The sequence below is a fragment of the Acidovorax sp. GW823-FHT01C06 genome (assembly GCF_058798375.1).
Genome location: NZ_JBXAKN010000003.1, coordinates 391,229 through 448,899, shown reverse-complemented (window position 1 = coordinate 448,899; position 57,671 = coordinate 391,229). Strand labels below are relative to the sequence as shown.

The window sequence follows — 57,671 nt, the reverse complement described above, 5'->3', positions numbered from 1 at the left end:
TCAAGGACGGAATGCAGGCCACCGTCTTCGCAGGCCTTGACCTTGTTGCGCACGTACACCTGGCTGGCGGGGTTGTCGCCCACCAGGACCACCGCCAGCCCGGGCGTGGTGCCCCGGGCCTTCAGGGCGGCGGCGCGTTGCGCCACGTCGGCGCGCAGTTGGCGGGAAAGGGCGTTGCCGTCGATGAGTTGGGCGGTCATGTCAAAAAATATCCGTCAAATCGGGCTCTGGCGCTTTATTGGAAAGCGCAAGCAGCTATCAAAAAAATAAGTATTACGCCTTGGGCGCGTTCTGGCCCAGCGCGATCTTGAGCAGGTCCGCCACGGTGTTGGCGTTGAGCTTTTCCATGATGTTGGCGCGGTGCGCCTCCACCGTCTTGATGCTGATGCCCAGGTCGTCCGCGATCTGCTTGTTCAGGCGGCCGGCGACGATGCGCTCCAGAACCTGCGCTTCGCGGCTGGTGAGCTTGGACAGCAGGGCATCGCGGCTGGCGGCCTGCTGGTAGCCCGCGAAGGCCTCGCGGGCGTGGTCCAGCATGCGCTCGACCAATCCGACCAGTTCTTCCTCGTCAAAGGGCTTCTGGATGAAGTCGAGCGCGCCCTTCTTCATGGTGTTCACCGCCATCGGCACGTCGCCGTGGCCGGTGATGAACACGATGGGCAGGGGCGACTTGCGCTCGATGAGGCGGTCCTGCAGCTCCAGGCCCGTCATGCCGCCCATGCGGATGTCCACGATCAGGCAGGCCACCTCGCGCGGGTCGTAGCGCGACAGAAACGTTTCGGCCGAATCAAAGCAACGCACCCGGTAGTCCTTGCCTTCCAGCAGCCACTGCAGGGAATCGCGAACTGCTTCGTCGTCGTCTACAACGTAAACAGTGCCTTTTTTCGGAATCAAGCTCATGCAATTGTCCTTGGGTTTCGTACGTGTGCTACAGAATTTGTAGTGGCATCAGCAGGCTTGGCAAGCGGCAGCCAGAAGGAGAACCTGCAGCCTGTGACCTCCGATCCATTGTAGAGGTTCTCCGCCTGCATCCGGCCCTGGTGCGACTCGACGATGCTGCGGCACAGATTGAGGCCCATGCCCATGCCTTCTTCCTTGGTGGAGAAGAAGGCTTCGAACAGCCGTTCGAGCACCTCGGGCGCCAGGCCCTTGCCGGTGTCCTGCACGGAGAACTCCACCACCTCGCGGTCCTCGATGTGCTTGGGCACGACGCGCAGCTCCACGCTGCGCCCGGACGGGGGGCGGCTGGCGTGCTGGATGGCTTCGGCGCCGTTTTTCATGAGGTTGACCAGCACCTGTTCGATCAGGATGGTGTCGGCCATCACGGGCGGCAGGCGGGCGGCTACGTAATGCGTGAGGCGCACGTTGTGGCGGCGCAGCTCGATGTCGGCCAGCTCCACGGCTTCGTTGACCATCGAGTGCACGTCGGCCAGGGTGCGGTTGGGCTCGCTCTTCTTCACGAAGGCGCGGATGCGCTGGATGATCTGGCCCGCGCGCTGCGCCTGGTGGGCCGTCTTCTGCAGCGCCGTGAGGAGCGCCTCCTCGGTAAGCTGGCCGCTCTGGATGCGCGAGACCATGCCGCTGCAGTAGTTGTTGATGGCCGTGAGCGGCTGGTTGAGCTCGTGCGCCACGCTGGAGGCCATTTCGCCCATGGTGATGAGGCGGCTGACCGACTGCGCGCGCTCGGCCTGGCGCGCCGCCTGCTCCTCGGCCTGGCGGCGGGGGGTGATGTCGGTGGCGATCACCATCTGGGCCAGGCGCCCGTCCACCCAGTTGAGGTAGCGCGAGCGCACTTCCAGCCACTTGCCCAGGTCGGGCAGGTAAATCTCGGCGTTCTCGGTGCGGGCGCTGGTCAGCGGGTCGGTCGGCAGGCCCATGAGGCCGTCCTCGTCGTCCATGCCCCGGTGGTCGGTGCCCGCCACGGGCACCACGCCGGCCTGGGCGACCAGCTGCAGGTGCCCGCCGGTCTGCGAGCCGAACCATTGGCGGTAGAGCTTGTTGGCGAACAGCAGCTCTTCGCTGCCCAGCGGGGCCACCGACACCGACGCGTCCAGCGATTCGAGCACGATGGTGAAGCGTTCGTGCGATGCCGAGAGCTGCTCGCGGATGCGGTTGGGCTCGGTGATGTCGGTCATCGACGTCATCCAGCCCGTTTGCTGGCCGTGCGCATCGATCAGAGGCGAGACATACAGGCGGGCATCGAACAAGGTGCCGCTCTTGCGCCGCACCCGCACCTGAAAGCCGCCCACGATGGTCTTGCCGGACAGCTCGTCGCGCAGCTTGGCGTGCAGGGCTTCGTGGTCGGAGTCGGGCCAGTAAGGGAAGGGCGCCTTCAGGCCCACGAGTTCCGCCTCGCTCCAGCCTGTCATCTGGCAGAAGGCGGCGTTCACATAGGTGATGCGGCCTTCCATGTCCAGCGCACGCATGCCGGTGAGGATGGAGTTCTCCATCGCGCGGCGGAAATTCGTCTCGGCCACCAGGGCCTGTTGTGCCTGCATGCGGCGGCGGGTGTGGCGCCAGGTGGCGATCAGCATCCATGCCGTCATGGCGGAAAGCGTGCCCACCAGCCAGAAAAGCCCGCTGCCGACCACGCCCAGCGAGGTGCGGTAGGCCTGGGCCTTGAGCACCAGCCCGTTGCCCACGGGCGACACGGGCACCTCGTATTCATTGGCGCGGGGCGTCCAGGGCAGGAGCTGGGTGGCGGTGTTGCGCGGGCCCAGGGGGGTGCCCGCCAGAACCTGGTTCTTGCCGTCCAGCAGCGTGACGGCGTAGCGCGCCAGCACTTCGGTGGGCGTGCCATAGCGCAGCAGGCTGTCGATGGAGTATTCGCCCAGCACCACGCCGCTGAACTTGCCCTGGTTGTTCAAGGGCACCTGCAGCTGCAGCAGCGGCGTCGAGTCGCCCGAGGTGGCGGCCGGCTGGGCGTACACCGGCTGCTGCAGGTCGCGCGCCAGCCCGAAGGTGTCGGCGGTGTCGCCCGGCTTGAGCACTTCGCCCGCGATGCGCAGTTCGCTGCTGGCCAGCGTGGGGGCCGCGTGGCTGGCGCGGATGCGGCGGCGCTCGTCGATCCAGGTGATGGCCTGCAGCTCGGGGTACTGGCTGATCAGGGTTTCGGCGCGGCTCACGAATTCCGTGCGCTCCAGCTCCTGGTTGGACAGGTCGCGTGCGATGCGCATGAGCTGTTCCTGCCGCTCCAGCAGCCGCAGCCGCACGCGCTGTTGCGCATATTCCACATCGCGCCGCAGGGCTTCCTGCTCGCGCTCGGCCTCCTCGGCGCGCAAATACCAGAACGCGGCCACGATGGCCGCGAGAAACATCAGCACGGCGGCCAGCGGCGCCAGGGCCGCGAACCGGTCCTGCCGGGTGGGCGACAACCCGCGCCACCACTTGCGCCACCAGCGGGCGGGCGCGGCCACGACCATGGCGGTGGGGGAAGACGTGGGGGGCAGGGAGTCCATGTTCCAAGTGTAGGGGAGGCGATGCCCGGTGTCGGGACGGCGGGTCAATGTGCGTCTGCAGCATTTTCTTGTAATGTGAAATGCATAAGCACCATTTGAAATTATCAAAAAATATGCGAAACTAGAGCCAACGTACTAAATTGCTGCCACACCTACAGGAGACAAAGCATGTCAGCTCAGCCCGACCCCCAGGCCGGAAACGGCGCCGCGCCCGCCACCGACACCGACCAGCAGGAAACCCGTGAGTGGATGGATGCGCTGTCCGCCGTCATCGACAAGGAGGGGGCCGAGCGCGCCCACTACCTGCTGGAGCAATTGCTGGAACATGCCCGCCAGAACAGCGTGGACCTGCCGTTCTCGGCCAACACCGGCTACGTGAACACCATCGAGCCCGGCCAGGAGGCACGCAGCCCCGGCAACCTCGAAATCGAACAGCGCCTGCGCGCCTACATGCGCTGGAACGCCATGGCCATGGTCGTCAAGGCCAACCGCCACCATCCGCCCGAAGGCGGCGACCTGGGCGGCCACATCGGCTCCTTTGCCTCGCTGGCCAGCATGTTCGGCGCCGGCTTCAACCATTTCTGGCACGCCGAGAGCGAGAACCACGGCGGTGACCTGCTCTACATCCAGGGCCACGTATCCCCCGGCATCTATGCCCGCGCCTACCTCGAAGGCCGCCTCTCCGAAGACCAGCTGCTCAATTTCCGCCAGGAAGTGGACGGCAAGGGCCTGTCGAGCTACCCGCACCCCAAGCTCATGCCCGAGTTCTGGCAGTTCCCCACCGTGTCCATGGGCCTGGGCCCGCTGATGGCCATCTACCAGGCGCGTTTCCTCAAGTACCTGCACGCCCGTGGCATCGCCAACACCGAGAACCGCAAGGTCTGGGTGTTCTGCGGCGACGGCGAAATGGACGAGGTCGAATCCCTGGGCGCCATCGGCCTGGCCGCGCGCGAGAAGCTCGACAACCTGGTGTTCGTCATCAACTGCAACCTGCAGCGCCTGGACGGCCCCGTGCGTGGCAACGGCAAGATCATCCAGGAGCTCGAAGGCGAGTTCCGTGGTGCTGGCTGGAACGTCATCAAGCTGATCTGGGGCAAGGGCTGGGATGCGCTGCTGGCCGCCGACAAGGACGGCGCGCTGCGCAAGCTCATGATGGAAACCAACGATGGCGACTACCAGGCCATGAAGGCCAACGACGGTGCCTACGTGCGCAAGAACTTCTTCGGCCGCGACCCGCGCACCCTGAAGATGGTCGAGCACATGACCGACGACGAGATCTGGAACCTGCAGCGCGGCGGCCATGATTCGCAAAAGGTCTATGCCGCATTCCATGCCGCGCAGAACCACGGCGGCCAGCCCTCCGTCCTGCTGGTCAAGACCGTGAAGGGTTTTGGCATGGGCAAGATCGGCGAGGGCAAGAACACCGTCCACCAGACGAAGAAGCTCAGTGACGAAGACATCAAGGCCTTCCGCGACCGCTTCAACATCCCCGTCCCGGACAGCCAGCTCGCCGAGCTGCCTTTCTACAAGCCGGCCGACGACACCCCGGAAATGAAGTACCTGCACGAGCGCCGCAAGGCCCTGGGCGGGTACCTGCCGCACCGCCGCGTGAAAGCCGACGAGAGCTTCACCGTGCCCGCGCTGGACACCTTCAAGGCCATCCTGGAAGCCACGCCCGAAGGCCGCGAAATCTCCACCACGCAGGCTTACGTGCGCTTCCTCACCCAGCTGCTGCGCGACCAGGCCCTGGGCCCGCGCGTGGTGCCCATCCTGGTGGACGAGGCCCGCACCTTCGGCATGGAAGGCCTGTTCCGCCAGATCGGCATCTACAACCCCGCAGGCCAGCAGTACACCCCGGTCGACAAGGACCAGGTCATGTACTACAAGGAAGACAAGGCCGGCCAGATCCTGCAGGAAGGCATCAACGAAGCCGGCGGCATGAGCAGCTGGATCGCGGCGGCCACCAGCTACAGCACGAACAACCGGATCATGATCCCGTTCTACGTGTACTACTCCATGTTCGGCTTCCAGCGCATCGGCGACCTGGCCTGGGCGGCGGGCGACATGCAGGCGCGTGGCTTCCTCTTGGGCGGCACCTCGGGCCGCACCACGCTCAACGGCGAAGGCCTGCAGCATGAAGACGGCCACAGCCACATCCTGGCCAACACCATCCCCAACTGCGTGAGCTACGACCCGACCTTCGCGCACGAAGTCGCGGTGATCATGCACGACGGCATGAAGCGCATGGTCGAGCGCCAGGAGAACGTCTTTTACTACCTGACGCTGCTGAACGAAAACTACCCCATGCCCGGCCTGCAGCCTGGCACCGAGGAGCAGATCATCAAGGGCATGTACCTGTGCAAGCAGGCGCCCGCACTGCCCAAGGATGCGCCCACGGTGCAACTGCTGGGCAGCGGCACCATCCTGCGCGAATCGTTCTTTGCACAGGAGTTGCTCGAAAAGGACTGGGGCGTGGCCGCCTCGGTGTGGAGCTGCCCGAGCTTCAACGAACTGACCCGCGACGGCCAGAACGCCGAGCGCTGGAGCCTGCTGCACCCGACCGAAGCGCCCAAGGTGCCGTTCGTCACGCAGCAACTGTCCGCATCGCAAGGCCCCGTGGTCGCATCCACCGACTACATGAAGGCCTATGCCGAGCAGATCCGCCCCTTCATCCCCAAGGGCCGCACCTACAAGGTGCTGGGCACCGACGGCTTTGGCCGCAGTGACTTCCGCAGCAAGCTGCGCGAGCACTTCGAGATCAACCGCCACTACATCGTGGTCGCTGCACTCAAGGCGCTGAGCGAAGACGGCCTGCTGCCCGCCACCAAGGTGGCCGAGGCGATTGCCAAGTACAACATCCAGGCCGACAAGGTCAACCCGCTCTACGCATAAACCGAACGGAGACAACAATGGCATTGGTAGACATTCAAGTCCCGGACATCGGGGATTTCGACGAAGTGGGCGTGATCGAACTGCTGGTCAAGGTGGGCGACACGGTCAAGGCCGAGCAGTCGCTCATCACCGTGGAGTCCGACAAGGCCTCCATGGAGATTCCATCCAGCCACGCAGGCGTGGTCAAGGACCTCAAGATCGCCCTGGGCGACAAGGTCAAGCAGGGCTCCGTGATCGCCGTGGTCGAAGCCGCCGACGCGGGCGTTGCGGCCGCAGCCCCGGCGGCGGCACCTGCACCCGCTGCCGCCCCGGCTGCAGCCCCCGTGGCCGCAGCCGCGCCTGCGCCGGCTGCGCCCGCCGCAGCCCCTGCGGCTGCGGCTGCGGGCCCGGTGGAAGTGCGCGTGCCCGACATCGGCGACTTCAAGGACGTGGCCGTCATTGAACTGCTGGTCAAGGTGGGTGACACCATCAAGGTCGAGCAGTCGCTGTTCACCGTCGAATCCGACAAGGCCTCCATGGAGATCCCTTCGCCCGCCGCCGGCGTGCTCAAGGAGCTCAAGGTCAAGATCGGCGACACCGTCAACATCGGCGACCTCGTGGCCCTGCTGGAGGGCGTGGCGGGCAGTGCGCCTGCTGCAGCTGCAGCACCCGCAGCGCCGGCGGCGGCGCCCGCTGCTGCGCCTGTTGCCGCCCCCGCACCGGTTGCTGCAGCCGCTGCACCGGTCGCCGCCACGGCCTCCGTGCCCGCCCACCAGCCCGGCACGCCCACCGTGGGCCTGCCCCACGCCAGCCCTTCCGTGCGCAAGTTCGCCCGCGAGCTGGGCGTGCCCATCGACGAGGTCAAGGGCACCGGCCCCAAGGGCCGCATCACGCAGGACGATGTGCAGTCCTTCACCAAGCAGGTGATGGCGGGTGCCGCCCAGACCAAGGCGCAGGCTGCCAAGGCGCCTGCAGCGGCGGGCGGTTCCGGCGTGGGCCTGGACCTGCTGCCCTGGCCCAAGGTGGACTTCACCAAGTTCGGCCCCGTGGAGCGCAAGGACCTCTCGCGCATCAAGAAGATCAGCGGTGCCAACCTGCACCGCAACTGGGTCGTCATCCCGCACGTCACCAACCACGACGACGCGGACATCACCGACCTCGAAGCCTTCCGCGTGCAGTTCAACAAGGAAAACGAGAAGAGTGGCGTCAAGGTCACCATGCTCGCCTTCATGATCAAGGCCGCCGTGGCCGCGCTCAAGAGGTTCCCCGAGTTCAACAGCTCGCTTGACGGCGACCAGCTGGTGCTCAAGAACTACTTCCACATCGGCTTCGCGGCCGACACGCCCAACGGCCTCGTCGTGCCCGTCATCCGCGACGCCGACAAGAAGGGCATCGTGCAGATCTCGCAAGAGATGGGCGACCTGGCCAAGAAGGCCCGCGACGGCAAGCTCGGCCCGGCCGACATGACCGGCGGCTGCTTCTCCATCAGCTCGCTGGGCGGCATTGGCGGGCGCTACTTCACGCCCATCATCAACGCGCCTGAAGTCGCCATCATGGGCGTGTGCAAGAGCAGCCTGGAGCCTAAATGGGACGGCAAGCAGTTCGCGCCGCGCCTCATGCTGCCTTTGAGCCTGAGCTGGGACCACCGCGTGATCGACGGCGCCAGCGCTGCGCGCTTCAACGTGTACTTTGCCTCGCTGCTGGCGGACTTCCGCCGCATCGTGATGTAACGAAAGGGCAAGACACACCATGGCAATCATCGACATCAAGGTGCCCGACATCGGCGACTTCGCCGAAGTGGCCATCATCGAAGTGCTCGTCAAACCCGGCGACACCATCAAGGCCGAGCAGAGCCTCATCACCGTGGAGTCCGACAAGGCCTCCATGGAGATCCCTTCCAGCCATGCTGGCGTGGTCAAGGAGCTGAAAGTGAAGCTCGGCGACAAGATCGCCGAAGGCTCGGTGGTGCTGACGCTGGAGGTGGAGGGTGCTGGCGCGGCGGCCCCGGCAGCCGCACCGGCCCCTGCGACACCCGTGGCTGCAGCATCTGCACCAAAATCGGCTCCAGCACCCGCACCGCAAGCGCAAGCAGCTATCAATCCAGTAGCATCCATCTTTGCTGGCACGGCCGACCTGGACTGCGACGTGCTCGTGCTCGGCGGCGGCCCTGGCGGCTATTCGGCTGCCTTCCGCGCGGCCGACCTGGGCCTCAAGGTCATCATCGTCGAGCGCTACGCCACCCTGGGTGGCGTGTGCCTGAACGTGGGCTGCATCCCTTCCAAGGCGCTGCTGCACGTGGCGGCCGTCATGGACGAAGTCAGCCACATGGCCGACCTGGGCGTGAGCTTCGGCGAGCCCTCGCTCGACATCGACAAGCTGCGCGGCCACAAGGAAAAAGTCATCGGCAAGCTGACCGGCGGCCTGGCCGCCATGGCCAAGATGCGCAAGGTCACCACCGTGCGCGGCTATGGCAGCTTCGTCGGTGCCAACCACCTCGAAGTGGAAGAAACCACCGGCACCGCGCAAGAAAAGACGGGCACCAAGAAGGTCATCGCCTTCAAAAAGGCCATCATCGCCGCCGGCAGCCAGGCCGTGCGCCTGCCCTTCATGCCCGACGATCCCCGCGTGGTCGACTCCACCGGAGCCCTGGCGCTCAAGGAAGTCCCCAAGCGCATGCTCATCCTGGGCGGCGGCATCATCGGCCTGGAAATGGGCACCGTGTACAGCACGCTGGGCGCGCGCCTCGATGTGGTCGAAATGATGGACGGCCTGATGCAGGGCGCCGACCGCGACCTCGTCAAGATCTGGCAGAAGATGAATGCCAAGCGTTTTGACAACATCATGCTCAAGACCAAGACGGTGGGCGCCAAGGCCACACCCGAAGGCATCGAGGTGACGTTTGCCGCAGCGGAAGAGGGCGGTACGGCCCCCGCGCCGCAGGTGTACGACCTGGTGCTGCAGGCCGTGGGCCGCACGCCCAACGGCAAGAAGATCGCCGCCGAGAAGGCGGGCGTGGCCGTCACGGACCGTGGCTTCATCAACGTCGACATCCAGATGCGCACCAACGTGCCGCACATTTTCGCCATTGGCGACATCGTGGGCCAGCCCATGCTGGCGCACAAGGCGGTGCATGAGGCACACGTGGCGGCCGAGGTCATCGCGGGTGAACTGCAGGGCAACAAGGAGCTGGCATCCGCCGCCTTCAACGCCCGCGTGATCCCCAGCGTGGCCTACACCGACCCCGAGGTGGCATGGGTGGGCCTGACGGAAGACCAGGCCAAGGCGCAAGGCATCAAGGTCAAGAAGGGCCTGTTCCCCTGGACGGCCTCCGGCCGCGCGATCGCCAACGGCCGCGACGAAGGCGTCACCAAGCTGCTGTTCGACGACTCGCCCGAGGCCCACGGCCACGGCAAGATCCTCGGCGGCGGCATGGTCGGCACGCATGCCGGCGACATGATCGGCGAGATTGCGCTGGCCATCGAGATGGGCGCCGACGCTGTGGACATCGGCAAGACCATCCACCCGCACCCCACGCTGGGCGAAAGCATCGGCATGGCAGCGGAGATTGCGCATGGCTCGTGCACGGACGTGCCGCCGCAGAAGAAGTAAGCCCAGCTCACTGCTGAAAGACAAAGCCCGAACTGGCAACAGTTCGGGCTTTGTGCTTTGCAGACCTGCGTAGGAGTTGGTCCCATTCGCCCCAACCCCGTGCAATACTTTCTCACATTCAGTTGACCTCGTGCCTAGTTCGTCTCGTTCGCCTCGTTCGTAATACATGACCCAAGAAACCAATAACCTTGCCGCCGACCTGTGGGCGCTGGCTGATTTGCTGCGCGGCGACTTCAAGCAAAGCCAATATGGCCGCGTCATCCTGCCTTTTGCGCTGCTGCGCCGTCTGGAATGTGTGCTGGAGGGCAGCAAGCCCGCCGTGCTGGCCGAAGCCGCCAAGGTCGAGAAGATGAAGATTGCCGAAGAGGCCAGAGAAAAGCTGATCCTGCGCGCTACCGGTGGCCTGAGCTTTTTCAATACCTCACCCATGGACCTGAGCACCCTGGGCGAGTCGGGCATCAAGGCCAACCTGGAGCGCTACATCCAGTGCTTCTCCAAAGACGCCCGCGAGATTTTTGACCACTTCAAGTTTGCCGAATTCATTGGCCTGCTGAACGATGCCAACCTGCTCTACAAGGTCGTGCAAAAGGTCCGCACCATGGATCTGCACCCCAAGGTCGTATCCAACTACGAAATGGGCCTGGTGTTTGAAGAGCTGATTCGCAAATTTGCCGAAAGCTCCAACGAGACGGCGGGCGAGCACTTCACCCCACGCGACATCGTGCGCCTCACCACCTCGCTGGTGTTTATGGAAGACGACGAAGCCCTCACCAAGCCCGGCATCATCCGCACCATCTACGACCCCACGGCGGGCACGGGCGGTTTTCTCTCGGCGGGCATGGAATATGTGCACGAGCTGAACCCCCACGCCGTCATGCGCGCCTTTGGCCAAGAGCTGAACCCCGAGAGCTACGCCATCTGCAAGGCCGACATGCTCATCAAGGGGCAGGATGTAAGCAACATCAAGCTCGGTAACACGCTGTCTAACGACCACCTCTACGCCAGCAAATTTGACTACATGCTCTCCAATCCACCCTTTGGCGTGGACTGGAAAAAGATCGAAGGCGACATTACCGACGAGCACACCCTCAAAGGCTTTGATGGCCGCTTTGGCCCCGGCCTGCCGCGTGTGTCTGATGGGTCGCTGCTGTTTTTGCTGCACCTTATCAGCAAGCTGCGCGATGTGAAGGATGGTGGCTCGCGCATCGGCATCATCCTCAATGGCTCGCCGCTGTTCACCGGCGGCGCTGGTTCGGGCGAATCCGAAATCCGCCGCCATATTCTGGAAACCGACCTGCTCGAAGCCATCGTCGCCCTGCCCACCGACATGTTCTACAACACCGGCATTGCCACCTATGTGTGGGTGCTGTCGAACAAAAAGCCCGCCGAGCGCAAAGGCAAGGTGCAGCTCATCAACGGCGCCAACCTCTGCGGCAAGATGCGCAAATCGCTGGGCAGCAAGCGCAATGTGATGGACGAGGCCGACATTGCCACCATCACCCGTTGCTTTGGCCAATTTGAGGTGGTCGAGACGCAGGCGCTCAACAAACCGGCGGAAGCCAAAAGCAACCGGGGCCGCCCAGCCGCCAACCCCAAGCCCGAAGCCGTCAAAACCTTTGCCAGCAAAATTTTTTCCACGCACGAGTTTGGCTACCGCCGCATCACCATCGAGCGGCCCCTGCGCCTGTCGTGGCAGTTCAGCGATGAACGCATTGCCAGCCTGCGCTTTGAGTCAGGCAACCTGAATGCGGCCATGCAGTGGGTCTACGCCGAGTACGGCCAGCCCTACTGGCAAGATGCTGCCGACTGTGACCTCTACGGCCAGCTGGACGACTACGCTGAAGAAATACGCGCCCACCTCAAGCGCCACTTTGCCGACCTTAAGGAAAAGCAGATCAAAGACCTGCTCGACGCCAAAACCTGGCTGGCGCAAAAGGCGGTGCTGCTCAAGGCCCGCGCCCTGCAAGCCGAGATGGGCAGCGCCCCGCACGATGACTTCAATGCGTATGACGAAGCCATCAAGGCCGCCTGCAAGCGGGCAAGCATCACGCTCGACGCCAAAGAGAAAAAGCATATTGCCGATGCCGTGAGCTGGAAGAACCCCGCCGCCGAAAAGGTGGTCAAGAAGGTTCACAAAGGCAAGGCCAATCCCCTCTACGGTTTGTTCGAGGTGAAGAAAGAAGTCATCGAATACCAAGCCGATGGCGAGCTGCGCGACTTTGAAAACGTGGCTCTAGACCCCAGCCGCACGGTGAGCGCCAGCGTAGAGACCTACTTCATCGCCGAAGTGCAGCCCCATGTGCCCGATGCGTGGATAGACGCCAGCAAGCGTGACGCCAGGGATGGCGAGATTGGTATCGTTGGTTTTGAGATCCCCTTCAACCGCCACTTCTACCAGTACCAGCCGCCGCGTCAGCTGGAAGTAATTGATGCTGATCTGGATGCTGTGAGCGCCGAAATCATGGCGCTGCTGCGTGAGGTGCATTCGTGAGTCGGTACAAGGCTTATCCGGAGTACAAGAATTCCGGTCTTCAATGGCTTGGAGAAATGCCGAGCCATTGGGTTTTACGGAAATCAAAGTACGTCTTCAATCGAGTTCAACGTGAAGTTCGCCCTGACGATGGGGTCGTTACCGCCTTTCGTGACGGACAAGTAACTTTGCGATCGAATCGCAGGACTGAAGGCTTTACTGAGTCAATTAAGGAGCTTGGCTATCAAGGCGTCAGGAAAGGCGACTTATTAGTTCATGCCATGGATGGATTTGCAGGAGCCATTGGAGTTAGTGACTCCGATGGCAAATGTTCGCCAGTTTGTTCCGTTTGTGTGCCAACAGATCAAGAGCAAGTCCATGTCGCTTACTTTGGTTATCTTGTTCGTCAACTCGCTGTGACAGATTTCATTACATCCCTTGCGAAAGGAATTAGGGAGCGATCAACAGAGTTTCGCTACAGTGAATTTTCTGTCTTAGATTTGGCTTTTCCGCCTCAAAATGAGCAGGCAGATATTGCCACCTTCCTCGACCACGAAACGGCGAAGATTGATGCCTTGATCGAGAAGCAGCAGCGGCTGATTGAGTTGCTCAAGGAAAAGCGCCAAGCTGTCATCAGCCACGCCGTCACCAAAGGCCTCAACCCCAACGCCCCGATGAATGACTCCGGCGTTGAGTGGGCGGATAGAGTACCTGCGCATTGGCGCGTGTCTAAATTGGGTTACCACGCAAGCGTTTCTAACGGCGCTACACCGAGCCGAGAAAACATGTTGTTCTGGGAAAACGGCACTATCGGTTGGCTCAACAGCTCAAAAGTAAATGACGAAGTAATCAAAGAGGCGGATCAGTTCATTACGAATTTGGCTTTTTCCCAAACGAGCGTAAAGCCCGTAAATAAAGGAGATCTCGTAATGGCTATTACCGGGGAAGGGCAGACACGGGGTAGGGTGGCTATTTGCAATATTGAGGCAACAATCAATCAGCATTTGGCTGCAATTTCAATTCGGGACAAGCTGCTGCAGCATAAATTTTTATATTTGTGGCTTGAGGGAAACTACGAGCGAATTCGCTATGAATCTGAAGGTGCTGGCTCTACAAAAGGGGCAATAACCTGTTCAGAGATTAGTGCGTTTCCGGTGATCCTTCCTCCGCTCGAAGAGCAAGCCCAGATCGTTAACTACGTTGCTGAGCGAAAGTGCAAATTTGACGGACTGATAGGTAAAGCCGTCTCTGCAATTGAGTTAATGCAAGAACGCCGCACCGCCCTAATCTCCGCCGCTGTCACCGGCAAGATCGACGTGCGCGATTGGCAAGCCGCCGCCTGACACCTCTTAACCCACATAGCCCCCAGCCATGAGCGACCCAGCCACCGAACGCATCTTTCAAGACGACATCATTCGCCAGCTGCTCGCTAATGGCTGGTTGCTGGGCTCGCCAGACAAGTACCACCGCGAACTGGCCCTGTACCCCGAGGATGCGCTCGGTTTTGTGCAGGCGACGCAAGACGCGCAGTGGCAAAGGTTTTGCGCCAACCACCCCAAGGATGCGGAGCAGAAGTTTTTGCAGCTTGTGGCTACGCAACTGGGCAAGGCCGACCCGAACGCCACGCATAAAGACAGCCGCACCTTTGGCACGCTGGGCGTGTTGCGCCACGAGCTGCGCGACCGCAATGCGCGCCTGTCGCTGTGCCAGTTCAAGCCCGAGCACGACCTGAACCCGGAAACGCTGGCCCGCTACGCCAAAAACCGCCTGCGCGTGGTGCCGGAGCTGGGGTACAGCCCGTGGTGTACCGATGCCTGTTTCGCGGAGACAGGCGCCAAGGCCAAGGCGTGGCGCATTGACCTGGTGTTGTTCGTCAACGGCGTGCCGGTGGCTACGCTGGAGCTAAAGAGCGAGTTCAAGCAGGCGGTGGACCGCGCTGTGCGGCAGTACAAAACCACGCGCCTGCCCGTGGACCCGGTGGCCAAAAAGCCGGAGCCACTGCTGACCTTCAAGCGCGGGGCGCTGGTGCACTTTGCTGTGAGCCAGTACGAAGTGCACATGGCGACAAAGCTGGAGGGGGAGAGCACGTACTTTCTGCCCTTCAACAAAGGCACGGCAGACGGCGGCGCGGGCAACGATGTGCCGCAGGACATCCACCGTTATGCCACCGATTACCTGTGGAATGAGGTGCTGCTGCCAGACAACCTGCTTAACATCCTGGCCCGCTTTGTGCACTTGCAAATTGAGGACAAGGAAGACTGGGAAGGCCGCAAGTACAAGAAGGAAAGCCTGATCTTCCCGCGCTACCACCAGTGGGACGTTGTGGGCAAGCTGCTGGCTGCAGCGCGCAGCGAGGGGCCGGGGCAGAAGTACCTGATTCAGCACAGCGCGGGCTCGGGCAAGTCCAACTCCATTGCCTGGGTGGCGCACCAGATCTCGGCGCTGTACAAGGCTGACGGCAAAAAGCAGTTTGACTCGGTGATTGTGGTGACGGACCGCACGGTGCTCGATGCGCAGTTGCAAGACACGATCTACCAGTTTGAGCACACCGATGGCGTGGTGGGGCGCATCAACAACAAGGAAGGTGATGGCTCCAAGTCTGAAAAGCTAGCTGCGGCTTTGGAGTCTGCCCAGCCCATCATCATCGTCACCATCCAGACTTTTCCGTTTGTGTTGAAGGCGATTGAAAACAGCGTGAGCTTGAAAGACCGCTGCTACGCCATCATTGCGGACGAGGCGCATTCGTCGCAAAGCGGCTCCACGGCGCGGCAGCTCAAAGAGGTGCTGATGAAAGACGCTGGGCAAGAGGATGACGAGCTGGATAGCGACGACATCATTGCCGCCACGGTGGCGTCGCGCCGCGCATCGGGCAACCTGAGCTACTTTGCTTTTACCGCCACACCCAAGGCCAAGACGCTGGAGCTGTTTGGCCGCGTGCCGCGCCCGGACGAGGTGCCTTCCGCCACCAACAAGCCAGCGGCGTTCCACGTGTACAGCATGCGGCAGGCGATTGAGGAGGGCTTCATCCTCGATGTGTTGAAGAACTACACCAACTACAAGGTGGCTTACAAGCTGGCCTTGAAGGTGCAGGACGCCGATGCAGAGGTGGAAAGCAAGCGCGCCAAGGTGAAGCTGAACCAATGGGTGCGCCTGCATGACCACAACATTGCCCAGAAGGTGATGGTGATCGTGGAGCACTTCAAAGACAACGTGATGGGCTTGCTGGGCGGGCAGGCCAAGGCCATGGTGGTGACCAGCTCGCGCAAGGAGGCGGTGCGCTACAAGCAGTGTTTCGATAAGTACATAACGGAGAAGGGCTACCAGAAGATTCACGCCATGGTGGCGTTTTCGGGTGAGGTGGAGTTCACCGACAAAGACCCGGCTGCGGCGGGCCAGATCGGCGAGAAGTTCACCGAGACGAATATGAACCCGAACCTCAAGGGCCGCGACATGCGCAAGGCTTTCGATTCCGACGACTACCAGGTGATGATCGTCGCCAACAAGTTCCAGACCGGGTTTGACCAGCCCAAGCTGTGCGCTATGTATGTGGACAAGAAGCTGGTCGGGGTGGAGTGCGTGCAGACGCTGTCGCGCCTGAACCGCACCTACCCCAACAAGGCCGAGACGGGCACCTATGTGTTGGACTTCTTCAATGAGTCGGATGAGATTCTGGAGGCGTTTCAGCCGTACTACCAGACGGCGGAGCTGCTGGATGTGTCGGACCCGAACCTGATCTTTGTGCTGCAGGACAAGCTACGGGCAGGGGGCATTTTTACGTGGCAGGAGGTGGAGCAGTTCTGCGCGGCGTTTTATGTGAAGAACAAGAGCAACGCGGCCATTGCCAACATTTGCAAGCCGGCGGTGCAACGCTGGCAGCTGCGCTACAAATCAGCGGTGGAGGCGTTCAAGATCGCCAAGGACATGTTTGAACGCACCCAGAAGACGGGCGATGCCGTACTGATTGCGAACGCCGAGAAAAGCCTGAAGGAATGCCAGAAGGAAAAGGACGCGCTGGAAATCTTCAAGAAAGACCTGGGCACCTTTGTGCGGTTTTACGAGTTCATGTCGCAGATCGTGGATTACGACGATACCGACTTGGAAAAGCTGAGCCTGTACGCCCGCAACCTGCGGCCCATGCTGCGCGAAACTTTGCTGGACGAAGATGACATTGACCTGGGCAACGTGGTGCTGAGCCACTACCGCGTGGCCAAGATACGCCAGCAGGATCTGGTGCTGAAAGAAAACAGCGCTGACTACAAGCTGGAGCCCGGCGAAGGCTTGGGCACGGCTAAGCCGCAGGACAAGAAGGAAGAGTTTCTGTCGCAGATCATCCACCGCCTGAACGAGGTGTTTGTGACCGACCAGCTCACCGACAAGGACATGGTGAACTACGCTTACACCATCCGCGACAAGGTGGGCGAGAACGCCAAGGTGATGAAGCAGATCGAGAACAACTCGCCCGAACAGGCCATGCTGGGCGACTTCTCCAAGGCGATAGACGACGCCATCATGGACAGCAGCGAAGCCCACCAGAACCAGATGATGCAGTTGCTGGCCGACCCAGGCAAAGCGGCCAACTTTGCGCGGGTTGTGTTTGATCTGCTGGTGCAGGGGCAGGCCAAGAACTATTGATGTTTAGAGATTGATGCCAGAGGTGCTGCGGCCCATCGGCATGGCGGCGGAGATGGCGCATGGCAGCTGCACGGCCAGGCCACCGCTGAAGAAGCGAGCAAACCCTCCATCTAGGTTGGTACTGATTCAGTAGCTGGCTGCGTAGATTCCGAAAGGGCTGCGCGGCTTTTTTATTGAATTACGCGCGGGCGGTCAGTTCACAGGACTGCGGATGCTGCGTGGTTTGGCCAAGCCGGGGGGCATGCAAGGGCAACCCGGCGACTGTGACCTTTTGTTACTGTGGGCATCAACTTTGCTAAGGGTTCACTACGAATCACTCTTTTGGTGAGACCCTGCATGAAACAGAAAGCCTCGTTAGGTTCATATTTCTTCGTCTGGGGCCTTGTTTGCGCGTCCAGCTTCGTGGTGCTGGCTGCCAGCGCCTGGAGCTTGCACAGTGATCTGCAAATGGCTCCCAGGGCCTCGGATGCAGCTTGGCAACGCTTGATGTGGCTTCTGTTGGCTGCGGCGGTGCTTGTGGGCATCGCCCTGGTTCGTCTGCACCGGTCTGTAGCCCGGCAGTTTGGTGGCAGCCCCGGCGCATTGAGCGAACACATCGCCCAATTGAGCGCTGGCCAATTGACGGCCTCCACCGCGACGCAGACATCCGAAGCCAGCAGCGCCCTGGCGGCAATTCATGCGCTGCGTGACTCGTTGGCCGAGAAAATCGGGCTCATCCGGCAAGAGGCCGAAACTGTCGCCCATGAATCGGTCACGTTCTCGTCCAACAACCTGGATCTGGCCACCAATATGTCGCAGCAGACCGAATTGCTGCAGCAAAGCAGATCTCACATCGGTAGTCTGCTCGACACGGTCAAACAAGCGGGAAGCAGGACCGCAGACTCTCAAAAGTCGGTGCGTTTTGCATCCGACATTGCGACCCGAGGCAATGAGGTGGTCAGCAAGATGACCAACACCATGGATGCCCTGAGTGAATCCTCGGGAAAGATCGAGGAGATCATTGGTGTCATTGATGGCATTGCATTCCAGACCAACATCCTGGCGCTCAATGCGGCGGTGGAAGCGGCACGCGCGGGCGAGCAGGGCAAGGGTTTCGCTGTGGTGGCTTCAGAGGTGCGCACGCTGGCCCAGCGCTCCGCCAGCGCAGCCAAAGAGATCAAGACCCTGATTGCGGGCTCTGTGGAGAGGATTGCGCAGTCTGCCAAGCTGGCCGACCAGGTGGCCAACTCCATGGACGAGATCAACGCCAGCTCGCAGCAAGTCACCCAGATCATGGAAGAGATAGCTGCGGTCACCCAGCAGCAGGAGCGCGATATTGCCCAGTTGAGCAGCTCGCTGGACCACCTGGATGCCGTGACCGAACGGTATGCCGGACTCCTGCACGATGCCAGCGTGCATGCGGAAACCTTGCAGACCCGGGCCGCCCGGCTGCGCTACGCAGCAGCCGCCTTCCAGGTCGCAGATCTTCCTCCGGCCAATGCGCTGCCAGAGCTGCCCATCGCGCGGGCCAGCGAGAAGCAGGTAGTGCGGCCCAGTACAGCCCTGCGCATTCGGCAAGGCACCAAGGCCTCTGCCGGGCAGCTAGGCCACAGCGTACAGCTCATCGTCGGCACGGCGCACGAACCCCCTCTGAACTACACCGATGCCGCCAACAAGCACGACGCGAGCGGTGCGGATGTCAAAGGCTTTTCCCCCGATGTAGTGCGTGAGATTCTGGCCCGAACCGGGCATCAGGCAGAGGTGCGTATCACCTCCTGGGAGCGCAGTTATTCTGCGCTGCAGACCGAGCCCAATGCCGTGCTGTTCACCATGGCGCGCACACCCAGCCGCGAAAACCAGTTCCACTGGGTCGGCCCGCTGGTTCACAGCAACGCTGTGCTGTTTGTCAAAAAAGGGAGCGGCGTCACCGTCAAGAGCCTGTACGAGGCGCGCAAGCTGCCCAGCATTGCGGTCATCAAGGGGGATTCCAAAGAAGAGTTTCTCAAAAGCAAGGATTTCCAGAACCTGGATTACTCACCCGACTGGGCTACCGCGTTTCGCAAGTTGCTGGACGGCAAAGTCACAGCGTTGGTCATGACCGACATGGATCTGCCCACCAGCGCTCGCGATGCGGGTCTGAACCCGGCCGATTTCGAGCCGGTCTACGAACTCTTTGTGAATCGCCTGTACATAGGCATGTCCAAGCGTACCGATCAGGCGGTGGTGCGCAGCTGGCAAGAAGCGCTGGACGCCATGAAGCGTGATGGCAGCTTCAACCGTCTGGCAGAACAGTGGTCAAGACATTGGGGCGCGCAATGGGTGGTGCGCGACGGAGCCGTGCAAGCGCAATGAGTTGGCCCGGCGTTACTTGACGCGTTCCATCGGACTCGCGCTGCGGCAGCGGCGCTGACCACGTGGGAGCGTGATGACACGGCTTTACAAGGGTTGGACGGTGTGGTGCGGCCCAGCACAGACGGCCGATGATCGGGCACGCTTCCAATATGGGCGAAAATAGGGGGTTTTCCGTCGTCAGTCCCCGCCGGTCATCGGCTCGGCCCGGCCTGTTCTTCTACTGCTCCTTTTTGCTTGTCCATGCAAGACGTAACTTCCCCCAAGATCTCTGTCGAGAAGATCGGCGGCACCTCCATGACCGCCTTTGGCGATGTGCTGCGCCACATCATGCTGCACGATCCCAAGCGCATCTATGGCCGGATCTATGTGGTGTCCGCCTACTCGGGCGTGACGAACCAGTTGCTGGAGCACAAGAAGACGGGCGAGCGCGGCATCTATGCCCTGTTTGCAGAGGGCAAGGGCTACCAGGACGCCCTGACCCAGCTGGCCGCCAGCCTGAAAAAGCTGAACGCGGGCTACGCCGACCTGGGCCTGCCGCTGGATGTGGCCGATGCCTTCATCGACCAGCGTATTGGCCAGGCGCGTGAGTACCTGAACGCCATGCAGCACGTGCTCGCCAGCGGCTACTTGAGCCGCAAGGATGTGCTGCTGGCCGCGCGCGAGGTGCTGGCCTCCATTGGCGAGTCGCACAGCGCGTTCAACTCGGTCGAGATCCTCAAGGCCAGTGGCGTCAACGCCATCCTGATGGACCTGGCCGGTTTTGACGACAACGAAGCCTGGACCATTGACGAGCGCATCGCGCAGAGCTTCAAGGGACTGGATCTGAGCGACAAGGTGGTGGTGGCCACCGGCTACACCAAGGGCACCGAAGGCATCATGCGCGAGTTTGACCGCGGCTATTCCGAGGTCACGTTCAGCAAGATCGCCGTGGAAGTGCGCCCCGCCGAGGCCGTGATCCACAAGGAATTTCACCTGTCGTCCGCCGACCCCAACCTCGTGGGCCTGGAAAACGCCATCGTGGTGGGCGCCACCAACTACGACGTGGCCGACCAACTGGCCGACGTGGGCATGGAAGCCATCCACCCCAAGGCCGCCAAGCCCATGGAGCTGGCCGGCATCCCCATCCGCCTGAAGAACACGTTCGAGCCCGACCACCCCGGCACGCTGATCACCAAGGACTTCGTGGGCGAGCGCGCGCGCGTGGAGATCGTGACCGGCACCGACAAGGTCACGCTGATCGAGATCCACGACCCCAGCATGGTGGGCACGGTGGGCTTTGATGCGGGCCTGATGAACGTGTTCTGCAAGCACGATGTGAGCTACATCCTGAAGGCGACCAACGCCAACTCCATCGCACACCTGGTGTGGGACAACCAGGTCACCCCCGAACTGGTGGCGGAGCTGCAGGAGGACTACCAGATCGTGACGATCAAGCCCAGCGCGATCGTGTGCACCATCGGCTCCAACATCGGCATCCCTGGCGTGCTGGCCAAGGCCGCGCAGGCGCTGGCCGATGCGCGGGTCAACGTGAACTGCGTGTCCCAGACCCTGCGGCAGGTGAACATGCAGTTCGTGATCGAGCGCGAGGACTACAAGACGGCCATCAAGGCGCTGAACCTGGCGCTGTGCGTGAACTCAGGCACTCCGGTTCCGCGCGTGTGAAGAAATTGCGGCAGGCGCGCCTGCCGCAATGCCTTTTCATAAGGAGCCCGCCTTGCGCGGGCTTTTTGTCGCCTGGATGTCTCCGTCAGGCGGTGCCGAGCAGCCTTTCGAACAGATCCGTTCCGCCCATCTGCCCGCCCTTGAGCATCAACTCGAGCCCGTGGCGCGACGGGTCTGCACTGTGTGCGCTGCTCAGCGTGACCCCGGGGCATACCGCGGTTTTGTACGACAGCCCCCACAGTTGCAGCGCCTGGACTGCGTGGCTTGACGTGTCACCGCCAGCGATGCCGATGCGGCGCAGTGGCGCGCCGCGTTCTGCGCGGGCTTGCACCACGCGGGCGATCAGATGGGCGCTGGCCTGGGCGACATCGGTGGAAGAGGCCGCAGCGGCCAGCGGCGCGCCGTCCGTGGGACCGGTGAAGGCCAGCACGTTCTCTCCGTTCTGCAGCCCCGCGCAGATGGCGTCTCGCAGACCCTGGGCGTAGGCCGTGTCGCTGCACAGCCGTTGGGCGTCCACTGCGATGCGGTGGTATGCGGTGGCGGCCTGCACCTGCGCGGCGGTCAGGGGGGACAAGCTGCCCGCCCAGGCCAACACCGGCCCGTCGGCGGGCGCCAGCGGCGCAGCGGCCGTGGACGCCGGCTTGCCCCAGTGGGCGACCAGCGCCTGGGCCACGGCGCTGGAGCCCACGGCCAGCAACCGGGCGTGTTGGGACTGCTGCCACAGCAGGCGGCCCACGGTGGCCAGCTGGCCGGGCGTGGTCAGGTCCAGCAAGGTCGGCGCCATGGCGTGGGACGCTGCGCCATGCGCCAGCAAGGCCTGCAGGGCGGCGTCCAGGGCGCCAGTGGTGGTGGTGTCGGTGTCGTTGGTGGCGTCGTACAGCGGGTAGTGCAGGGCGGTGATGCCATCGAGCCCCTGGCGCGCCAGATGGAGCCGGAGATCGGCCTCACCCATGGGTGTGACCGGGTGCTGTCGCATGGTGGGATGCCGGTCGATGCGGTGCACGGCGCCGCCCGTGCCCGCCGCAGCGAACAGGTTGCTGAACGCGCAATAGCGCCCCAGGCTGGGCTGCCCGCCCACGATGGGCACCCAGCGGTTGTTCACGAACGGGTGCAGGGTCTGAATGCCGCAAGCGATGTTGCCGACATGCGGGGCGCTGTCGAAGGTGGAGCACACCTTGTAGTGCAGCACCGGCGGCGCCAGCTTGTCGAAGAAGCGGCCTACAGCCGACATCTCGGCCCGCATGGCCTCTGGAGGCATGGCGCGCGCGGCACCAGCAATGCCCACCGCATCCAGCGGCCCGGCGGCGGCCAGGGCCTCGGCGCTGGGCACGCCCATGAACAGCATCGACCGCAGCCCGGCCTGGGCCAGCACGGCCAGCGTGTCGGTGGCGCCTGTGAAGTCGTCGCCGTACCAGCCGTACAGAGGGGCCGTCGTCGTCATCGTTTATTTCTTGCCGAAGAATTCGATCGCGCGGCGCAGCTCGGATGCCTGGGTGGCGCGCTGTGCCAGGGTCTCGCCCTTTTGCACCGCGTCCCACGCCTGCTGCAGGCTGGCCACGCCAGCGGCGGGGCCGTCCGGGTGCGCCAGGATGCCGCCGCCGGACATGAACAGCAGGTCGTTGGACTGGATGCTGTCCCACGTGGCGGGCACGGTGCCGGCCCACTGGCCGTTGGAGAAGGCGGGCAACACGCGGTCGTCCAGCCCATCACACAGCGGGGCCAGCGTGTCGTGGGCCGACTCGATCACTTCTTCGTCGGTCTGCGAAAACTTGCCCTGCAGGCCATGCACATGCATGTGGTCCACACCGGCCAGGCGCCACAGCGTCTGCCAGGCGTTGAACGAAAAGCCCAGCAGCGGGTGGCGCGACAGGGCGCCGTAGCCGTTGCGGTGGCCGTGCAGCGCCAGCGGGGTGTGGCGCCGCAGGGTTTGCACGGCCGAGTAGCCGCACCAGTTCAGGCTGACCATCACACAGCTGCCCCCTTCGGCCGCAATCAGGTCGGCGTGGCGGCGCATGGCGTCGGTCTCGTCGGTGATGTTGAAGGCCACCATCACCAGCTTGCCGGTCTTGTCCTGGTGGGCGCGCACACGGCGCATCACGGCCTTGACGCGGTCGGCCAGCGGCGCGTGCACCGGGTTGGCGCAGACCTCGTCGTCCTTGATGAAGTCCACCCCCGCAGCGCACAGGCGGCCGGCCAGGTCGCCGGTTTCTTCGGCCGACAAGCCCACGTTGGGTTTGATGATGGTGCCGATGAGCGGGCGGCCCTGCACGCCGGTCAGCGCACGGGTGCCGGCGATGCCGTGGCGGGGCATGTCGAACTGGGCGCGGTAGGCGCTGGGCAGTTTCATCGACTCCAGGCGCAGGCCGGTGACTTCGCCCAGGTCGTACAGGTTGCCCGACACCGTGGCGGCCAGCGTGGGCAGGTTGGGGCCGATGTTGTCGCACGGAAAGCTCACGCGCAGTCGGGCCCGCTGCCAGGTCTGCGGCGTGTCGAACATGCCGCGCCGCTGCATCCACCCGTTGGGCAGCGAGGGTGCGGGCGCCACGTCCAGCAGCTCCACCGACTCGACCGTGGCGCGCGCACGTTCGCGCAGTGCGTCGGTCTCGCCCTCGACCCGGGTGAAGGTGCCGCACGACTGTTCGCCTGCCAGCACTTCGGCCACGTGGGCCGGGTCCAGCGGGGTTTCGATCAGGTAGGTGGCTTCAAAGCGGTCTGGGGACATGGTGGGTGAACTACTGTTTTGATAGCTGCTAGCGCTTATGTGTCAAGCGCTAGGTGCCAATTTGGCTTGAAATTCAGGCCTTCTTTAGATCTTGGAGAGATCCGGAAACGGCCGCACCGGGTCCGTCGTGCCGTCCCAGGTCTCCGACTCCGAACGGATCAGGTCGAACATGCGGCCCTTGGGGCCCGCCACTTCCGACAGCTCGATCACCGTGCCGGGGTGGTATTCGGTGTCGAAGTAGACAAAGCGGCCTTTTTCGCCCACCTCGCCGCTCATCACCGTCTTGAAGCCCTGGGCAGTCAAACGCGCCAGGTCGGCGTCGTAGTCGCTCGTCCAGTACGCAACGTGCTGCAGCCCGGTGCGCCCGGCCTGCAGAAAGTCGCGGTACATCGACGGCACGTCGTTGCGCGTCTGGATCAGCTCGACCTGCACATAGCCCGAGTTGGCCAGCGCCACCGAGTTGTGCGGCTCGTAGCGCTCGCCCTTGTACACGTAGTTCTTGATCGGGACCTTGGGGTTGTAGAACCAAGGGCCCACGCCCAGGGTCTTGCTCCAGTAGTCCATGGCGGCTTCGATGTCGTGGACCACATAGCCAAGTTGGCGGATGGCGCCGAAATGACGGCTCATAAGAATTTCCTTTGGTGGTGATGCGTCAGGGCAGGGCGCAGCTGGGCGGGGCCCATCAGGCGCCGCCCCGGGTTGCAGGCTTGCTTTATTTACTTACTTGGCGCCGTCGATGATTTCTTTGGGGATCGGCACGCCCGCGTACTTCACATGGATGTCGTTGAGCTTGCCGTTGGCCAGGTTGGTCTTGATCCAGCCGTTCACGGCGGCCATCAGCTCGGGTTGGCCTTTGCGCATGGCCACGCCCAGCTGGTACGACTGCAGGATGAACTTGGTCTCAAAGTCGCGCGACGGGTTCTTCTTGGCGATGGCCGCAATGATCGGCGGCGTGATGGCCACGATGTCGGCCTGGCCGGTGGCGGCGGCAGTGATGGAGGCGGACTCGTCGTCAAACCGCACCACTTTGGCCTGCGGTGCGCGTTCGGTCAGGATCTTGTCTTGCGGGCCGCCACGGGTTACGGCCACGGTCTTGCCCGCCAGGTCTTCGATGCTGGTGAGCTTGAGGCTCTTGGGCGCGCCCACCGCGGCCTGGATGGCGCCGTAGGGGATGGAGAAGTCCACCGCCTTCTGGCGCTCGGGCGTGATCGACAGCGACGAGATGATCAGGTCCACCTTGTTGGACAGCAGGTTGGGGATGCGCGCGGAGTTGGTGGTGTTCACGATCTCCAGCGTCAGGCCCAGGTCCTTGGCCAGCAGCTCGGCGGCTTCCACGTCCGAGCCCACGGGCTTCATCTTGTCGTCCACAAACCCGTAGAACGGCGCGCCAAAGTCGATGCCCACGCGCAGCTTGCCGGCGGACTTGATGTCGGCCAGCTCGGCCATGGCGGGCACGCACAGGGCGGCGGCGCCCACGGCCAGCAAGGTGCGGCGGAGGATGAGGGAAGCAGCGGTCATGGTGGTTGTCTCCTGGTGGTTTTTGAATCGGAAATCGAAAAGGGCAGGCCTGAAACTCAGAGCCCGTGAGAAAGAAAGTCGCGCAGCTCGGCGGTCTGCGGGTCCTTGAGCATGTCGCCCGGCCCCGTCTCCCACACCTTGCCTTCGTGCATGTAGATGATGGTGTCGGCCACACGGGCGGCAAACTCCATTTCGTGGGTCACCAGCACCATGGTCATGCCGCCCTGGGCCAGGGCTTCGATCACGCGCAAGACCTCGCCGGTGAGCTGCGGGTCTAGGGCAGAGGTCACCTCGTCAAACAGCATCACCTGCGGCTCCATCGCCAGCGACCGGGCAATCGCCACGCGCTGCTGCTGCCCGCCCGAGAGCTGCTCGGGGTAGGCCTGCGCCTTATCGGCCAGGCCCACCTGCTGCAGCGTGCGGGCGGCAATCTCGCGCGCCTTGGCCGTGGGCAGGTTCTTCACGGCCTTGGGGGCCAGCGTGATGTTCTGCTCCACCGTCAGGTGCGGGAAGAGGTTGTAGCTCTGGAACACGATGCCCACGTCCTGGCGCAACTGGCGCAGGTCGATGGCCGGGTCATGCACCGCGTGGCCGCAGACGTTGATGGTGCCGCTGTCGATGATCTCCAGCCGGTCGATGCAGCGCAGCGCCGTGCTCTTGCCCGACCCGCTCTTGCCGATGATGGCCACCACCTGGCCCTTGGGAATGGCAAACGACACGCCCTTGAGCACCTGGTTGCTGCCAAAGCTCTTGTGCACGTCTCTCAGTTCGACCACGGGCTGCCGTTGTTGTCGTTGTTCTTGTGCAGACAGAGCAGCTTGCGCAAAGGGGTGCACAGCTGCGTCTTGGGCGAGGTTCATGGTGTCGTCTCGTTTCATGCGGTGGTCACAGAGGGAGTGGCTGTGCCACGGGTGTTTCCAAACTGCTGGCGCTGCTCCAGCTTGCGGCTCCAGACCGACAGCGGATAGCACATCGCAAAGTAGACGATGGCGATCAGCAGGTACACGGTGAAGGGCTGAAAGATCGAGTTGTTGATGAGCTGCCCGGCACGCACCAGCTCGATGAACCCCACGATGGATGCCAGCGAGGTGTTCTTGACGATCTGCACCATGAAGCCCACCGTGGGCGGCGTGGCAATGCGCACTGCCTGCGGCAGCACCACCAGCCGCATGCGCTGGGTGCGCGACAGGGCCAGGCATTCGGCCGCCTCCCACTGCGTGCGCGGCACCGACTCGATGCACCCGCGCCATATCTCGCCCAGATAGGCGCTGACGTAAACGATCATCGCGATGCTGGCCGCCACGATGGCGGGCAGCTCCAAGCCCGCAATGGACAGGCCGAAGTAACACAAGAACAGAACCACCAGCAGCGGCGTGCCCTGGATGATCTGAATCCACGCAATGGTCACCCAGCGCACGGCCTTGATCGGGCTGACGCGGCACAGCGCAATCACGCCCCCGGCCAGGCCGCCGCCCACAAAGGCAATCAGCGACAGGCCGATGGTCCACAGCGCGCCCCACATCAGGTACTGCAGGTGATAGGAGTTGAGGCCACCGTCGATCATTTGGCGCTCCCCAGTTTGCGTTGGCGCGTGAACACGATTTGCCCAAACACCCACAGCCCCAGCCGCATCAGCAGTGACAGCGCCAGGTACGCCACCGCCACCAGGATGTAAGCCTCAAACGGGCGGAAGGTCTCGGACTGCACCCGCGCCGCCACGGCCGTGAGTTCCTCCACCGAGATCTGCGAGGTGATGGACGACGCCAGCATCAGCAGCACGAACTGGCTGGTGAGCGCCGGGTACACCTTTTCCATCGCCGGGCGCAGCACCACGTGCCAGTACACCTGCCGGCGCGTCAGGCCCAGGCACTCGGCCGCCTCGATCTGGCCCTTGTGGATCGAATCCATCCCCGCCCGCATGATTTCGCAGGTGTAGGCCGCCACGTTGATCACCAGCGTCACCAGCGCCGCAGCAAACGCCGACACCTTGAAGCCCAGGCTGGCCAGGCCAAAGAACACCAGAAACACCTGCACCAGCAGCGGCGTGTTGCGCAGCACCTCCACATACGCACCGCAGGCCCGCACCAGCCAGCGCCGGTCGCTGCGCCGGCCAATGGCCAGCAGCGTGCCGCCCACAAAACCAATCACGGTGGCCGGGAAGGACAGCAGGATGGTCATCCACGCCCCTTCCAGAAACTGGGCCCAGTTGGCCAGCACGCTGGCAAAGTCGAACTCGTACGTCATGAGCGGGGCAGCGGTGCGCGTCAGTCAGCGGGTGCTGGCGCGGCGGCCAAACACTGGCGGCTTGCCCCGTGGGCACAGGTGAACGAGAGCGGAAATACCAGGCATGTCTTTGTCTCCTGTGTGATCGGCTTGGCAAGCGTGCCAGCCGTCACAACTTAGGGTTTGTACTGATGGGTTCTGATGCCTTTCAGCATCGAACGCCGAGTGATAGTATCCGCAGAATCCATCAAATACCAGCAAGCTGGATGATGGTTTTTGATTGAATTTACATGGCCCAAACTCCGCCCAACCCCAGCAGTCCCCGCAGCCCGCGCATCCCCGACATCGCCCAGCTGTCCGGCGTCTCCACCGCCACGGTCGATAGGGTGCTGAACCAGCGGTCGGGCGTGCGCAACGCCACCGCGCAGCGGGTGCTGCAGGCCGCAGCCACCCTGGGCTACCTGCCGCAGGCGGAGCTGCACGCAGCACTGCAGCCGCAGCCCTTGCGCCTGATGGTGCTGATCCCCGAGGGCAGCAACCGCTTTCTGCAAATGCTGGGCGACGTGATCGGCTACGCCCAAGACCACTGGGCCCCGTTCAATGTGCGCTGCCAGGCGGCGTACATCGAGAGCTTCAACCCCGACGCGCTGGCCAAAGCGCTGCTGCACTACGGCAAGCGCTGCGACGGCATCGCCTTCATGGCGCTGGAGCACCCCGTGGTGCGCGAGGCCGTGGCCCAGCTGGCAGAGCAGGGCGTGCCCACCGTCACGCTGATCTCGGATCTATCCAACTCGCGCCGCGTGGCCTACGTGGGCCTGGACAACCGCGCCGCAGGCCGCACCGCAGCCTATCTGATCGCGCGCTTCATGGGCCCCCTGGCCCACAGCCGCAAGGCGCATGTGGCGATGATTGTGGGATCACTGCGCTACCGCGCCCACGAGGAGCGCGAGGCAGGCTTTTTGCACCTGTTTGAAGAGCAGTTCCCCCTGGTGCAAGTGGTGGGCGTGCGCGAAGGCCAGGACGACGCCGAACGCAACTACCGCCAGGCTCGCGCGCTGCTGGAGCAGCACGACGACCTGGCAGGCATCTACAACATCGGCGGCGGGGCCGAAGGCATCGGACGAGCGCTGAAAGAAGCCGGTGCAGACCGCAAGATCGTGTTCATCGGCCACGGCCTCACGCCGGATACGCGTGCGTTGCTGATTGACGGGACGATGGATGCCGTGATCACGCAGAACCCTCAGGGCGCGGTGATGAACTGTGTGCGGATCTTTGCCAATCTGCGGGATGGGCGGGAGCCGACGAGTGGGGTGGAGACGACGCGGAGTCAGGTGATTTTTCGGGAGAATTTGCCGTAGGGGCGGTGGACAATGCGGTTTAGCTGACACTGAAAAAATGCAGTGACTTTCGGAATTTGGTTTTTTGATACGCATCAGCTTTGCACGCTAAGACTTTTGCTACAGGAGGCAATCGGGCTATCTGTAACTCTTCTCAGGTATCGTACGATATGAATAGAAAAAATTTAGGCGCATCATGACCAATCACATCAGCGAAGTAACTATCACAGGCCTCTGGGGGCGGGATGTCCCAGTCCAAATGCCGCTCAGGCAAAACTTCAATTTTATTATTGGAAAGAACGGCACAGGCAAGACCACCGTTATAAATCTGATCGCCGCCGTTCTAATGGCCGACTTCGAAAAGCTCGATAAAATAATATTCAATAAGGTTCTAATAAAATTGCGACCAATGAAAGGTCGCGCGAGGCCAAGCATCGAAGTTGTTAAAACGCCCAAGAATGATCTGCCTTATTCTGATATTTCATTTAAGGTGAAACTTGCAGCCGATAGAGTAATAGAATTCGATTTGGATGCTTTTGCTGAAGAGCGTTCTTATAGGGGGGTGCCAAATAGATTTATGCGGGAACGTGCATACCGTGATAAATTTCTATTTGTGCAGAGACAGCTTCAAGAGATAGTGAATGTTACTTGGCTGTCGGTATATCGTGGCACAGAAGACAGAGAGCGTGAAGAGCGAAAATATCAATCTTCAGTTGATCAGAAGTTGGCTAGTTTGAATATCGAATTGGTTAAGTATTTTACCAAGCTCTCTACGAATTTTGATGAGAAAACAAAAGAGTTTCAAAGAACCAGTTTTCTTGCATTGACTCAAGTAGAGAAAATGACAAATATTCGAACTTTCATGAAAAGTATAGATATAGAGCATGAGAGGGCCGCACTGACGTCTATATTCAAACTGCTTGGAGTGGAGCGGCAACAGTACGAAGCCAAACTTTCTGATACTCTGCAACGATTCACCAAGGCGAAGGAAAAATTCTTGGGTGATTCGGGAATGACCTTGGAGGAATTTTTCTTTATTTTCAATGCTTATCGCACGCACTCTCTGGTGGAATTGTATGAAAATCTCCAAAAACAGAGCGCCGATATTTTTGGGCCGCGCCAAGTTTTTTTAGAGGTTATTAATGGACTTCTCAATCCAAGAAAACATGCCTCGCTTTCTGCAACAAATGAACTTCTAATAACTGCAGGAAAGAATTTTAAACCGATTCTTCTTGATGAGTTATCTTCAGGTGAAAAGCAATTGCTAATTATTTTGGGCCAGGCACTTCTTCAGGAAGGAATGACTGCAATTTATATTGCAGACGAGCCAGAAATATCTTTGCACGTTGAATGGCAGGAGCAAATAACTTCCGCTATTGAACGACTCAATCCAAATGCCCAAATTGTTTTTGCGACTCACTCTCCTGATATTGTGGGGCGTCATAGTGAATGCATTATCGACATGGAGCAGATGTAGAGATGACGTTTACCAGATCTGCCTCCGGGCTTGCAAACTATTCGCATTTTCATGGAGTGCAAATAATAGTATTCACTGAGGGGAAGGAAATGCCTAGTGCTAATCCTGGACTAGTGGATGATCAGATATTTTATGGGGCTGTCCTTTCACATGCATTGCCAGGAGCAAGTTTCAAAATCAAGTGTGTAGGAAATAAGTCAAACGCGTTAGATTATGCGGGAAATATTCTAAAAAACAAAATTAAAAATCAAATTGTTTTTGTGGATCGTGATCTGAATGGCGTTACTCATTCGAATATTCCTATGAAGTGTGTTGTGCAGACTTCAGGTTATAGTTGGGAAAATGATCTCTGGACTTTAAATGCCTTGAAGCGTTTGGTGGCGGACTTGACGCACTCAATACCTGTGGATCTGGAGGTTAGATTGTCTCGATTGGAAAATAGACTGCGAAAATTATTTATTTTAGATGCTGGACTACAGGTGCATGACGTCGCATTGCTGAGTAAAAAATCCGAAACTGGAGGCATTGGTTTTTGCTTCTCAGCCCCGCATCCCGTGCCACTAATGGAGATAAAAAGGATTTTTGGTAAATATCGGTTATTACCCGCCTTCTCTTGCCCTGTTTCAGCTGCGACGATCATCTTGGCGAAGACTGTTGATCCTCAACGGGTTGTTCAAGGACATATTTGGAGCAATGCCGTACGTGGCCTGTTGATTCAAATTTACAGAGAACAGACGAGGGACACGGCACCTAGTAAGCGAGTATTGCTGAATCTCGCTCTTACCGCTCTGAAGGCGAATGTTTCAGACATCCTTGGAATTCGGGTTGCCAATCACTATAGAGATTCAGTGCAAACCGCTTTGTTGTAACAAAGGCACTTCAGCGCTCCTCGCAGAATTGATGCGGGTTGCAACAGCGGAAATTGCAGTATTGGTTCTCAGCTTTCACTACTTGCCCGCCAAGCCGTCTCTCCCCTGGAGTCATGCTCAATGCACTGTCCCCGGGAACGTTGCATCAGCACAGCGCGGTTTTTCTTGATCGCTTTTAGCGATGCTGACAAACACCACTGGTACAAATCTTGTCCATAAACGCGAAGCCGACCTTTCGGGTTCTTCGCCCACCTGATCAACAAAAATTCAGCCAAATGGCTGGGAGGTGCCCCACGCCCGGCGCGAGTGCCACGCATTGAACTGAACAACCAAATGCTCCTTTTTGATAGCTACAAGCGTCTTATCAATAAGGTCGAGAACAGGTTTTGACTAGTATTTTCCGAATGCAAAAACTGCTTTTGACCTTTCATTCCCCGAAAGGTCTTCCAGCGCACCACGCAGCTTCGGATGCACAAAGCGGTAGCAATTTGCCATCGCCGCACTCGGCACGGCGTTCTGCCCGTCCAGCAGCAGCGTAGACATTTCTCCCAGCATGACCCGCAATGGCAGCTTCGGCATGCGCAGCCAAGCACGCCTACCAAACGATGCGGCCAGGGCCTGCGCAAACGTGGCCTGCATCACCGCATCAGGCGCCACGGCATTGACGGGGCCTTGCAGGGTTTGGTGCGCCATCGCAAACCGCACCAGCCCCACCGCGTCGGCCAGATGAATCCACGGCGCAGGTTGGCGACCATGCCCCAGCACAGCACCCAGGCCCATGCGGGCGGCCAGCGCTTGCATCGGGTACGCGCCACCACCATGCCCTAGCACCACCCCAAACCGCATGCGCACCACCCGCACGCCCAGCGCTTCGGCGCGGCGCGCCTCGTGTTCGATGGCCGCGCACAGGTCGGACTGGAACTCACCCGGGCGGGGTGGGGCAGTTTCGTCCAGCGGCTCCATCGAGGCATTCGGCGATGCGCCGTAGAAGCCCACGGCCGACGCGCTGACCAGCACGCGCGGTGCCTTGTGCAGGCGCCGCATCAGGTTGACGACGGCCACGGTGGTGTCCACACGGCTGGCCAGCAGTTGGCGTCTGCGCGCCTGGGTCCACGGCATGCCCAGCACGCGGGCGCCTGCCAGGTTGACCACTGCGTCGATGGTCGTTTCAGAGGGGATGGCGTCCAGCGTGTCCACCACCCACACGCCAGGGCCAAAGCTGGCGCGGGCCTGCAGGGCGTCGCGGGTCAACACGATCACCCGCTGGCCGTCGCGCACCAGGTCGGCCACCAGGGCGCTGCCCACGAATCCGGTGGCACCGGTCACCAGCGTGGCTGGCTGGGATCGCATGCCATGGGGGTGTACGGCACTGGGCTGTGGTGTTGGCGGTGCTGTGCGGTAGAGCTTGATGGCCGCCAGCACGTTGCGCACGCTCCAGGCCCACACGCCGATGGCATACGCCGTGAACAGCCACGACACCCAGCCGTGCGGCGCCAGCACCATGCCGGTGGGTTGCTGCACCCAGGCCCAGAGCACGGGGCCGATCAGGCCCAGGAAGAGGCCGTAGCTGATGGTCAGCACGGTGTGCAGCACGCGTTCGAACGGCGGCAGGCGGCGGGTGCGGTCTTCTTCCAGAAAGTCGGCCAGGGTGATGCCCAGCTCGACCAGCAGCAGGGCCGCCAGCACGGCGGCAAAGGCGCCGCGCCATTCAAACCAGGCCAGGCCGACAAAGACGACGCCGTAGATGGCCTCGCGTGCGGCGTGCAGCGCCAGTTCATACCGTGCCGAGGTGCGCTGCGGCAACCGGGCCTGCAGTTCGTGGTGCCACAGGTTGTCGAAGGCTCCCAGCGCGGCCTGGATGGAGAGCAGCGAAAAGATCGTGTTAATGGCGGTCATGGTGTTTGCCTTCAGTGTGACGATGAATCGATGCCGACGGGTGTGCTGGAGTACTCGGTCGTGGTGTCGACCACGGGGTCGGTGAACACGCCGGACTGGTGGAAGGTCTCGCCCCACAGGGGGTGCACCATGCTCAGCGTGAAGCGGAACTGGCCCCCGCCCAGGTCAGTGTGGGCCACGCGGCATGTGCCAGGCGTGAGCAGGGTCGGCACGGGGATGCGCAGGCCCGCCACCACCCACCAGAAGCGGCGGCTGCGGAACACCAGCGCGCCGTCTTCTTCCAGCACGTCCAGCGACATGGCCAGGCCGCCGTCGGTGCGCTCCAGCAGGATGCCGTCGGCGCCCAGCTCCTTGGTGGACCGCACCGTGCGGTCTGTGCCGGTGTGCTTGCCGGTGTCGTTGGTGGCGCCCGTGCCGGTGTGAAAGCACCGCTCCCACACCACACTGCCGCGCCCGTTGTGGCTGACGTGCACGGTGGCGGGCAGGGCGGTGGTGTGGATGTGGGTCAGCGGGCCGCCCCAGGGCCGGGTCAGCGCGGCGTAGATGTGGCCGATGAGCGAGCAGCGCAGGTCCAGGTGGCCGTGGTAGCTCACGTCGGCGTGGGCGGTGCCAAAGCGGCGTTGCACGGCGGCGGGCAGGCGTGCCCAGGCGGCAGCGCCGGCCAGGGCTTGCAGGTCGAGCACCGGGGCAGGGTGGGCAGGGGTGGTGGCGCAGTGGCGGGGCGCTGGGGTGAAAAGGGCAAACATGGCGGGCTTTGCAAGAGTGGCGGTTGCACTCTCTATTGCGAAACCCGGGCCAGCCTCGGCGGCCGCTGCAAGTGCTTGATTTCATTGAAATTTGATGTGCGACCTGCATACTTGGTTTACAGTGCACGCAGCCCCCACCGTCAACGCCAGGAACAGGTCACCCCATGATCACCACCACCGTCTGCGCATGCTGATCCACGCCGTCCTCGGGTTTTCTGTGCTCGAAACGCTGGTGCTGGCAGCCCTGCTGCTGGCCTGGGCCGACCGCGTGGCGGGGGCCCGCCTGTTGGCGGCTTTTTTGATCGGCATCTCGCTGTGGATGGTGGGCAACGAGCTGCCCAACTGGCTGGGGCCTGTGACCGAACCAGTGGCGATGCGCTTGCTGGCTACCGCGCCGTTCACCTCTGCGCTGTTCTTTCATTTCTGCACGGTGTTTTGCCGGGTGGACCTGGGGCGCTGGGGCGTTGCGGTGGCCTATGCGCTGGGCGCGACTGCGTCGGTGGTTTCCATCATCCTGGTGCCGGGGCACTTGATCCCCCACCGCGACATTGGCTTGATTGCGGTGGCCGACCCGGTCGGCACCATCGCCAGCATGGCCTGGGTCATTCTGGGCATTGGCGGTGTGGCCGTGCTGCTGCTGGCCTTGCTGCGCGCGCGCAGGGCTGGCGACGGGCAGAAGTTTCGGCAGATTGCCGCCGTCACCGCGTCGTGCCTGTGGGGCCTACTGTGCCTGGCGGGCTACGGCATTGCGGTGCTGGATTTGCCGATCTACCCGTTTCCGCTGCTGGGCCTTCCGCTGTACTCGTTGATTCTGGTCTACGGCATCTTGCGTTACGGCGTGTTTGTGGCCAACGCTTGGGCGCGCCGCGCGCTGGTATGGGCGCTGCTGTTGGCGCTGGGGGCGGTGGTGCTGGCGCTCACGCCGCTGCTGCCGTTTGAGTCGCGCTGGCTGGGCGGTCTGGCGGTGGCGGCCAGTGTGCTGGCACTCAACGGCCCGGTGCGCCGCGTGGCCGAGCGGCTGGTCTACCCGGGGGGCGAGGTGTCGGTTGCTGACCTGGGTGCCTGGCGCAGCGCGCTGCTGTCGGCCGAAACGCCCGAGGCGCTGGCGCAGCAGGCCGCCACGCTGCTGAGTGCGCGCATTGGCACGCAGGTGGAGGTGCAGATTGGCGCTCCGACCGCGTCAACAACACCCTCAACGTCATCAGCGCCATCAACGCCATCCGGGAGCATCCCGCAACTGTTGTGCAACCCGGGCGAGCAAGGCTGGCACACCACACTGCAGGGCTGGGACGCCGCCCCCCCCGGGCCGCGCCATGTGGCCGAGCTGTTTGGCACGGTGGTGGCCGAGGCGGCGGCGCGCGTAGAGCAGGCTCAGCAGTTTGCCGCCCGCGAACGCGAGCGCCAGTTGCAGGCGCGGCTGGCCGAGCTGGGTGCGCTGGCCGCCACGGTGGCGCACGACATCCGCAACCCGCTCAACATCATCTCGATGGCCGTTGCCGCTGCGCCCGGCGAGACGCGGCGCGAGGTGGCCGACCAGGTGGCGCGCATTGCCAACCTGACGCACGACCTGCTGGACTTTGCCAAGCCCTGGAAGCTGGCGCCCCGCGAGCTCGACCTGGCCGCCCACGTGCGCAATGCAGCCCAGCGATTGCCCGATGTGAGCCTGGGCGCGGGTCTGGCCCAGCCGCTGGTGCTGCAGGCGGACCCCCGGCGCGTGGACCAGGTGCTGACCAATTTGCTGGAGAACGCGCGCATCGCGATGGCGTCCGAGGCCGATGGCGTTGAATCTGCGCCAGCAACACACAGCCCCGTGCACATCGACGCGGAAACCACCGACAACGCCGTGCTGCTGCACATCTGCGACGCCGGCCCCGGCGTGCCCGATGAAATCCGCAGCCGCCTGTTCGAGCCTTTTGCATCGCGCAGCCCCGGTGGCACCGGGCTGGGCCTGGCCATCGTGGCCCGCATCATGGCCGCACATGGTGGCTCGGTGGCGCTCACCGAACGGCCGCCGTGGAGCACGTGTTTCACGCTGCGCTTTCCTTTGACGACGACGCAACGACTGCCATGACCGCCAACATCACAGACAACGCAGCCGACGCCCCACCGGATGCAGGGCAGGACGCCACGCCAGCAGGCGAGCCGCAGAACGGCCATGTGCTGCTGGTTGACGATGAGGCAGCTTTTCAGCGGCTGGGCGGTGCCTTTTTGCGCAACCTGGGCCACACCGTCACGCTGGCGGGCGATGGCGACCAGGCCCTGGCCGCGTTTGCCAAACAGCAGCCCGAGCTGGTGCTGCTGGACCTGGCCATGCCGCCGCACATGGACCCAGAGATCGGCCTGGAGCTGATCCCGCGTTTTGCGCGCGTGCCGGTGGTGGTGCTGACCGGCCATGGCGACCACGCGCTGGCCCTGCGCGCCACCGAGCTGGGCGCCTGGGACTTTCTGACCAAGCCCATCGACCCGGACATGCTGCGGTTTGTGGTGGCGCGCGGGCTGCGCAAGGCGCGGCTGGATGCCGAACTGGCCGCCTTGCGCGCAGGGCAGTCGCTGGACGATCTGGGCATGGTGGGGCAGGCGGCGGCCACGGTGCAACTGCGCGCCCTGGTGCGCCGCGTGGCCCCCACGCATGTCAGCGTTCTGGTGCTGGGTCCCACGGGCACCGGCAAAGAACTGGTGGCCCGCGCCTTGCACGCCTGCAGCGCCCGCCGCAGCGAGGCCTTTGTCGCCATCCACTGCGGCGCCCTGTCGGCCGAGCTGCTGGAGAGCGAGCTTTTCGGCCACATGAAGGGCAGCTTCACCGGCGCCTACCGCGACCAGCCCGGCCTGGTGGAGGCCGCGCATGGCGGCACGCTGTTTCTGGACGAGGTGGGCGAGATGCCGCCGCCCATGCAGGTCAAGCTACTGCGCTTTCTGCAAGAGGGCACTTTTGTGCCCGTGGGCGGCCGTGTGCCCAAGCGCGCCGACACCCGCGTGGTGGCGGCCACCCACCGCGATTTGGAATCGATGGTGCGCGACGGGTCCTTCCGCGAAGACCTGTTCTACCGCCTCAAAGGCGTGGTGCTGCGCACCCCGTCGCTGGCCGAGCGGCCCGCCGACATCCCGCTGCTGGCCACGCGGTTTCTGCACCGCGTGGCGCACCGTGCCAGCCTGTCGGCCAGCGCCCTGGCGTGGCTGATGGCGCGCGAGTGGCCGGGCAACGTGCGCGAGCTCAAGGCCGTGGTGGAGTCCGCCGGGGCCCTGCTAGTGCCCGAGCAGCGCGAGGTGGACGCCGAGCTGCTGCAACTGGCCAGCGGCGATATGCCCGACGTGAGCGACACCGCAGCGAACCTCAAAACCACCCCGCAGGCCCCGCCCGGCAGCACCGGCCCGCTGGACGCCGCGCTGATGGAGCTGGAAGTGCGCATGGTGCGCGACACCATGGCGGCGGTGGCGGGCAATCAGTCGGAGGCAGCGCGGCGGCTGGGCATCTCGCGGGTGGGGTTGATCAAGAAGCTGACGCGGCTGGGGTTGAAGTAAGCCCGCGAGCCTGACCACAGGCACTTTTGCGGCCTGGGTACTGACTGGCGGGAGGATCTCGCCCCTCGTTTGGCGTCCACCGCCGCGCGGGGTCAGGTCGATCTCGCGTTGGGTTCAGCGGATGCGGTCGACGTCGCTCCGTCCGGCGTGCGGGGCGCCGCCATGCTGCCCCGCTTGCTGATCAGCAACACCCCCGCCAGCACCAGCGCAGCACCCGCCGTCTGCGGCCAGGACAGCGGCTCGTCCAGCAGCCAGCAACCGAAGAAGATTGTGAGGATGGGGCCCAGCGTGCCCACCAGCGCGGTTTGGGCTGCGCCGATGCGGCGGATGGCCGCCGAGGTCATGAATACCGGCAGCACGGTCGAGAAAATGGCCATGCCCAGCGCGTGCAGGTAGACCGGGGCAGGCTGCACCAGGGAGCCCGCGGGCTGGGACACGATGAAATGCGCCAGCGTGGCGACCGTGGAGACCAGCATCGCCAGCGCAGTGAAGCGTGCCGCGCCCAGGCGCCGGATGGCGGGCTCGCTGCCCGCCTGGTAGAACGCATACGAGACGGCCGAGCCGAACACGAAGCCCGCGCCGATGAGCACGGCGTGCGTGTCGCCCGCAATGTGCAAGTCGTGCGCGAAGGCCAGGCCGATGCCCGCGTAGGACAGCAGCAGCGCCCCCATCTCGCGGCGCGATGCCCGCTTGCCCATGAACAGCACGCCGATCAGGATGGTGAGCGTGGGGTAGGTGAACAGGATCAGCCGCTCCAGGCTGGCGGTGATGTACTGCAGGCCGATGAAGTCGAGGATGCTCGCGCCGTAGTAGCCCAGCAGGCCCAGCGCAATCACCAGCAGCCCGTCGCGCCGGGTGAGCGGGGCCAGGTTGCGGCTGGCGCGCCAGCCCACCCAGGCGAACACGGGCACGGAAAACGCCATGCGCAGGCACAGCAGGGTGACGGAGTCCACAGGGACGGCCTGGGGCACGGCATAGGCCAGCTTCACGAAGATGGCTTTGAAGGAGAAGCCCAGCGCGGCCAGGATGGCGAGGATGAGGCCGAGGCGTTCGGCGGACCAGTGTTTCCAGGGCATGGGATGCGGGCAGATGGTGGGGGCGCGGGGGGGAAAGGGCGCGCTGCAAGTGGTCAGGGCATGTAAAAAATGCGAACGCCATGCAGGCTCAAAGGCGGGCCCAGAAAGATCGATGCGCCCGATGGTGCCTGCCGGGCGCGGCGGGCACAATTGTTATTGCCGCAACCGTCCGTTCGTTGTGGACGAATGCCAAGGGGCCTCCATTGACCTATGACCTGATCGATCTGCGCCTTTTTGTCGCCATTGCCGAAGAGCGCAACCTCACGCGCGGCGCCGCGCGCGCCTGTCTGGCGCCTTCGTCGGCCAGCCACCGGCTGCGGCGCCTGGAGGAGGCGCTGAACACCGCGCTCTTCGAGCGCCAGACCCGGGGCCTCGTGCTCACCCGTGCGGGCGAGGCGCTGCTGCGCAATGCCCGCCAGGTGCTGGCCAGCATCGAGCAGATGCATGCCAACCTCTCGCCGTTTGCCACCGGCATCCGCGGCCACGTGAGCCTGTGGGCCAACACGCATGCCACGCACACCTTCCTGCCCGACGACCTGGCGGGTTTCCTGAAGCGGCATCCGCAGCTGAGCGTGAGCCTGGAGGAGCGCACCAGCGCGGACATCGTGGTGGCGGTGGCCAGCGGCGAGATCGAGGTGGGCGTGCTGGCCGACAGCGGCTCGGGCGCGGGGGTGGAGCTGGCCCCGTACCGGCAGGACCGCCTGGTGCTCATTGTGCCGGCGGGCCATGTGCTGGCCGGGCGGGCGAAGGTGGGGTTCGCCGAGGTGCTCGACCACGCGTTTGTCATGCTGCACGCTGGCTCGGCCATCCACACCTTCACGATGAATGCCGCCGCCGAGCTGGGCCGGCACCTGGACGTGCGCATCCAGGTGCGCAGCTTCGAGGCGGTGTGCCGCATGGTCGGGGCGGGCGTGGGCATCGGGCTGGTGCCGCGCGGCGCGGCCTTGCAGGTGGCGGGGCTGAGCGAGCCGCCGGTGGTGGTGGAGATGGACGAGCCCTGGGCTCAGCGCGACCTGCAGATCTGTGTGCGCAAGGGGGCGGTGCTGTCGGGTTTTGCCCAGGCGCTGGTGGCGCACCTGCGCCTGGGCGCGGGGCCCTTGGGCTGATCAGATCAGGCGGCGGCTGCGGTGGTCACCGTGACGCCACCGGCCTGCAGCTTTCTGCGCAGTGCGGCGGGCGTGGACGCGGGCACCACCAGGGCCGCCAGTTCGCCGAGGGGCGCAATCGTGAAGGGCGATGCCGCGCCCAGCTTGTCGGCGGATGCCAGCACCACGGTTTCGGCCGCGCGCTGGTGCAGGGCGCGTTTCACGGCGGCCTCCTCGAAATCGCCCGTGGTCAGGCCCGCTTCGGCATGCACGCCGGTCACGCCCATCAGGTACAGGTCCGCGCGCAGCTGCGCGGCGGCCTCGACCACGCTGGCGCCCACGTTCACCATCGAGTGGCGGAAGAGGCGGCCGCCCAGCACCAGTACCTCGATCTGCAGGTGTCCAGCCAATGCCACGGCCACGGCGGGGCTGTGCGTGACCACGGTGGCGCGCAGCGCCAGCGGCAGGTGCAACACCACCTGCAGCGAGGTGGTGCCACCGTCGAGGATCACCACCTGGCCAGGCCGCACCAGGGCCGCCCCGGCACGGCCCAGGGCGCGTTTGTCTTCAGGGGCCAGCTGCTCACGGGCCTGCAGGCTGCCCACGGCGGCCGAGGCGGGCAGGGCGCCGCCATGCACGCGCTGCAGCAGGCCCTCGGCGGCCAGTTCGCGCAGGTCGCGCCGCACGGTGTCTTCCGAAATGCCCAGCTCTTCGCTGAAGGCCTTGGCCACGATCTGTCCATCCCGCCGAAGGCGGTCGAGCAGGAGTTGCTTGCGTTGTGTGGTCAGCATGGATGGGTTGCGTGAATTTGCATGTTTGTGCATGATATTGCACGTATTGAATATTGCAAAACCATGCCCGCCCCTTCCGACACTGACTTTCCGCTGCTGGTGCTGATCGCCGGCCCGTACCTCTCTGGCACCGACGGCGACGCGGACCGCATCGCCGCCAACCGGGCCCGCCTGGAGGCGGCCGCGCTGCCGATCTACGCGCGCGGCCATCTGCCCCTGCTGGGCGAGTGGCTGGCATTGCCCATCATCCATGCGGCGGGCGGGCGCGAGCCGGGCGATGCCGTCTTCCATGCCTACCAGTACCCCGTGGCAGAGCGGCTGCTGGCGCGCTGCGATGCCGTGCTGCGCCTGCCCGGCGCGTCGCGCGGCGCGGACATGGACGTGGCGCGGGCCCGGGCGCGCGGGCTGCCCGTGTTCCACCACGTGGACGAGCTGCCCCGGCGCCAGGCTGGCGCGCGGGGGCATGCCGCATGAGCCGCCCGGTGCCCGCCGTGCCCATCGCCGAGCTCAATGCCGGCGCGGAGCACGTGAAGCTGCTGGACGTGCAACTGCTGTCCGACAACTGGTACGTGCTGCGCAAGGTCAGTTTTTCGCTGCGCCGGCGCGACGGCCAGTGGCAGACGCTGAGCCGCGAGGCCTACGACCGGGGCAACGGCGCGGCGCTGCTGCTGCTCGACCCGCGCAGGGGCACGGTGGTGCTCACGCGCCAGTTCCGGCTGCCGGCCTTCCTCAATGGGTGCGCGGACGGATTGCTGGTCGAGGCCTGCGCCGGGCTGCTTGACGGGGACGACCCCGAGACCTGCATCCGCCGCGAGGCGCAGGAGGAAACCGGCTACCGCGTGCGCCAGCCGCGCAAGGTGTTCGAGGCGTACATGAGCCCGGGTTCGGTCACCGAGAAGCTGCACTTCTTCATTGCCGAGTACGAGCCGCAGGACCGCGTGCGGGCTGGAGGCGGCCTGGTGAACGAGGGCGAGGACATCGAGGTCATCGAGATGCCGCTGGCCGAGGCCCTGGCGGGCATCGCCGGGGGCGCCATCCAGGACGGAAAGACGATCATGCTGCTGCAGCATGTGGCGCTGCAGCAGCAATTTGCTACTGTTTAGATAGCTGCTTGCGCTTTACCCATGGGCGCTGGAGGCCGATTTTCTTCAAACCTGTGCACCAGCGGGCGCGGTGGCTAGGCCTTCTTCTTGACCAGCCCGTAGATCACCAGCAGCACGATGGCACCGGCCACCGACGCGATCCATCCGGCGGGCGCGCCGGGTGCGTACCAGCCCATGGCGCTGCCCACATAGCTTGCCGCCAGCGACCCGGCAACGCCCAGCACGGTGGTCATGATCAAGCCCAGCTTGTCGTCGCCGGGTTTCACGGCGCGCGCGATCAGCCCGACGATGAAGCCGACGATGATGGTTCCGAGGATGGACAGCATGCAATTCCTTTCAATCAAGAGTGCGCAGGCCCGGCAGTGGGCTCCGGCAATGACTGTAATGGCATTTACGGAGCCGGCGGCTCGGAACCCGTTCCAGGTCTTTTCGGGGATCGCATTGGCGTGCAATCGCCCGATGACATTCCAGCCTTCGGGCAAGCGCCTTGCCGGGCGGCTTGCGGCGTTGCGGCGTTCCGTCGCTTGCCAGTAGCCGGGCTGTCGGCGGGCTCGGTGCGGGCTATCCGGGCGGCGCGCCTCGCCTGGCATCCCATTGCGGCCAGGCGCTTGCGCGACCTCTAGAAAACCTCGAACAGGCTCAGTGCCTCACCAGCCGCAGCGGCTCGCCGATGCGCGCCTTCACCACGTCCTCGCGGTGGAAGGGCAGGGTGTGCCACTGTTTGGCAGAGAACAGGCGCATCTGGTCGTTGGCGTGTGGCGATGCCGGGTTGGTGGACTGGCCGTAGGTCAGGATGGCCTGGGCCACCGGGCCTTTGGCGTCGAAGGTCACCGTCTGCACGTAGCTGGTGCCGTAGTCGATGCGCAGGCCACGCGCATTGAGCGGCGCGGGTTCCTGGCGGCCCAGGTTGTTGAGCACGCCTTCGAACTCCTCGCCGCCATGCAGCGCGATGGGCTCTTCGGTGATGTCCGGGCGCTGCACGCTGCCCAGGGTGGCGTCCAGCGCAAAGCCGCTCGCGCGGACGGTCTTCACGGCGCCGTCCAGGGCTTCCCACACCTTGGCGGCGGTGGCGGCGTCGTCCATCTTCAGGCCGGCGGGCGTGGCCACGGGTTGTGCCGGATCGAACGGCACGCGGTGCACGCCGGGGATGTTGCGCGCGGTGCGCCAGAACTCGCGGAACACATGGGCGCCGCGCGCGTCCAGGTTGTTGCGGCGGTCCCAGCCCTTCAGGGCGGCGCAGCCGCCGCGCGACTCTGCCGAGGGCGCCTTGTCGCAGGCGGCCAGCAGGTCGGGCACCACCACCTGGGCCATGAAGTTGCGGTTCTGGAACAGCTGGTCCTGGATGGCCTGCAGCGTGACCTTGCCGCGGCCGAGCATCTCGGGGATTTCCGCGAGGCCGGCGCGCGTGCGGGGCCGCGTGAGGCTGGCGTCGCCCACCATGGGCGAGATGCCGTCGAACTTCTGCCCCGGGTGGGTGTAGACAAAGCTGTCGTTGCTGTTGTGCACCCAGTCCGTGCGGAAGGCCACGGGCATGCGGCCGATGGGGATCAGGCCCGGGACGGGCGATGCGCTGTCGCGGTGCCAGTCGCAGTCGGCGCGCGATCCGTTCAGCACCACCAGGCCTGCGGCGGCCCGCAGCGCGGCGGCGGGCTGGCTGGGGGCGCAGCGCGCGAGCTGCGCGGCGTCCATGTCCGGCACCACGCTCACGTCGGCGTACATGGCCTGTCCGCTGCGGTCGGCCGCCAGGGTGTTCACCCAGGGCAGGCCCAGGTTGGCGTGCGCCTTGTGAAGGTCCTGCACCGAGCGGGCGCGCGCAAAGGCCAGGGCCGCGTCCATCATGCGGGTGTTGCCGGTGTTGGCGTCGCGCAGGGCGTAGGCGGTCCTGGCGTTCCAGGTCAGGCCGGCGCGGGGCACCACCACCAGCGGGCCCCAGCGGGTGGACCACACGGTGTGCTCGCGCGCCTGGAGCTTGCCGTCCGGGCCGGGAACCTGGGCGCTGACCTTGCGGGCCGTCATCTTCTCCGGCTTGCCGTCCACCAGGTAGGTCGTGGGATCGCCCTCGGCCAGCGTCACTTCGTAGAACGTGAAACGCTTGCCGGTGGACACCGTGTGCGACCAGGCGACATCTTTGTTGAAGCCGATGGAGACCATGGGGTAGGTGCCGATGCCCACGCCCATCACATCCATCTGGCCGGGGATGGTGAGGTGCATTTCATAGAAGCGGTTGGGGCCGCTCCACGGAAAGTGCGGATTGCCCAGCAGCATGCCGCTGCCGTTGGCCGTCACGTCCTTGCCAAAAGCCCAGGCGTTGGAGCCCAGGGGCGAGTCGAGCAGGCCCACGTCGCGCAGGGCCTGGGCGGCGTCGGCCAGCTCCACGCCAGGGGCGGGGGCCTGCGCGGCCTTGGCGGCGGGCGGCTGGGCGCCCAGCATGCCGTCGGCCAGCGCGGCGATACCGGCCTGCACGGCCACCACTTCGGCCATGCGGCGGTACTGCGCCAGCGTCATGGGCTGCACCCAGGGCTTGCCGCGGCAGGCATCGGGCAGCGCGGCGGCGTTGTCGGCCAGGTAGCGGTTGTAGCCCGCCACGTAGCCGCGCGCCATGGCCTGCACCTGCGGGCTCGTGGCCGCCCAGTGGCGCTCCAGCGCGGCGTCGTCCATGTGGGCGGCCATGAACAGGTCGATCTGTTCGTTGGGAATGTAGCGGCGCCCCACCAGGCCGATGGCCTGGCCGCCGAAGGTGCTGCTGCGCTGGCCGCGCGCGGTCACGAGCTGGTCGGCCGTCATGCAGACGTTGTCCTGCGCATAGGCATAGGCCACGCCGTAGGCCAGCGATTCGGGGTCCTGCGCGGTGATGTGCGGAATGCCGTAGGTGGTGCGCTCGATGGTCACGCCGCGGTCGCTGCCCGCCGCGCCGGGCTGGATGGCGCAACCCGCCAGAAAAAGGGCGGCGCAGGCAGCGGCGAGGGTGGTCAATGCCGTCGTCTGGCCGGCGGTGGCTGGGGTCTGTCGCATGGGTTCAGGTCTCCTGGGTGTTGGACCGCGGGCGGTTCGCATCGCCGGCGGGGTGCTGTGGTCGCGCAACCATGCTACTGCCCGGTAACACCTCAACGGGGTGGTGGTTTGGCCACGAATGGTGGCAATATCGCCACCATGTCCACCCGCACCACCGTCCTTTCGTCCTGCGTGAATGTGGGCATCCTCTGGGGGCGCGACAGCATTGCCAGCACGGCCACCGCGGTGGTGGACGCCCTGCGTGCCATGAACATGCTGGCCGCCATGCGGCCCGGTGGCGCGCAGCCCGCGCTGCGCTGGTTCTGGCTGCCGATGCCGCATGAGGGCGATGCCACCCCGGCCCCCGTGCCAGCAGGGGGCGATGGCTGGCAAGGCCCTCTGCACGTGGTCGTCATCCCCGGCTGGCTGGTGCCCACGGGGCCCCAGTTGCGCGAGGTCAGCAGCCGCTACAGCCAGCACTTCGGCGCCATGCTGCACAGCCACCTGCGCGGGGGCGGCAGGGCCCTGGCGCTGTTCAACGGCTCCAGCCTGCTGGCCCACTGCGGGTTGCTGGCGGGGCGCAAGGCGGCGCTGCCGTGGGTGTTCGCGCCGTCCATCGTGCTGCAGTCCAGCGAGAGCGGGCCAGGTGCCGCCGATGGGGCGCCTCCTGCCGACGTGGTGTGGCAGCGGGAGCAGGCCTGGCAACGCGATGGCGCCCTGTGGACCACGGCATCCCTGCAGGACACCCTCCCAGCCGTGCTGGACCTGCTCGGCCACACGCCCGCCGCCGAACTGGCGCAGGCGGCAATGCACGCGCTGCTGTTCGACCGGGAGCGGCAGCTGACGGCCACCGCCGCCATGGAAACCCCCACCGGCCATCCGCTGGCCGCGGGCGCCCTGGAGCTGGCGCGGCGCTGGCTGCAGGCCCACCGCAACGAACCCTACAGCCTGCAGGCCACGGCCCGCGCCGCTGCCACCAGTCCGCGCACCTTGCTGCGCTGGTTTGCCCAGGTGCATGGCGAAAGCCCCCAGGACTACCTGCACCGCCTGCGCATCGCCCAGGCGCAGGCGTTGCTGCAGACCACCTACCTGACCGTGGAAGATGTGGCGCAGCAATGCGGCTACAGCGACACGGGCAGCTTTCGCAAGGTGTTCGCCCGCGTGTGCGGGGTGACGCCGGGGGCCTACCGCCAGCGCTTCAAGCTGCGCACTTCGCGCAAGCAGTGGCTGGCGCGGCAGGCCCCGCCCGGGGCCGACAGCGCAGGAGAAGCCTGACAGGCCGGCACGGCGGGTGCACAAGCCACCCGGCCGCAGCCCGCCCGCGCCGGGCCACAGGCGATAATCCATGGTTGCTATTGAAATAATAGCTGTGCGGCATGAGTGCACCAGCGCATGCGGCCGTTTTCTCCTGATTTCCGTTCATTGAAGCCTTTTTTCTCCATGCAAGCCCTGCTCGACGCCATCGCCGCGATGCCCCTGCCCACCGATGCCCAGCGCATCTTCCACGGCCGGGGCGGGCTGCACCCGGGCTGCGAGCAATGGGTGCTCGATGTGTACCCGCCCGTTTTTGTACTCACCAGCTTTGCCCCGGCCTCCGAGGAAGCGCTCGACGCCATTGGCGCCGCGCTGCAGGCGCGGTGGTCGCTGATCGCGCCGGATGGCCAGCCGCTGAACTGGGTGTTCCAGCACCGGGGCGAGGCGCTGCGCGCCGAGGGCCGCAGCGATACCCGCCTCATGGCGGGCGCCGTGCCCGACCCGCATGCGGTCACCGAGGCCGGCGCACGTTTTCGCGTGCACGTGCTGCGCGGGCAGAACCACGGCCTGTTCCTGGACATGGCCGGCGGCCGCCGCTGGGTGCGCGACTTTGCCGCCGCGCGCGGCGCGGACCGCTACGGCCTGAAGGTGCTCAACCTCTTTGCCTACACCTGTGCGTTCTCGGTCGTGGCGCTGCAGGCGGGCGCGCGGCAGGTGGTCAACGTGGACATGAGCCATGGCGCCATCGCGGTGGGCCAGCAGAACCACCAGCTCAACGGCATCGCCACGGGCGCGAGCTTTCTGGCGCACGACATCTTCAGCAGCTGGGGCAAGATCACCCGCAGCGGGCCGTATGGCCTGGTCATCGTGGACCCGCCGAGCTACCAGAAGGGCAGCTTCGTGGCCACGAAGGACTATGCCCGCCTCATGCGCCGCCTGCCGGACCTGCTGGCGCCCGGCGGACACGCGCTGCTGTGCCTGAACGCGCCGGAGCTGGGCGAGGGATTCCTGCGGGAGCAGATGCAGGCGCAGGCGCCCGGGCTGTCGTTCGTGGAGAGGGTGGACAACCCGGCGGCATTTGCGGACGTGGACCCGGAACGCGCCCTCAAGGTGCTGGTGTACGCGGCGCCGGACCTGTGAGCATCGGGCGCCGTGCAGGACGGCCTTTCCCGCTGGCGATGGATTGTTCTGGGCCGTTTTTCTCCCAGCCTGCAGTAGGGCGCGAGGTCAGTGCTTTTGAGCCTCTACCGGCGTTTCCGTGTGCATCACGCAGCGCCACTCGCCGTCCTTGCGCGTCCAGACGGACGAATCCGTCATTTCCTGATTGATTTCTTCCGACTTTCCACGGGGCGTGAGGGCCTGCCGCGCGTGGTAGGTCAGGACGGCCGTGTTGTCGTCGGGGAACAGCACGTTCATGTTGCTCAGCTCGAAGGACTTGATCACCATCGGGCCCTGTTCCGCCATCCGCCGGTAGGTGGCGTGGTCAAACTGCATGGCGCCGTGGCTACTGACCATCAGTGCCGGTTCATCGAGCATGGCGAGGGCGGTGTCCGTGTCCTCGTCGACCATCGATTGCCAGAATTTCCTTTCCAGCTGCATGAGCTCATTGCTTGCCGTGCGCATGTCGTGCTCCTAGGTGGTGGTGAAAGGGACCACACTGCGCGCCGGCCGGCCCGCCGGATGTCGGACGGGAAAGCAGGCGCCCGTCAGCACGTTCCTACCGGCGCCCGGCATGCCGTGGGGCGGGGCACTGCGGGTATCACCCCCCTGGGCCTCTGGTTGCAGGTGGTAACCTAGTCTGGCAGCCGGGCGGCATGCCGCTGCGCGCAATGGGTGCAATTTCGGGGCTCCAGGAGGTTCAAGCTGTTCTTTCCACTGTTTTCCACAGAGAAAAAAGAAGAAGGAGAGGGCGCGGCGGGCGCCATGGACGCGGCGGACACCGCGCAGGACGCCAGCCCCGCGGTGTCGCCAGAGCGCAGCTTCAACACGAGGCTGTCGATCCATGTCGCGATCGCGATCCTCGCCACGGCGCTGCTCGCGCTGACGATCGTGGTGCCGACGTTCCACGAATTCGAGATGGCGCGGCAGGGGCTGCACGACATCCAGCATTTCCGGCGCGTTCTCGATATCGCCACCCTGGTCGCGGCGGAGCGGGGGCCCGCGAATGTCGTGATGTCCGAAGCGCCCGCGCCCGACAGCGCGGGAACCCGGCGCCTGGCACAGTTGCGGTCCCGGGTGGACGCCGCGCTGGCGGCGCTGGCGCAGCCGCAGCCGCCGCGCTGGGGCCTGCACCACCACCCCGTGCCGCCGGCGTTGCTGGAGGGTGTCACGCAGCAGCTGGCCCGGGCGCGGCGCCAGGTCGACGAGGTGGCGGCGGTGCCCCTGGCCTCGCTGCGTCCGGACGAGCTGGATGCGGCCATCCAGGGCATGTTCGAGGCGTCCGACAAAGTCCAGGCGATCATCGCGTGGCAGGCCAACGAGATCCTGCACCACGACGCGAGCCTGGCCTCTCCCGTCCTGATCGGCCAGATGCTCAATGACTTCCGGGACTATGGGGGACGGGCCGCCTCGCAGATCATGGCGCCCATCGCCCTGGGGCAGCGCCTGCCGCTCAAGAACATCATCGAGAGCCGGCAAACGCAGGGGCGGCTGAGGGCGCTGTGGCAGGTGATCGGCGCCCACGGAGGGCTGCATGACAATGAAACGCTGGCAAGAACCCGCGAAGAGATCGAACGCGGCTACTTCGGCGATGGTTTTGCGCTGATCGACCGGCTGATCGCCGAAGGGCGCCCGGGCGCCCGCTACACCATGTCGGCGACCGAGTTCACCGAGCGCTACGTGCCGACCATGCGGCCGATTGAAACCTACCGCAGCGTTTTCCTGGACGCGGCGGTCAAGCGGTCCGAGCACAACAGGGATGCGGCGCTGGCCACCCTGGCGGCGGTGGCGGTCGTGACGGGCGCCATCTTCGCGATCCTGGTGTGGCTGATTCTTTCGGTGCGGGCCCGCGTCTTCCGCCCGCTGCTCCATGCCCACGCGGCAGTCCTGCGGCTGGCCGAAGACCGGCCCGCCGTGCCCTACGGGCACCCCACGGCCGCGGGCGAGGTCACCGGCCTCTTTCGCGCCATCGAGGTGCTCCAGGGCAAGCTCAGGGAGCGGGCGTCCATGGCCAACGAGCTCAAGAGCCTGGCGGAGACGGACGGCCTGACCTCGCTGCTCAACCGCCGGGCGCTCGACGGGCACGCGCAGGCCCAGCGGGCCGGAAGGGGCGCGGGGGACCCGATGTGCCTCATCCTCCTGGACATCGACCACTTCAAGGCCGTCAACGACACCCACGGCCATCCCACCGGCGACCGCGTGCTCATCCAGGTCGCCAGGCTGCTGCGCACGGTTCTGCGCTCCAACGACATCGTGGCCCGTTTTGGCGGGGAGGAGTTCGCGGTGCTGGTTGCGGGGGACGACATGGCCGGGACCCTCGTGATCGCCGAGAAGCTGCGCCAGGCGCTCGAGCGGGAAACCTTCACCTCGGCGGAGGACACCGCGCTGCGCGTCACGGCCAGCTTTGGCGTGGCGTGCGGCTACCGGGGCGAGGCCGGATGGCCGCAGCTGGTGGAACGGGCGGATGCCGCGCTGTACCGCGCGAAGGCGGACGGCCGCAACTGCGTGCGCTCGGCGCCCATGGCGCCGGTGCCGCAAGACGGGCCGGTACCCGCGCCACCCCCGCCGGGGTAGCCCCGGGGCCGTTTCCCGCTACCCGTGGCGGGCCGCCGCGCGCGGCTCCAGCATCTCCAGGATCAGGCTCCACTCGGCAGGCTCCACCGGCGTGATCGACAGGCGGTTGCCCCGCTGCAGCACCCGCATTTCCCCCAGTTCGGGGCGCGCCCGCAGCTGCGCCAGGTTGACGAGCCGTGTCTTGCGCACCGCCTGCACGTCCAGCAGCAGCCAGCGCGGCTTGTCCGGCGGGGATTTGGGGTCGTGGTAGGGCGATTGCGGATCGAACTGGGTGGGGTCGGGCCGCACGGAAGACGCCACGCGGGCAATGCCCGCGATGCCCGGTTCCGGGCAGCTGGAATGGTAGAACAGCACGCCATCGCCGATGTGCATCTCGTCGCGCATGAAATTGCGCGCCTGGTAGTTGCGCACCCCGGTCCAGGGCACGGTGGCGTCCGGGGCGGCCAGGGCGTCGTCGATGGAGCACTCGTCCGGCTCGGACTTCATGAGCCAGTAGCGGGGCGCGCGGTGGGATGCGGTGGGCGTGGTCATGGCGCCATTCTGGCAAAGGCCGATTCGCCCTGGTGCCCCGATGGGCTGCCGGGGCAGGGGTACTTTTGCTATTGAATATGTAGCTATCGGCGCATATCCATGAAACGCCAGGGCCCTGAAAGATTCAAAAAACGACAACCACCCCACATGCATTGCGCGTGCGCGCGGCGGGTCGCAGAATCAGGCCTGCCCCCGTCCAGGCCCTGCCAGCGCACGGGAGGCGCAAATTTTTCCAGCACACAAGAACACAGGGAGGAGGACGTGACGCCGTGGCCGGCCGCGCCTTGCCCGCCACGCTGCCGGTGGCGGGCAGGGCCCCGGCCGCCATGCGCCACGTCATCAGCACACCGATGGCCACCAGCAACACCCGGAGAAAGAAGCACCGCGAGGCCCAGGCGCGCAAGGGCGGGGGCAAGTCCGGCACCTGGGCGATGGCGCTGTTCGCGCTGCCCTTTGCCGCCGTGGGCGTGGGCATGCTGCTTTTCGGCGTGCTGCCCACGCTGTACGACTGGGGCCGCATGCAGGGCTGGCAGCCGGTGCCGGCCACGCTGGTGTCGGCGCGTCTGGAGACCTCGCGTGGCAGCAAGTCCACCACCTACAGCGTGTCGGCCAGCTACCGCTACCAGGTGAGGGGCCGGGACTATCAAGGCCAGCGCGTGGCGATTGGGTCCGGCGCGGACAACATCGGCGACTTCCAGGAGCAGCTGGGGGAACGCCTGGAGGCCGCCCAGCGCGAGGGCCAGCCGGTGCAGGCCTGGGTGAACCCGTCGAACCCCCACGAGGCCGTGCTGGACCGCAGCCTGCGCCCGGGCATGCAGCTGTTCAAGATGCTGTTCGTGGTGCTGTTCGGCGGCGTGGGCCTGGGCATGCTCCATGGCGCATGGCGCGGCCCCCGCGCCGGGCGCGGCACGCAGGCGCTGGAGGCATCGGCCCAGCCCTGGATGGGGCGGCCGGCCTGGGCGGGCAACAGCATCCGGTCGAACAAGCGCTATGAGGTGTGGGTCGCATGGACATTTGCCCTGGTCTGCAATGCGATCGCATGGCCGTCCGCGATCGCCCACCGGGACGAGGCGCTGGACGGCCCCCAGTACCTGCTGGTGGCCGTGTTCGGGGCCCTGCTGCTGGCGGCTGTCGCGACGCTGGTGTGGGCCGTGCGGGCCACGCTGGATGCCTGGCGCTTTGGCGATGTACGGCTGGTGCTGGACCCGTTTCCAGGCGCCATCGGCGGCGATTTTGGCGCCACGCTCGCGCTGCCCGTGGCGCACCGGCCCGGGCAGCAGCACTTCGCGGTCACGCTCAGCTGCGTGCGGCACTACCGCAGCCGCACTGGCGGCAAGAGCGAGTCGCGCGAAACCACGGTATGGCAGAGCCAGGGCGTGGCCCAGGTCGAGCCCCGGGGCGATGGCATCCAGCTGGGTTTGCGCCTGCGGGTGCCGGCGGGCCTGCCCGCCACGGAGCCGGTGGACAGCGAACACCACGCATGGCGGCTGCAGGTGGAATCGGCCGATCCCGGGCTCAGGTTCCTGCGTGTGTTCGACGTGCCGGTGTACGCCACCGGCGCGGCTTCCCACGGGGCGCGCGCGGACGCGGCGCAGCATCCGCAGCTGCGGGAAATGCGCCACGCCGAGGTGGCCGCGGTGAGCGAGCTGGAGCGCATTCCCGGTGGGGTGCGGCTGTACCTGCCGTATGGGCGCGCCTGGAAGCAGACCATCGTCTGGATGCTCGCCGGGGCGGTGTTCGTGGGCATTGCCGCGCTGGCGGGCGGCCAGGATGTGCCGGTGCTCTTCCTCATCGCCTTCGGCGGCCTGGGCGGGGCGGCGGTGGTGGGCGGCTTCTACGCGGTGGCCAACAGCCTCAGCGTGGAGCTGGACGGCCGGGGCATCCGCACCGAGCGGCGGCTCCTGGGGCTCATGCTGGTCCACCACCAGGCGCCCGCCACGGACATCGCCCGGCTGCGGGTGGCCGAAAGCTATTCCACCCAGACGGGGGCGCGGCAGGAGACCTTCTACCGCATCGAGGTGGAGCTGCGCAACGGCAAGCGGCTCACCGTGGCCGACAGCCTGCGCGGGCGCGCGGCGGCCGACCACCTGCTGGCCTCCATCGCGTCGCAGACGGGGTATCCGCGCTAGGCAGCGCCGCCTGCTGAAGAGACCGGCCCAGGTTCCTGGCGCGCCCGGCGAAAGGTGAGGTTGATGCGCTGCGCGCCCGTCAGCGCATGCGCGGCCTCGGCCAGCGGCAGCACGCCATGGAACCGCAGGCGCGCCGGGCCCCCCCACACGACCACGTCGCCATGCAGCAGCCCCACGCGGCGGGCCTTGTCCGTGCGCTGCGCGCCACCCCACAGGAAGACCGCCGGGATGCCCAGGCTGACGGACACGATGGGGTGGTCGTAGTTGCCCTCGTCGCGGTCCTGGTGGAGTGACAGCCGCGTGCCCGGGCTGTAGCGGTTGATGAGGCAGGCGTCGGGCGCGAAGCCGGGGTAGCCCGCCGCCCCGGCGGCCTCGCGGGCCAGCGCATGGAAAACCTCCGGCATGGGCGGCCACCGTTCGCCCGTCAGCGGGTCCGTGGGACCGTAGCGGTAGCCGCTGCGGTCGCTGATCCACCCCAGCGGCCCGCAGTTCGTCATGGCCACCGACATGCGCTTGCCGCCGGGCGTGACCAGGTGCCTGAACGGTGCGCGGGCCGCCACCGCCTCGACGGCTTGCAGCAGCTGCGCCGCCTGCGCCAGGGCAAAGCCGCGCAGCACCACGGCGCCTGACTCCAGCCATTCGGGCGCCTGGGGCGTGGCGGGCAGTTCATCAAAAAGACCGAGGTTCATGGATTCATGGTTCTAGCGTGATGGCCCGACCCGGTGCAACGGGCGCGATCCGGGCGAGCGCGCCCGTGGAACTGGCTCCGCCAGGCCACCGGGCGCGGCCCTCCCGCGCCGCGAGAGAGGGGTGAAGGCCCCGAAGGCGCCTCAGCGGGAGCATCGCTATGCAGCATCGTGAAAGATGATGCCCGCCGTGTGCCGCTGCCCCGAGCGCACGCGGCTCACGCCGTGGCGCATGTGGACGCGGTAGACGCCGCGCGTGCCCTGCACGGGGCGGTGGTGCACGGCGAAGGCCACGGCATCGCCCTGGCACAGGGGGACGACCTCGGCGCGCGACTGCATGCGCGGGCGCTGCTCGGTCAGCACGAACTCGCCACCGGTGAAGTCGCGGCCGGGCTCCGACAGCAGGATGGCCACCTGCAGCGGGAACACGTGCTCGCCGTACAGGTCCTGGTGCAGGCAGTTGTAGTCGCCGCTCGCGTACTGCAGCAGCAGTGGCGTGGGGCGCAACTGGCCCGCCGCGTGGCAGCGCGCGATGAAGTCGGCATGGCGCGGCGGGTAGCGCGCATCGATGCCCATGGCGGCGTTCCAGTGGTTGGCGATGGGGCATAGATGGGGGTACAGCGCATCGCGCAGCCCGGCCACCACGTCCGGCAGCGGGTAGCTGAAGTACTGGTACTCGCCCAGGCCAAAACCATGGCGCTGCATCACCACGCGGCTGCGGAACAGGGGCGGGCCGGCGTGGCGGTACAGCCCCGCGAGCGCTGTGCATTCGTGCTCGCCCAGCAGCCGAGGCAGTACCGCATGCCCCTGCGTGTGCAGGTCGTCGGTGGCCTGGGCCCAGTCGAGGGCCGCCACGCGGGCAGGCCAGGGGTGCGTGTCCTGGGGCAGGGCACTCATGCGGCCTTCTCCCGCGTGTGTGCTGGTTCAGCGGCGCCGGCTTCGCGGTCCAGCAGCGCCCGCTTGCGCTCCACGCCCCAGCGGTAGCCCGAGAGCGCGCCGTCGCTGCGCACCACCCGGTGGCACGGTATGGCCACCGCCAGCGTGTTGGCGCCACAGGCCTGCGCCACGGCGCGGGTGGCGGTGGGCGCGCCGATGCGCCGGGCGATGTCGGCATAGCTGGCGGTCTGCCCCGGGGGAATGGCACGCAGCGCCTGCCACACGCGCTGCTGGAAGGCCGTGCCCCGCACGTCCAGCGGCAAGTCCAGGCCCAGGCCGGGCGCTTCGACAAAGGCCACGACCTGGGCCACGAGCGATTCGAATTGCGCATCGCCGCCCACCAGCTGGGCCTGGGCAAAACGGTCCTGCAGGTCGTGCACCAGGGCTTCGGGGTCGTCGCCCAGCAGGATGGCGCACAGGCCCTGGCCGCTGTGCGCCACCAGGATCGCGCCCAGCGAGCACTGCCCCACCGCAAAGCGGATGCGCTGCGCCGCGCCGCCCGCGCGGTAGCGCGTGGGGGTCATGCCCAGCACCTGGGCGGATTTCTCATAGAACCGGCTGCTCGACTGGTAGCCCGCGCCGTAGATGGCGTCTGTCACGGAGGCCGTGGGTTGTTGCTCGAGGGCACTGCGCACACGCTGCTCCCGCCGGGCGGCGGCGTAGGCCTTGGGCGTGAGGCCAGTGGCCTGCTTGAAGACGCGGTGCAGGTGCGAACTGCTCAGCCCCACGCGGGCCGCCAGCGCATCGAGCGTGGTGGCTTCTTCGGCTTCGATGATGCGGCAGGCCTGCGTGACCAGCTCGGCATGGTGTGCCAGCGCCGAGGGCTGCCGGGGCTTGCAGCGCTGGCAGGGGCGAAATCCGGCTGCTTCAGCCTCGTCGCAGCTGACATGGAACCGCACGTTCTCGGGCCGGGGCGTGCGCGCCGCGCAACTGGGGCGGCAGTACACGCCCGTGGTCTGCACCGAGTACCAGAAGCTGCCGTCCGCCGCCGCGCTGCGCGCCACCACCGCCGCCCAGCGCGGGTCGGCCTGGGTGGCGGCAGCGGCCTGTGCGGCCTTGGCGGAGGGTGTTGCGCGGTGGGGCATGGTGGCAACGCGGGTGGAATGCAGGGGCGGGGCTTTCGCGTGGAGGTGGGCGGAGTTCGGATTCATGGCGGATGGCTCACAAGGTGGGTTGCGATGCCATGCACTCTAGGGACGGGGTGGGCGGGGCGCACTCCGTTGCTTGCTTTTGAATTCTGCACTTTTCGGGGCAGGCAGGCACAGGGCCTGGACTGCTTTCAATTTGATAGCTGCTGGCGCTTGCTGGACAAGCGCTGACGACCAAAAAACCTTCAAGCCTCGGGCGGCTGCAGCGGCCGGGGGCGCCGTTTGCCCGTGCCGCCCCAGCGCAGCGCGTCCTCGCCCGGAATGCCCAGCGGGTTGTTGGCTGGTTCGGAGAGGGGCGCCAGCAGGGCGTGCAGGTCGGCCTCGCTGAACTTGACGGCGCCCTCGGCGTCGTGGCCCAGCACGCCCTGGGCCAGCGCGGCCTTGCGGGCCTGCAGTTCCAGCATGCGTTCTTCGATGCTGCCTTCCACCACCAGCTTGTAGACAAACACCGGCTGGTCCTGCCCGATGCGGTGGGCGCGGGCGGTGGCCTGCTCTTCCACGGCGGGGTTCCACCAGGGGTCGAGGTGGATCACGGTGTCGGCGGCGGTGAGGTTCAGGCCGAGGCCCCCGGCCTTGAGGCTGACGAGCAGGATGGTGGCGCTGGTTGCGTCCCGTGCCTGGAACCGCCGCACCACCGCGCCGCGCTGGCGGGGCGGTGTCTGGCCCGTGAGGGTGAGGTAGGGCAGGGCCAGGGTGTCGAGCAGCTCGGCCGCCAGCGCGAGCATTTCGGTGAATTGGGAGAACACCAGCACGCGGCGCCCTTCGTCGACCAGGGCGGGCAGCATGTCGGCCAGCAGTTCGAGCTTGGCGCGTTCCATCGTATGCGCCGTTTTTGTGGTGCCTTTGACCAATCTGGGGTCGCAGCAGACCTGGCGCAGCTTGAGCAGGGCGTCGAGGATGGTGATCTGCGCGCCGTCGAAGCTCTGGCGCTCGAGCGCGCGGCGCACCTGCTTGTCGGCGGTGGTGCGCACGGCCTCGTACAGCTCGCGCTGCTTGCCCTGCAATTGCACGCGCTGGATGACCTCGGTGCGCGGCGGCAGTTCGGTGGCCACGTCCTGCTTGCGGCGGCGCAGGATGAAGGGGCGCACGCGCTGCGACAGGAGCTGGGCGCGCAGGGTTTCGCCGTTTTCCTCGATGGGCTTGCGCCAGCGGGCGTTGAAGCTGCGCACATCGCCCAGAAAGCCGGGCATCAGGAAGTCGAACTGGGCCCACAGCTCGCCCAGGTGGTTTTCGAGCGGCGTGCCCGTCAGGCACAGCAGGTGCGGGGCTTGCAGCTGGCGCAAGGCGCGGGCGCTGCGGCTGCCGGCGTTTTTCACCATCTGCGCTTCGTCCAGGATCAGCAGGTGGAATGGCTGTGCCGCCAGCGCCTCCACGTCGCGCCAGAGCAGCGGGTAGGTGGTCAGCACCAGGTCGTGGTCGGCCATCTGCAGATAGCGCTGGCCTCGGCTGGCGCCATGCAGCGCCAGCACGCGCAGGCCGGGTGCCATGCGCGCGGCCTCGGCCTGCCAGTTGAAGAGCAGCGAGGTGGGCAGCACCACCAGGGCGGGGCGGGTGAGGCGCCCGGCCTCCTTCTCGGCCAGCACGTGGGCCAGCGCCTGCGCGGTCTTGCCCAGGCCCATGTCGTCGGCCAGGATGCCGCCCAGGCCCTGGGCGCGCAGGTACTGCAGCCAGGCCAGGCCTTCCAGTTGATAGGGGCGCAGTTGCACCTGCAAGCCCTGCGGTGCGGCCACGGGCTGGGGCGTGCCGATGGTGCGCAGGCGCCGGGCCAGTTGCGCCAGGCCCAGATCACCTTGCAACTGCCAATCGTTGTTCCAGCCATTGACCGTGCCCACGCGGTGGGCCAGCACCAGCCCGGCGCGCAGGGCCTCGATGCGGCGGGCCTCCCACGCACCCAGGTGTAGCGGGTCGCCGTCCTTGCGCTGGTTGCGGGTCGGGTCGGTCAGCAGGTCGATCATGGCCCCCACGATGGCCTTGAGCGGGCCAGCGGGCGCGTCGATGCGTTTGCCGCCCGGGGCGCGCAGCGAAATGATGGCAATGTCGTCAATGGCGGCCATCTGCCGGGCATTGAGCCAGCGCGCGTCGCGGCGCAGCAGGTCGGCCAGCATGGGGGCCAGGTCCAGCGTTTCATCGTCGATCTCGATGCCCAGGCTGAGCAGCCAGGCGCCTTCGCGCTCGGGCAGCTGCAGTTTCTGCACGGGGCGCTCGCGTGGGCCGAGTGGGCCGTCCACTTCCTTGCCCAGCAGTTCGCCGGTGTCAGGGGCGATGTGCAGCTTCCAGCGCAACACGGGCACGCTCTCGTGCGCGAAGCCCGGTTGCACCACCACGCTCCAGCCTCTGGCGCGGAGTTGGGGGATCTGCTCGGCCCAGAAGTCGCCAAAGAAGGCCTCCTGCGCCAGCGTCCACAGCGGGCCCAGGCTGGCGGCGGCATCGCGGTTGCGCCATTGCAGCGAGCGTGCGTCCACGGGCAACAGGCCCAGATCCCACACGAGGTCCATGGCGTCCGACTCGGCCGCCACGTCGCGCTGCATGCGCACCACGGGGCCGCCGGTGTCGTACAGATCCTGCAGCGGGGCGGGGCGCGAGTTGAGGATGGACGTGGGCGCAGGCGTCTGCCAGGCGATGGCGCCTGGGAGTGTGTCGTCGGTGCGGTAGGTCCAGTCGATCTGGGCCAGCGTCACGCTGTCGCCGCGCGGCCCCATCTTGCCCTGGGGCTTGAGGCCCAGCAGACCGTCGCCCCGGCCCAGGGTCATCAGCGTGATGCGCGGGCGGAAGTGCCCGGTGGCGATGCCGGGCGGTGGCGCGGTGCGCCCGGCGGGCGGCGTGGCGGTCTCCGTGCCGGTCTCGTCGCCCCGCATCAGCGCCATCACGC

General features: G+C 65.4%; 42 protein-coding genes and 1 pseudogene (2 of these 43 running past the window's edge). 21 read left to right on the top strand and 22 right to left on the bottom strand.

All coding sequences use genetic code 11. The annotated features are described in order from the left end of the window. The 3 genes from folD to AC1RCS_RS10175 all read right to left on the bottom strand — a co-directional run. Positions 1–200, bottom strand: partial view of a bifunctional methylenetetrahydrofolate dehydrogenase/methenyltetrahydrofolate cyclohydrolase FolD gene (gene folD, locus AC1RCS_RS10185; protein WP_218295106.1) — the start only. The gene continues 655 nt to the left of window position 1, outside the view; only the first 200 of its 855 coding nucleotides appear in the window; its start codon is at positions 198–200; the stop codon falls past the left edge of the window. Positions 201–273: 73 nt separating this feature from the next. After that, positions 274–900 carry a response regulator transcription factor gene (locus tag AC1RCS_RS10180; RefSeq protein ID WP_218295105.1) on the bottom strand — a complete coding sequence of 209 codons (627 nt, stop codon included), beginning with the start codon at positions 898–900 and terminating at the stop codon, positions 274–276. Further along, positions 897–3,458, bottom strand: a complete 2,562-nt coding sequence (locus AC1RCS_RS10175; protein WP_218295104.1) for a PAS domain S-box protein — start codon at positions 3,456–3,458, stop codon at positions 897–899. The genes AC1RCS_RS10180 and AC1RCS_RS10175 overlap by 4 nt, the downstream gene beginning before the upstream one ends. Positions 3,459–3,626: 168 nt before the next feature. Between AC1RCS_RS10175 and aceE the strand changes: the two genes are divergently transcribed. From aceE to AC1RCS_RS10130, 9 genes and pseudogenes are all read left to right on the top strand, one after another. Next, complete coding sequence (aceE, locus tag AC1RCS_RS10170; RefSeq protein WP_369642405.1) at positions 3,627–6,350, top strand: pyruvate dehydrogenase (acetyl-transferring), homodimeric type; 2,724 nt, start codon at positions 3,627–3,629, stop codon at positions 6,348–6,350. A gap of 17 nt (positions 6,351–6,367) precedes the next feature. Further along, positions 6,368–8,059, top strand: coding sequence for a dihydrolipoyllysine-residue acetyltransferase (aceF, locus tag AC1RCS_RS10165; RefSeq protein WP_492244959.1), 1,692 nt, complete (start codon positions 6,368–6,370; stop codon positions 8,057–8,059). Between the two features lie 19 nt (positions 8,060–8,078). Continuing rightward, a complete protein-coding gene (lpdA, locus tag AC1RCS_RS10160) occupies positions 8,079–9,938 on the top strand; it encodes a dihydrolipoyl dehydrogenase (protein ID WP_492244958.1) in 1,860 nt (619 codons plus the stop codon). A 166-nt stretch (positions 9,939–10,104) separates the two neighbouring features. Further along, positions 10,105–12,429: a type I restriction-modification system subunit M gene (locus tag AC1RCS_RS10155; protein ID WP_492244957.1), complete on the top strand. Its 2,325-nt coding sequence runs from the start codon at positions 10,105–10,107 to the stop codon at positions 12,427–12,429. Next, a complete protein-coding gene (locus tag AC1RCS_RS10150; protein WP_492244956.1) occupies positions 12,426–13,751 on the top strand; it encodes a restriction endonuclease subunit S in 1,326 nt (441 codons plus the stop codon). The genes AC1RCS_RS10155 and AC1RCS_RS10150 overlap by 4 nt, the downstream gene beginning before the upstream one ends. Positions 13,752–13,779: 28 nt before the next feature. Next, entirely contained in the window at positions 13,780–17,040 is a 3,261-nt protein-coding gene (locus AC1RCS_RS10145; RefSeq protein ID WP_492244955.1) for a type I restriction endonuclease subunit R, read from the top strand. A gap of 336 nt (positions 17,041–17,376) precedes the next feature. Continuing rightward, positions 17,377–18,339, top strand: a pseudogene (locus tag AC1RCS_RS10140) (methyl-accepting chemotaxis protein); the annotation flags it as partial. Further along, complete coding sequence (locus tag AC1RCS_RS10135) at positions 18,313–19,371, top strand: substrate-binding periplasmic protein (RefSeq protein WP_492245004.1); 1,059 nt, start codon at positions 18,313–18,315, stop codon at positions 19,369–19,371. The pseudogene AC1RCS_RS10140 and the gene AC1RCS_RS10135, both read left to right, overlap by 27 nt. Positions 19,372–19,611: 240 nt before the next feature. Continuing rightward, positions 19,612–21,033 carry an aspartate kinase gene (locus AC1RCS_RS10130; RefSeq protein ID WP_492244954.1) on the top strand — a complete coding sequence of 474 codons (1,422 nt, stop codon included), beginning with the start codon at positions 19,612–19,614 and terminating at the stop codon, positions 21,031–21,033. 85 nt (positions 21,034–21,118) lie between these two features. Here AC1RCS_RS10130 and AC1RCS_RS10125 read toward each other — a convergent pair whose 3' ends face one another. The 7 genes from AC1RCS_RS10125 to AC1RCS_RS10095 form a co-directional block, all read right to left on the bottom strand. Continuing rightward, positions 21,119–22,474 (bottom strand): four-carbon acid sugar kinase family protein, encoded by a 1,356-nt coding sequence (locus AC1RCS_RS10125; RefSeq protein ID WP_492244953.1) that lies wholly within the window; start codon positions 22,472–22,474, stop codon positions 21,119–21,121. Between the two features lie 3 nt (positions 22,475–22,477). Beyond that, entirely contained in the window at positions 22,478–23,755 is a 1,278-nt protein-coding gene (locus tag AC1RCS_RS10120; protein ID WP_492244952.1) for a ribulose-bisphosphate carboxylase large subunit family protein, read from the bottom strand. A gap of 84 nt (positions 23,756–23,839) precedes the next feature. After that, entirely contained in the window at positions 23,840–24,382 is a 543-nt protein-coding gene (locus tag AC1RCS_RS10115) for a VOC family protein (protein ID WP_436131918.1), read from the bottom strand. A gap of 93 nt (positions 24,383–24,475) precedes the next feature. Then, complete coding sequence (locus tag AC1RCS_RS10110) at positions 24,476–25,273, bottom strand: transporter substrate-binding domain-containing protein (protein ID WP_492244951.1); 798 nt, start codon at positions 25,271–25,273, stop codon at positions 24,476–24,478. A gap of 56 nt (positions 25,274–25,329) precedes the next feature. Further along, positions 25,330–26,133, bottom strand: coding sequence for an amino acid ABC transporter ATP-binding protein (locus AC1RCS_RS10105; RefSeq protein ID WP_492244950.1), 804 nt, complete (start codon positions 26,131–26,133; stop codon positions 25,330–25,332). A 14-nt stretch (positions 26,134–26,147) separates the two neighbouring features. Further along, positions 26,148–26,837, bottom strand: coding sequence for an amino acid ABC transporter permease (locus AC1RCS_RS10100; protein WP_492244949.1), 690 nt, complete (start codon positions 26,835–26,837; stop codon positions 26,148–26,150). Next, positions 26,834–27,517 carry an amino acid ABC transporter permease gene (locus AC1RCS_RS10095; RefSeq protein WP_492244948.1) on the bottom strand — a complete coding sequence of 228 codons (684 nt, stop codon included), beginning with the start codon at positions 27,515–27,517 and terminating at the stop codon, positions 26,834–26,836. The genes AC1RCS_RS10100 and AC1RCS_RS10095 overlap by 4 nt, the downstream gene beginning before the upstream one ends. A gap of 269 nt (positions 27,518–27,786) precedes the next feature. Between AC1RCS_RS10095 and AC1RCS_RS10090 the strand changes: the two genes are divergently transcribed. The 3 genes from AC1RCS_RS10090 to AC1RCS_RS10080 all read left to right on the top strand — a co-directional run bounded on the left by AC1RCS_RS10090 (position 27,787) and on the right by AC1RCS_RS10080 (position 31,179). Beyond that, entirely contained in the window at positions 27,787–28,854 is a 1,068-nt protein-coding gene (locus AC1RCS_RS10090; protein WP_492244947.1) for a LacI family DNA-binding transcriptional regulator, read from the top strand. A 175-nt stretch (positions 28,855–29,029) separates the two neighbouring features. Further along, positions 29,030–30,310 carry an AAA family ATPase gene (locus tag AC1RCS_RS10085; protein ID WP_492244946.1) on the top strand — a complete coding sequence of 427 codons (1,281 nt, stop codon included), beginning with the start codon at positions 29,030–29,032 and terminating at the stop codon, positions 30,308–30,310. A 2-nt stretch (positions 30,311–30,312) separates the two neighbouring features. Further along, the gene (locus AC1RCS_RS10080) at positions 30,313–31,179 is read left to right on the top strand and encodes a hypothetical protein (protein WP_492244945.1); all 867 of its coding nucleotides are present in this window, start codon (positions 30,313–30,315) and stop codon (positions 31,177–31,179) included. A 390-nt stretch (positions 31,180–31,569) separates the two neighbouring features. On the opposite strand, the gene AC1RCS_RS10075 is transcribed toward AC1RCS_RS10080, so the two are convergent. Together AC1RCS_RS10075 and AC1RCS_RS10070 are read right to left on the bottom strand one after the other, a co-directional pair. Continuing rightward, entirely contained in the window at positions 31,570–33,075 is a 1,506-nt protein-coding gene (locus tag AC1RCS_RS10075; RefSeq protein ID WP_492244944.1) for a TIGR01777 family oxidoreductase, read from the bottom strand. Between the two features lie 11 nt (positions 33,076–33,086). Next, positions 33,087–33,821 carry a DUF4166 domain-containing protein gene (locus AC1RCS_RS10070; protein WP_492244943.1) on the bottom strand — a complete coding sequence of 245 codons (735 nt, stop codon included), beginning with the start codon at positions 33,819–33,821 and terminating at the stop codon, positions 33,087–33,089. A gap of 187 nt (positions 33,822–34,008) precedes the next feature. On the opposite strand from AC1RCS_RS10070, the gene AC1RCS_RS10065 reads away from it, so the two are divergent. Continuing rightward, on the top strand, positions 34,009–35,892 hold the full coding sequence (locus AC1RCS_RS10065; RefSeq protein WP_492244942.1) for a sensor histidine kinase: 1,884 nt from the start codon (positions 34,009–34,011) through the stop codon (positions 35,890–35,892). Next, entirely contained in the window at positions 35,889–37,340 is a 1,452-nt protein-coding gene (locus AC1RCS_RS10060; RefSeq protein ID WP_492244941.1) for a sigma-54-dependent transcriptional regulator, read from the top strand. Before AC1RCS_RS10065 ends, AC1RCS_RS10060 begins: the two co-directional genes overlap by 4 nt. Positions 37,341–37,432: 92 nt before the next feature. Here the strand turns inward: AC1RCS_RS10060 and AC1RCS_RS10055 are convergent, their stop codons facing one another. Then, on the bottom strand, positions 37,433–38,416 hold the full coding sequence (locus AC1RCS_RS10055) for a DMT family transporter (RefSeq protein WP_492244940.1): 984 nt from the start codon (positions 38,414–38,416) through the stop codon (positions 37,433–37,435). A gap of 203 nt (positions 38,417–38,619) precedes the next feature. Here AC1RCS_RS10055 and AC1RCS_RS10050 point away from each other — a divergent pair, with 203 nt between their 5' ends. After that, positions 38,620–39,522, top strand: coding sequence for a LysR family transcriptional regulator (locus tag AC1RCS_RS10050; RefSeq protein WP_218295085.1), 903 nt, complete (start codon positions 38,620–38,622; stop codon positions 39,520–39,522). A 5-nt stretch (positions 39,523–39,527) separates the two neighbouring features. On the opposite strand, the gene AC1RCS_RS10045 is transcribed toward AC1RCS_RS10050, so the two are convergent. Then, entirely contained in the window at positions 39,528–40,292 is a 765-nt protein-coding gene (locus AC1RCS_RS10045; RefSeq protein WP_492244939.1) for a DeoR/GlpR family DNA-binding transcription regulator, read from the bottom strand. 63 nt (positions 40,293–40,355) lie between these two features. Between AC1RCS_RS10045 and AC1RCS_RS10040 the strand changes: the two genes are divergently transcribed. Continuing rightward, positions 40,356–40,766: a DUF4406 domain-containing protein gene (locus AC1RCS_RS10040; protein ID WP_218338632.1), complete on the top strand. Its 411-nt coding sequence runs from the start codon at positions 40,356–40,358 to the stop codon at positions 40,764–40,766. After that, a complete protein-coding gene (locus AC1RCS_RS10035) occupies positions 40,763–41,395 on the top strand; it encodes an NUDIX domain-containing protein (protein WP_492244938.1) in 633 nt (210 codons plus the stop codon). Before AC1RCS_RS10040 ends, AC1RCS_RS10035 begins: the two co-directional genes overlap by 4 nt. Positions 41,396–41,469: 74 nt before the next feature. On the opposite strand, the gene AC1RCS_RS10030 is transcribed toward AC1RCS_RS10035, so the two are convergent. Both AC1RCS_RS10030 and AC1RCS_RS10025 read right to left on the bottom strand, forming a co-directional pair. Further along, a complete protein-coding gene (locus AC1RCS_RS10030) occupies positions 41,470–41,721 on the bottom strand; it encodes a GlsB/YeaQ/YmgE family stress response membrane protein (RefSeq protein WP_218338630.1) in 252 nt (83 codons plus the stop codon). 313 nt (positions 41,722–42,034) lie between these two features. Further along, on the bottom strand, positions 42,035–44,407 hold the full coding sequence (locus AC1RCS_RS10025; RefSeq protein WP_492244937.1) for a penicillin acylase family protein: 2,373 nt from the start codon (positions 44,405–44,407) through the stop codon (positions 42,035–42,037). 138 nt (positions 44,408–44,545) lie between these two features. Between AC1RCS_RS10025 and AC1RCS_RS10020 the strand changes: the two genes are divergently transcribed. Then, positions 44,546–45,661, top strand: a complete 1,116-nt coding sequence (locus AC1RCS_RS10020; protein WP_492244936.1) for a helix-turn-helix domain-containing protein — start codon at positions 44,546–44,548, stop codon at positions 45,659–45,661. Between the two features lie 165 nt (positions 45,662–45,826). After that, on the top strand, positions 45,827–46,780 hold the full coding sequence (locus tag AC1RCS_RS10015) for a class I SAM-dependent methyltransferase (RefSeq protein WP_492244935.1): 954 nt from the start codon (positions 45,827–45,829) through the stop codon (positions 46,778–46,780). 87 nt (positions 46,781–46,867) lie between these two features. Here AC1RCS_RS10015 and AC1RCS_RS10010 read toward each other — a convergent pair whose 3' ends face one another. Beyond that, positions 46,868–47,263, bottom strand: a complete 396-nt coding sequence (locus tag AC1RCS_RS10010) for a nuclear transport factor 2 family protein (protein ID WP_492244934.1) — start codon at positions 47,261–47,263, stop codon at positions 46,868–46,870. Between the two features lie 300 nt (positions 47,264–47,563). Between AC1RCS_RS10010 and AC1RCS_RS10005 the strand changes: the two genes are divergently transcribed. Continuing rightward, positions 47,564–49,372 (top strand): GGDEF domain-containing protein, encoded by a 1,809-nt coding sequence (locus AC1RCS_RS10005; protein WP_492244933.1) that lies wholly within the window; start codon positions 47,564–47,566, stop codon positions 49,370–49,372. Between the two features lie 18 nt (positions 49,373–49,390). On the opposite strand, the gene AC1RCS_RS10000 is transcribed toward AC1RCS_RS10005, so the two are convergent. Further along, positions 49,391–49,903, bottom strand: a complete 513-nt coding sequence (locus AC1RCS_RS10000) for an EVE domain-containing protein (protein WP_218295072.1) — start codon at positions 49,901–49,903, stop codon at positions 49,391–49,393. Between the two features lie 269 nt (positions 49,904–50,172). On the opposite strand from AC1RCS_RS10000, the gene AC1RCS_RS09995 reads away from it, so the two are divergent. Further along, positions 50,173–52,032, top strand: coding sequence for a DUF3592 domain-containing protein (locus AC1RCS_RS09995; protein WP_492244932.1), 1,860 nt, complete (start codon positions 50,173–50,175; stop codon positions 52,030–52,032). Here the strand turns inward: AC1RCS_RS09995 and alkB are convergent. The 4 genes from alkB to AC1RCS_RS09975 all read right to left on the bottom strand — a co-directional run. After that, the gene (gene alkB, locus AC1RCS_RS09990; RefSeq protein ID WP_369642425.1) at positions 52,029–52,721 is read right to left on the bottom strand and encodes a DNA oxidative demethylase AlkB; all 693 of its coding nucleotides are present in this window, start codon (positions 52,719–52,721) and stop codon (positions 52,029–52,031) included. The genes AC1RCS_RS09995 and alkB overlap by 4 nt on opposite strands. Positions 52,722–52,877: 156 nt before the next feature. Beyond that, positions 52,878–53,615, bottom strand: a complete 738-nt coding sequence (locus AC1RCS_RS09985; protein ID WP_218338621.1) for a 2OG-Fe(II) oxygenase — start codon at positions 53,613–53,615, stop codon at positions 52,878–52,880. After that, a complete protein-coding gene (gene ada / locus AC1RCS_RS09980; protein ID WP_492244931.1) occupies positions 53,612–54,739 on the bottom strand; it encodes a bifunctional DNA-binding transcriptional regulator/O6-methylguanine-DNA methyltransferase Ada in 1,128 nt (375 codons plus the stop codon). Before ada ends, AC1RCS_RS09985 begins: the two co-directional genes overlap by 4 nt. Before the next feature lie 248 nt (positions 54,740–54,987). Next, positions 54,988–57,671 carry the 3' portion of a DEAD/DEAH box helicase gene (locus AC1RCS_RS09975; protein ID WP_492244930.1) on the bottom strand. The gene runs 160 nt beyond the window's last position, so 2,684 of the gene's 2,844 nt are visible here — the last part of the coding sequence; its start codon lies off the right edge, out of view; it ends in the stop codon at positions 54,988–54,990.

Excerpts from the sequence above, each read along its gene's own strand:
- AC1RCS_RS10135 (WP_492245004.1), top strand. The coding sequence starts at position 18,313 with ATGGAAGAGATAGCTGCGGTCACCCAGCAGCAGGAGCGCGATATTGCC.
- aceE (WP_369642405.1), top strand. The coding sequence starts at position 3,627 with ATGTCAGCTCAGCCCGACCCCCAGGCCGGAAACGGCGCCGCGCCCGCC.
- AC1RCS_RS10080 (WP_492244945.1), top strand. The coding sequence starts at position 30,313 with ATGACGTTTACCAGATCTGCCTCCGGGCTTGCAAACTATTCGCATTTT.
- AC1RCS_RS10030 (WP_218338630.1), bottom strand. The coding sequence starts at position 41,721 with ATGCTGTCCATCCTCGGAACCATCATCGTCGGCTTCATCGTCGGGCTG.
- lpdA (WP_492244958.1), top strand. The coding sequence starts at position 8,079 with ATGGCAATCATCGACATCAAGGTGCCCGACATCGGCGACTTCGCCGAA.
- AC1RCS_RS10005 (WP_492244933.1), top strand. The coding sequence starts at position 47,564 with ATGGACGCGGCGGACACCGCGCAGGACGCCAGCCCCGCGGTGTCGCCA.
- AC1RCS_RS10000 (WP_218295072.1), bottom strand. The coding sequence starts at position 49,903 with ATGACCACGCCCACCGCATCCCACCGCGCGCCCCGCTACTGGCTCATG.
- AC1RCS_RS10175 (WP_218295104.1), bottom strand. The coding sequence starts at position 3,458 with ATGGACTCCCTGCCCCCCACGTCTTCCCCCACCGCCATGGTCGTGGCC.
- AC1RCS_RS10015 (WP_492244935.1), top strand. The coding sequence starts at position 45,827 with ATGCAAGCCCTGCTCGACGCCATCGCCGCGATGCCCCTGCCCACCGAT.
- AC1RCS_RS10085 (WP_492244946.1), top strand. The coding sequence starts at position 29,030 with ATGACCAATCACATCAGCGAAGTAACTATCACAGGCCTCTGGGGGCGG.
- AC1RCS_RS10025 (WP_492244937.1), bottom strand. The coding sequence starts at position 44,407 with ATGCGACAGACCCCAGCCACCGCCGGCCAGACGACGGCATTGACCACC.
- AC1RCS_RS10055 (WP_492244940.1), bottom strand. The coding sequence starts at position 38,416 with ATGCCCTGGAAACACTGGTCCGCCGAACGCCTCGGCCTCATCCTCGCC.
- AC1RCS_RS10070 (WP_492244943.1), bottom strand. The coding sequence starts at position 33,821 with ATGTTTGCCCTTTTCACCCCAGCGCCCCGCCACTGCGCCACCACCCCT.
- ada (WP_492244931.1), bottom strand. The coding sequence starts at position 54,739 with ATGCCCCACCGCGCAACACCCTCCGCCAAGGCCGCACAGGCCGCTGCC.
- AC1RCS_RS10180 (WP_218295105.1), bottom strand. The coding sequence starts at position 900 with ATGAGCTTGATTCCGAAAAAAGGCACTGTTTACGTTGTAGACGACGAC.
- AC1RCS_RS10130 (WP_492244954.1), top strand. The coding sequence starts at position 19,612 with ATGCAAGACGTAACTTCCCCCAAGATCTCTGTCGAGAAGATCGGCGGC.
- aceF (WP_492244959.1), top strand. The coding sequence starts at position 6,368 with ATGGCATTGGTAGACATTCAAGTCCCGGACATCGGGGATTTCGACGAA.
- AC1RCS_RS09985 (WP_218338621.1), bottom strand. The coding sequence starts at position 53,615 with ATGAGTGCCCTGCCCCAGGACACGCACCCCTGGCCTGCCCGCGTGGCG.
- AC1RCS_RS10010 (WP_492244934.1), bottom strand. The coding sequence starts at position 47,263 with ATGCGCACGGCAAGCAATGAGCTCATGCAGCTGGAAAGGAAATTCTGG.
- AC1RCS_RS10035 (WP_492244938.1), top strand. The coding sequence starts at position 40,763 with ATGAGCCGCCCGGTGCCCGCCGTGCCCATCGCCGAGCTCAATGCCGGC.
- AC1RCS_RS10090 (WP_492244947.1), top strand. The coding sequence starts at position 27,787 with ATGGCCCAAACTCCGCCCAACCCCAGCAGTCCCCGCAGCCCGCGCATC.
- AC1RCS_RS10040 (WP_218338632.1), top strand. The coding sequence starts at position 40,356 with ATGCCCGCCCCTTCCGACACTGACTTTCCGCTGCTGGTGCTGATCGCC.
- AC1RCS_RS10065 (WP_492244942.1), top strand. The coding sequence starts at position 34,009 with ATGCTGATCCACGCCGTCCTCGGGTTTTCTGTGCTCGAAACGCTGGTG.
- AC1RCS_RS10115 (WP_436131918.1), bottom strand. The coding sequence starts at position 24,382 with ATGAGCCGTCATTTCGGCGCCATCCGCCAACTTGGCTATGTGGTCCAC.
- AC1RCS_RS10020 (WP_492244936.1), top strand. The coding sequence starts at position 44,546 with ATGTCCACCCGCACCACCGTCCTTTCGTCCTGCGTGAATGTGGGCATC.
- AC1RCS_RS10110 (WP_492244951.1), bottom strand. The coding sequence starts at position 25,273 with ATGACCGCTGCTTCCCTCATCCTCCGCCGCACCTTGCTGGCCGTGGGC.
- alkB (WP_369642425.1), bottom strand. The coding sequence starts at position 52,721 with ATGAACCTCGGTCTTTTTGATGAACTGCCCGCCACGCCCCAGGCGCCC.
- AC1RCS_RS10045 (WP_492244939.1), bottom strand. The coding sequence starts at position 40,292 with ATGCTGACCACACAACGCAAGCAACTCCTGCTCGACCGCCTTCGGCGG.
- AC1RCS_RS10145 (WP_492244955.1), top strand. The coding sequence starts at position 13,780 with ATGAGCGACCCAGCCACCGAACGCATCTTTCAAGACGACATCATTCGC.
- AC1RCS_RS10105 (WP_492244950.1), bottom strand. The coding sequence starts at position 26,133 with ATGAACCTCGCCCAAGACGCAGCTGTGCACCCCTTTGCGCAAGCTGCT.
- AC1RCS_RS10095 (WP_492244948.1), bottom strand. The coding sequence starts at position 27,517 with ATGACGTACGAGTTCGACTTTGCCAGCGTGCTGGCCAACTGGGCCCAG.
- AC1RCS_RS10075 (WP_492244944.1), bottom strand. The coding sequence starts at position 33,075 with ATGACCGCCATTAACACGATCTTTTCGCTGCTCTCCATCCAGGCCGCG.
- AC1RCS_RS10060 (WP_492244941.1), top strand. The coding sequence starts at position 35,889 with ATGACCGCCAACATCACAGACAACGCAGCCGACGCCCCACCGGATGCA.
- AC1RCS_RS10155 (WP_492244957.1), top strand. The coding sequence starts at position 10,105 with ATGACCCAAGAAACCAATAACCTTGCCGCCGACCTGTGGGCGCTGGCT.
- AC1RCS_RS10120 (WP_492244952.1), bottom strand. The coding sequence starts at position 23,755 with ATGTCCCCAGACCGCTTTGAAGCCACCTACCTGATCGAAACCCCGCTG.
- AC1RCS_RS10100 (WP_492244949.1), bottom strand. The coding sequence starts at position 26,837 with ATGATCGACGGTGGCCTCAACTCCTATCACCTGCAGTACCTGATGTGG.
- AC1RCS_RS10125 (WP_492244953.1), bottom strand. The coding sequence starts at position 22,474 with ATGACGACGACGGCCCCTCTGTACGGCTGGTACGGCGACGACTTCACA.